The sequence below is a fragment of the Sinorhizobium psoraleae genome, assembly GCF_013283645.1.
Classification (GTDB): domain Bacteria; phylum Pseudomonadota; class Alphaproteobacteria; order Rhizobiales; family Rhizobiaceae; genus Sinorhizobium; species Sinorhizobium psoraleae.
This window is the reverse complement of the sequence record NZ_JABEKV010000002.1, coordinates 1,303,095-1,359,424: the sequence shown is the minus strand read 5'-3', so window position 1 is coordinate 1,359,424 and position 56,330 is coordinate 1,303,095. Positions and strand designations below refer to the sequence as shown.

The following is a 56,330-nucleotide window of genomic DNA, read 5'->3' as shown; positions in this document are numbered from 1 at the left end:
TCAATCGGGCAATCGTGAGCACACTCGACCGCGCGATCCGCTCGCCAATGCGCCAGCTAAGTTCAATGAAGCGGCGCAGTTTGGCGCCTGAAAGGCCGCGCATGAATTTCAGGTCTGCGCCGGCCGAGAAGGCGCGGCAGCCGCCGCCGTCGATGACGGCGACGCTCACCGCGTCGTTCTCCTCGACTGCGTCGAACGCGCGGGCGAGCCCGATATAGCTCTCCTCGTTCAGGGCGTTCAGCACCTCTGGCCGGCAGAGCCAGATGCGGGCGCAACTGCCGTCGATGGTCCAACGCACGGGCGTGCCGCTCATGATCGGAAGGCGCCGAACTCGGCCTGCGGCGCACCCTTGTCGTTCAAGCGGATGATGATCGGCCGGGCCATGCCCGGATCGGCTTGCGGCGCATCTTCCCGGTAATGGCTGCCGCGTGTCTCCTTGCGCAGGCTGGCGGCCGCGCACATGGCCCGGCCGACGTCGACGAGATTGCGCGCCTCGTAGAAATCGACCAGGTCCTTGCGGGATTTGATCGCAAAGTCACCGGAGGTCATGGCGTCGGCGAGCATTCCGAGCTTGCGTTGCGCCTGCTCCAGACCTTCCGCATTGCGGACGACCAGCGCATGATCGCTCATCGTCTGCTTGATCTCCGTATGCGCTTCCTTGATCGAACGTTTGCCGCTGCGTGACTGTTGGGCCGCCACGTCTTCGAGGAGGCCATTGGCCTCGGCGCTAGCGATACGGCCGCGGGCCTTGGCGACCTCGGCGGCGTGCTTTCCTACGCGCTTGCCGAAAACCAGGCAGTTCAGCAGCATGTTGCCGCCCGGCCGGTCTGCCCCATAGGGGCCGGCGGCGTTCTCGCCTGCCGACAGAAGACCCGGCACAGCGGTCTGGCCATGCTCGTCGATGACGATGCCACCATTGATCGCGTGGCCGAAAAGGCCGACACGAAGCGGCTGTTCGTCGACGTCGATGTTCTTCTTGAGGAGCCAGTCCTTCGACACGTTCCAGAGCTGAACGAAGCCCTTCTGCGGAATCTTGTCCGGCTTGGTGCCGCGCAGGTCGAGGTAGAAGCCGTCATGCTCGTCGGCGCGACCCTGGCGCATAGCGTTCTTCGTCGCGATCTCCAGCCAGCGTGAGGCGTCGGAGGAGCTGAAGGGATAGTGATCGACCTTCTTGAGCATCGCCGCTTCGATGTCGGCCGATGGGGGCACCGTGTCTTCGACCACCGGCTTGCCGTTCTTGTCGACGAAGGAGGGCAGGCCTGCCCAGAACCAGGTGTAAAGCATGTTCAAGGCCGGCTTCACCGTGCCGAAGCCGGCCTGCATGAACTCCATATTGGCGAGCGGCGCCCCGGCGCGATAGCCCAGTGCATAGCCATCGCCGGTAATGTCCGGTGGCATGAGGCTGTGCTTGAAGAGCTGGCCCGCGCCGCCGGTCGTGAGCACCGTTGCCCCGGCGCGGATTTCAAGGAAGGTTCCGTCCTTGGTGACGGCGATCACGCCTTCGACGCCGCGCGGACCATGAATGAGGCTCAATACGGCGGTCTGCTCCAGCGCCTTCACGCCGAGTTTCGCGTTCTCGCGCTTCAGGGCGACGGTGATCGGTTTGCCGTGATGGTAAATCTTGCGGTTTCGCGGCCGCGAGGCGAAATCGCCCTGCGCGACGAGCGGCTTGCCGCTCTCGGGATCGCGGATGAAGTCGATGTTCCACCGGTCGAGGTCGGCGACCGCGTCGACGGCTTCGCTGACGAGGATGCGGACGAGCTTCGGATCCGCGCAGCCCTGCGCGGCGGTCATGATGTCGTTGTAGTGGACATCCTCGTTGTCTTCCGGGTCGCCCGACCCGTCCGGGACGGCGAAGCCCGCCGATGAGGCCAGGCCGACGGCGGTGGCGCCGGAAACGGCAATGCGGCCCTTTGTCATCACCAGCGTGTCCGCGCCGCAGAGCGCAGCTTCGTGCGCCACCCGCAGGCCGGCGCCGCCAGCGCCGACGACACAGACATCGACTTCGATCACTTCCCTGTCGATCGCCATCACGACAGCCCCCCGGGGGCAAGGCCGATGCCGAGACCGGTCTTCTGAACGCGGCTTGCGATCATTCCGCGCTGGATGTCCGAGGTGCCGTCGAGAATGCGGTAGGAGCGGGCGTCACGGAACAGGCGCTCAACGCCAAACTCCTGCGAAACGCCCATCGCGCCATGGATCTGGATGGCCGCATCCGCTGCGCGGCCTGCGGCCTCGCTGCAGAACAGCTTGGCATAGGCCGCCTCCTGCGCAGCATCGCGGCCTTCGTCGAAGAGCTCGGCCGCTTGGTAGAGCAGGAGCCGGGCCGTATAGAGGTCCGCGGACATATCGGCGATCTTGTGCTTGATCGCCTGGAACTCGCCGATCTTCTTGCCGAACTGCACGCGGTTTTCGGCATGGGCGAGGCTCAGTTCAAGAGATCGTCCGATGATGCCGACGGCGCGCGCGGCCGCCCAGAGCCGGGCGCGACCGAGGATGAACTTCAGGGAATCGAAGCCGAAGCCGATTTCACCGAGCACCTCGTCATCTGCGGCCTCGACCTCATCGAAGTTGACCTCCGCGCTGCCCGAGCCGCGGCCGCCGAGCTGCCATTCCGGCTTGCCGACATTGATGCCTTTGCGCTTGTCGAGGATGAATATCGTGATGCCGCCCTTGGCACCCTTGGACGGGTCGGTCACGGCCGACACGAAGAAGACGTCGGCCTTGACGGCGCGGCTGATCCAGAGCTTGGTCCCGCTGATCCTCCACTTTCCGTTTTCCCGCACTGCCTTCGTCTTGATGCCGGCGGCATCCGAGCCCGCACCTGCCTCGCTGAGGCAGAAGGCGGCGAACCGCTCTCCGGCGGCAAGGCCCGGGAGATATTTCTGTCGCTGATCCTGGCGGCCGACGAGGTTGATGGCGGCCGCCGGAGCGCTTGGCGCGACGAAGAAGGTCACGCCGCCCGGGCCGTAGCTCATGGTCTCCACGGCGACGGAGGAGACGAGCTCGCTCGTGCCCAATCCGCCAAACTCCTCCGGAATCGAAAAGCCGAACAGGCCGAGCTCACGCGCCTTCTCAAAGACGATCTCCGGGATCTCGTTCATCCGGTCGATATGCTGTGCGTGGGGCTCGACTACATCATCGATGAATCCACGGACGGTGTCGCGAATCTGCACGACCTCATCGGGCAAACGTATAGGCACGCTATTCCTCCCAAAACTGCGATCTGTGATCACACATATGCCGCAGCCGCGTTGTTATGGCAAGTTAATTTTTTCCGACGCCCAGGGCTAAGCAGCCGTCGCCATCGCTTGACTTGTGATCACACATCACACAATGTTGGTATCTGTTATCGATGAGGAGGCGTCGCATCATTTCACCGTTGGGACGAAAAAACAATTCAAAAGGGAGGTTGGGATGCAGGGCTTATCCCGTTGGTCTGCCGGATGGTTCGCCGTCGGCGTAGTGGCATCGATCGGCTGGGCGCATGCACAGGAGGAGGCGATCAAGCTCGGTGTGTCTGAGCCGCTGAGCGGGCCGGCGAGCTCACTGGGCATCCCCGTCGTCGAAAGTATCAAGACCGCAGCCGAGTTCATCAACGCCAATGGCGGCGTAAACGGTCGCAAGATCGAACTCCTCATACGTGACGACCAGAGTCGCGCCGACGTCGCAGTGCAGAACTTCCGCCGACTGGCGGAGGAGGGCGTCTACGGTGTCATCGGCCCGAACCAAGGGAGCAACGCCCTTGCCGTCGCTCCGGTGCTCTTGGAAACCAAGGTGCCGATGTGCGGTTTCCAGAACACCATTTCGATCACAAAGCTCGACAATCCCTATATCTTCCGTTGCCAGACGAGCGACACCGACAACACGCGTGCGGCGCTCAAGTTCGCCTCCGAGAAGCTCGGCGCGAAGAATGTCGCCGTGCTCTATACCGGCGATGCCTATGGCACGGAGGCGTATGCGGCCCTCGAAGCCGAGGCCAAGGAGATGAATATCCCGATCGTTGCCGCCGAGAAGATCAACTACGGCGCGAGTGACACGACCGCCGAGTGGACGAAGGTTCTCAGCGCACAGCCGGAGGCGATCATACTGTGGGGGTCGGGTTCGACGATGTCGGTGGCGCTGCGCAACGGTTCCCAGCTTGGTAACACGGCGCCCATTATCGGAGCGCAGGGCGTCGCCGCGGCCGCCATTATCAAGAGTGCCGGGGCTGCGGCCGAGGGCGTCTACATGGTGACGCTGAACGCGCCCGACCAGGTGACGCCGGAGCAGCAGGAGCTCAGCCGCATCTACAAGGAGCGCCACGGTGAGGACTACGCGCTCACCATCTACGACATCATCGGCTGGGACGCCGTGCACATCTATGCCGAAGCGATCCGGCAGTCCGGTGGCGACAAGGCGAAGGTGGTCGAAGGTATGGAAAAAACTCAGGGGCTGAAACTTGCTGGCGGCTCCTATACCTATACTGCGGAAAGCCACGAGGGATTGGGTTCGGATTCTGTCTGGATCGTCCAGGTAAAGGACGGTGCGACGGTCGGCGTCCAGCGGGGCTTCTGACCGGGAGCTTGCAATGACATCAGCCGAAATCCTGCAGCTCCTTATCACTGGGCTGACGGTCGGAAGCATCTACGCCCTCGTCGGGCTCGGGTTCAACCTGATCTTCAACGCGACGGACGTGATCAACTTTGCGCAGGGCGAATTCGTTGTGCTCGGCGGCATCTTGACCGCCATCGCGGTGGGGACGGCGGGATTGCCCCTGTGGCTGGCCGTCATCGTGGCGATCGTGCTGGTCGGCGCGCTTGGGGCGCTGATCGACTTTGCGGCGATTTCGCGGGTGCGGCGGGGGAGCGTCATGACGCTTGCGATGATCACGCTGGGATTGGCCGTGATCGTCAAGACATCACTGCTGCTTTGGGTCGGGCCGGATCCGCTCTATTTCGATCCGTTCACACCTGGTCCGCCGATCAGGATTTTCGGCGCCGTCCTGCAGTTGCAGGCGATCTGGGTCATCGGCATCGGTGTGCTCGTGATGGTCGCGCTGAAATTCTTCTTCTCCCATTCCCGTGTCGGGCGCGAAATGCTCGCCTGTGCCATCGACCGGGAGGCGGCGCAGCTGATGGGCATCAATGTCGGCGCGACCGTCCGTTTGAGCTTCATTCTGTCCGGTGCGCTGGGGGGACTTGCCGGCGTTCTCATCACGCCGCTCACCAATGCGACCTATGATCAGGGCTTCACGCTCGCGCTCAAAGGTTTTGCCGCTTGCGCGCTCGGTGGCTTCGGGCGGGCAAGTTCGGCGATCGTCGGCGGCTTTGCGCTCGGGCTGATCGAAGCGGCATCGGTGGCCGTCTTGCCGTCGGGCCTCAAGGACTCGGTCGCTCTTTCCGTTCTCATTCTGGCGTTGATGATCCGTCCGTCCGGCCTGCTCGGCGGACGCGAGGAACGTCGCCACACCCAGGCCATGTAAAGCGAGGCTTCCATCATGCGGCAAATCCATGTCCTGCTGGCGCTCATCCTCGCCTGGCTATTGGCACCCCTCCTGATCGAAACGGGAGGCACGTTCAACCTCTTCATCTTCGCCTTCATCAACCTCATCCTCGTCCTTGGGCTCTCCCTGCTGTTCGGATATGCGGGGCAAATCTCGCTCGGCCAGGCAGGCTTCTACGGCATCGGTGCCTATATGGCCGCGGTTCTTACGGTGCGGACCGGTTTGCCACCGGTCCTCGGCCTTGTTGCCGCAATCATCGTTCCCGCAGCGCTGGGCTATATCATCGGCCGGCCGGTCCTGCGCCTGCGTGGCTATTACCTCGCCATGGTCACGGCTGCCCTCGGCCTCATCCTCCACACGATCTTTGTCGAATGGGTGGACGTCACCGGCGGCTATTCCGGGATCACCGGCATTCCGGCGCTCACCATCGGGACGCTCACCGCTCGCTCGCCCGTCACGATGTATTATCTCAGCGGCGCCGTCGGCTTCACCGTCATGCTGCTCGCCTTGCGCCTGGTGGACACCGCCTATGGCCGCGCCATGCGCACGATGCGGGAGTCCGAGATGGCGGCGCGCTCATGTGGCATTCCGACGGCACGGCTCAAGGCGGAAGTCTTCGCGCTCTCCGCCGGTCTTTCCGGCCTCGCGGGCGCGCTCTATGCGCAATATGTCGGGTTTGTGAGCCCCGAGAGCTTCACGATCGACACCTCGATCAATCTCCTGCTGGCGCTGGCGGTGGGGGGAGTGGGTTCCCTCTGGGGTGCGGCTTTCGGCGCGTTCCTTCTGACCTTCCTGCCGGAGTGGGTTCACGAGCTTCAAAACGCCTACGGCCTCGTTCTCGGTGCCATGGTCGTGGTGATGCTGACACTGGAGCCGCGCGGGCTCTGGGGCATCGTGCTGCGCTTGCGAGACGCCTTTGCCAGGCGGCAGGCTACTACGGCATGATCGGAGATCGGACATGAAAATCGAGATCGACGATATCGGCGTCCGCTTTGGCGGCCTTTGGGCCAACCGCAATGTCAGCTTCAGCTTCGAAGGGCCGTCGATCACCGCAGTCATTGGTCCGAACGGGGCGGGCAAATCCACGTTGTTCAACGTGATGACCGGCTTCATCAAGCCGGCGACGGGCGAGATCCGGCTGCGCGGCGAGCGCATTTCGGGACAGGCGCCGGAAAAGGTGGCCGCGCGGCGCATCGGCCGGACCTTCCAGATCCCGGAGATCTGCCATGAGATGTCCGTGCGGGACAACGTGCTCGTCGGTGCACACCGGCATATCCGCGGTAACTTGTTCTCGCAGGTCCTCAATATCGGCGCGAGCGGGGCTGCCGAGCGGGAAGCAGGCGACCGTGTCGATGTCATCCTGAAGGATACGCGCCTTTACGATCTGCGCGACCGCCCGGCGGGCACGCTCCCGCTTGGCCGCGTGCGACTGCTGGAGATCGCACGGGCGCTGGCATCCGAGCCCGAATTGTTGCTGCTCGACGAGGCGGCGTCTGGCCTCAATTCGCAGGAATCCGCCGAGCTCGCTGCCTTCATCCGCACCTTGCCGTCGCGCGGCATTTCGGTGCTGCTGATCGAGCACAATGTCGGCTTCGTCATGGAACTGGCGTCGACCGTCGCGGTTCTCGACCATGGTCAGCTGATCGCGGTCGGGACGCCCGAAGAGGTTCGCAATAACGAAGCCGTCATCACGGCCTATCTCGGCAAACGGAAATCATGATGCTGAACGTACAATCCCTTGCCGTGCACTACGGAGGCATCGTTGCGGTTCGCGATGTGTCCTTCGCCGTTGCCCGCGGAGAATGCGTGGCGATCATCGGCCCGAACGGTGCCGGAAAATCGTCGACCCTCCGGGCGATCTCCGGCCTGGCGCCGGTGACTTCCGGCAGCATCGAATTCGAGGGAAAGCGCATCGACGGCCTGCCGGCACATATGATCGCGCGTCTCGGGGTCGCGCAGGTGCCAGAGGGCCGACACGTCTTCGGCCCACTGACGGTCGAGGACAATCTGCTGCTCGGCCGTTCGCGTCTCGGGACGGGCAAGCCGGCGGACGGGCTGGAACGGGTCTATTCCGTCATGCCGAAGCTGAGGGATCGCCGCATGCAGAAGGCGGGCAGCCTTTCGGGCGGTGAGCAACAGATGCTCGTCATCGGCCGCGCACTGATCGGCGAGCCGAAGATCCTGATGCTGGACGAGCCGTCGATGGGGCTCGCGCCGCAGATCGTGGATGCCGTATTTTCGCTGCTGGATGGGCTACGGCGCACCGGGCAGACCATTCTACTTGTGGAGCAGAACGCGACGCAGGCTCTCGAGTTCGCTGACCGCAGCATCGTGCTCAATGTCGGCGAAGTCCGCATGGCCGGCGCCTCGAGCGACCTGCGCGCCCGCAGCGATGTGGTCAGCGCCTATCTCGGCGGGACCGAGCATATCTAACGACAAGGAAAACGGCATGAACTCCCAGCCCCGTTGGAAACGACGTCCCGAGGGTTCGAACTGGGGGGACTTCGGCCCCGACGACCAGTTCGGCCGGGCCAATCTCCTGACCCCGGACGTCGTGTTGAAAGGCGTGGCGGAAGTGAAGGAGGGGCGTTCGTTCTGCTTGTCCCTGCCGCTGGATTATCCGGGCGGCGGCGGGCTGAACCCGAGCCGCCGCGGCCCAGTGCTTCAGCACACCATGCGCAAGGGCAAGCCCTGCTATGGTTACCGCATGGTCTGCGAGGACCCGACGATGACCGACGTCCTCAATGACGATATCGCGATCTTGACGCTGCAATACTCGACGCAGTGGGACGCGCTTGGCCACGTCGGCTCGACCTTCGATGCCGATGGCGACGGGGAGGCGGAGATCGTCTTCTACAACGGGTTCCGCGCGGGCGTGGACCTTCTGGGACCAGACGACGCCGATGTGAGCAAGGGCGATTCCACGGTGAGGGCGAAGGCGCTGGGCATCGAACGGCTCGCCGAAAAAAGCATGCAGGGGCGAGGCGTGATGATCGACCTCGCCCATCACTATGGTCGCGATCGGGTCGCCGCCGGCTACGATTCCGTCATGCGCATCATGGAGGCGGACGGCGTCGAGGTGGAGAAGGGCGACATGGTCTGCTTCCACACCGGCCTGTCGACGATGATCCTCGAAATGAACAAGCAGCCGGACGGCCCTCTGCTTCTGCGGTCCTGTCCGGTGCTGGACGGCCGCGACGAACGCTTGCTGCAGTGGATTACCGACAGCGGGCTGGTCGCGATCATTGCCGACAACTATGCGGTCGAGCTCAATCCGGGCCGCGACCAGCATGCTTGCTGCTCGTACTTGCCGCTCCATGAACATTGCCTGTTCAAGCTCGGCATCCCGCTCGGTGAACTCTGGTATCTCGACGAGCTGGCGCGTTGGCTTCGTGCGAACAAGAGAAGCCATTTCCTGCTCACGGCGCCGCCGCTGCGCCTGCCGGGTGCGATCGGGTCTCCGGTAACGCCGATTGCGACCGTGTAAGGTTTACAGCGCGGGATGAGGAAAATGTGTGCGGTTTCCCGCGCCAACTTCCTGAATCGAACACGTTTATGATTTTTCGATCGATCCGAAGAAATCACCGTGATCTCTGTGAAGACCCGCCCGGTCAGACCGGGCAGGCATGTTCTCGCATCAGAAGCCGACGCGGTCGCCACCCTTGAGGGCGAGGATTTCTCGGGCTTCGTCCGGCGTCGCCACCTCAAGACCCAGCCCTTCGATGATCTTGCGTGCCTGCAGGACCTGCTGGGCGTTGGATTCGGCGAGTTTGCCCGGCCCGATCCACAGGGAATCCTCGAGCCCGACGCGCACGTTCCCGCCCATGGCGGCCGCCATGGCGGCGATCGGCAGCTGGTTTCTGCCCGCACCCAGAACGGACCAACGGTACTGGTCGCCGAACAGCCGGTCGGCTGTTCGCTTCATATGCAGCACATCGTCCGGGTGGGGGCCGATGCCGCCCAGAATGCCGAAGACCGTCTGGATGAAGAGCGGCGGCTTCACGAGACCCTTCTGGAGGAAGTAGTGCAGGTTGTAGAGATGCCCGGTATCGTAGCACTCGAATTCAAAACGCGTGTCTGCTTCCGATAATGCTCTAAGTGCGTATTCTATATCTGTGAATGTATTACGGAAAATTAGGTCGCGCGATCCTTCGAGCGCTTCACGCTCCCAATCGTGCCTGAACTCCTTGAAGCGGTCCAGCATCGGGAAAAGACCGAAGTTGAACGAGCCCATGTTCAGCGAGGCGACCTCCGGCTTGAAGACGGCCGCCGGCTTGACGCGCTCTTCCACCTTCATCCAGGGCGCGCCGCCTGTCGTGATATTCACCACGCAGTTCGACCGCTGCTTCACAACCTTGAGGAAGGGCGCAAAGCCCTCTGGCGTCTGATCTGGGCGCCCGTCGACAGGGTTGCGCGCATGAAGGTGCACGATCGCTGCACCGGCCTCGGCGGCACCAACGGCAGCATCGGCAATCTCGTCCGCCGTCACCGGCAGATGCGGTGACATCGATGGCGTATGAATCGCGCCCGTTACGGCGCAGGTGATAATGACTTTGCGTTTGATCGCCATCTTCACTCCTTCATCAGGTTGTCTTGCGATTGTTTGTGTTGGCGCAATGCCTCCAGTCGCCGGTCACGCCACGCGGAGCGTGCTGCGAGCTGCTCAGCGGAGCGTTTCTTGCCCCAACTTTCCACCACGCGTTCAATGTTCGCCGAGGCCCAGACTTCGGATGAGGGCGGCGTGGCGGTGATGTTCTGGAAGGCGCCGCCATAGCGGCGCAAATAGTCCTCGATGCCGCCGGGCGCGTTCAGTTCTATGGTTGCGAAGGGGCCGAGGAAGGACCAGCGCAGGCCGAGGCCTTCGCTCACGGTCTTGTCGAGGTCCTCCGCGCTGATGATCCCGTCGCCGACCAGCCTCAAGGCTTCCGCAAGCACGGCCGCCTGCAGGCGGTTCAACACGAATCCTTCGATTTCCTCGTTGATCACGATAGGCGCCTGGCCTGCGTCCTCGTAAATCTCCTTGGCGCGGGTGATCACTCCCGGCGACGTCCATGGCGCGCCACAGAGTTCGACCAGGGGCGCGAGGTGCGGCGGGTTTAATGGATGGGCGATCAGGCAGCGGTGCCGGCCGCGAAGGTCGCCGGTGAAAAGCGAAGCCACGATGGACGAACTGGACGATGCCAGAAGGGCCCCTTCGGGCGCATGCTTGTCGAGCTCCGCAAAGATCTGGCGCTTGAGCTCCACGGTTTCAGGGCCACATTCCTGCACGAGGTCGACACCGGCGACGGCCGTCGCGAGCGTCGGGCAGAATGTGACGGTCCCCGACCTGCCATTCTGCTTAAGGTTGCGAATGCGCGCCAGATGATTCTCTGCCGCCCCCAGTCGACTTTGGTCTATGTCCGTCAGATTGACCGAAAAGCCGGCGCGTGCGAAAACGATAGCCCAGGATGTACCGATCAGGCCGGCACCGATCACGGCGATTTTCATGCTGTACTCCTTTGGCGCGCGCTCTCTAAAATTGTATCTGGACAGTCCTTGTCGTGATCACAGATCACAGTTATTCTGTCGTCGGAAACCAACAACGTTCGGATTCGACCGTGCAGAACGCCACAGACTTCGCCCTGAAGCAGATTGGACACCTCGAACGCGTTACCCTCGGTGAGCGCGTTTATTCGGAATTGCGCCAGCTCCTGATGGCCGGCAAACTCGTGCCCGGTGAAAAGCTTTCGCTGCGTTCCGTGGCAGAGGCGTTGGGGGTATCGATGATGCCGGTGCGCGAGGCGGTCGCCCGCCTTGTGGCCGAAGGTGCGCTGACGGTGCTGCCCAACCGGGCAGTAAGCGTGCCGCCAATGACCCAGAGCAAGCTCCGGGAGCTCATGCGGATTCGCATCGAAATCGAAGGCTTCGCCGCGCAAGAGGCCGCCGTGGCGTGCAGCGGCGCGGCCTTGAAACGCATTTCCGATCTGGATGCAGCGTTCCGCGCCGCTGTGCTCGCGCAGGACGCCGATGTCGAACAGGCGCTCCGACTCAACAAGGAATTCCACTTCGCAGTCTACGAGGCGACGCGCCTTCCGATCCTCACCTCGATCATCGAGAGCCTTTGGCTCAAGATCGGCCCGGTCATCAATCTTGACCTCAGGACCTCGCAGCGCCTGACGACCGGCGGCGCCGAGCAATATCACGGCGCCCTTGTCGCAGCTCTTTCCAGCCGTGACGGCAAGGCGGCGCGCAAGGCGCTTGCTGGCGACATCCGCAGCTCGTCCGAATTCATTCTGGCGACCGGCAAATTGCCGGAGTAGGGTCCGGTATCCGCCCGGTACGGGCGACATTGACGTTTCTGTTGAAGCGGTCATGTCAGCTCAACATCTGCAAGTCGCCGTCAATGTTGATGACCTGGCCGGAGGTCGTGGCGAAGCGCTTGGAGGCAAGGCAAACGATCGTGTCGGCGATCTGCCGGGGTGAAACGAACGCCTTGATGGATGCCCGATCGAGCGCGATCTCGCGCATCTCCTCCAGCGTGATGCCCTTGCGCCTTGCCTTCTCCGAAAGCACCGCATCCTGTCGTGCGCCGGCGGTAATGCCAGGCAGGATGGCATTGACCCTTATGCCGTAAGGCCCGAGCTCGATGGACAGCGACTTCGTGAAGCCGACGACGGCCCATTTCGAAGCCGCATAGGGCGTGCGCATGGCGAATCCCAGCCGTCCGGCCGCGGAGGACAGATTGATGATGCTCGCATTGTCGCTCTTCTTCAGTTCCGGCACGGCTAGCCGGATGCAGTTGAACTGCCCCGTCGTATTGACGTCGATCGTTTTCTGCCAATCCGCCGGATCGATCTCGTCGACGCCGCCGGTGGGGCCGGCAATGCCGGCATTGTTGACGAGGCAATCGAGCCCGCCAAGCGCTGCCATTCCTTCAGAAAAGAAGCGTTCCACGGCCTCCCGGCTCGAGACGTCGCAGACGGACGTGGTCAACTGGCCGGGAATGTCGCGCCGCATGCTGGTCAGGGCCTCCTCGTTGAGGTCGCAGACATGGACGGCAGCGCCTTCCGCCAGAAACGCCCTCGCGATCTCCAGGCCAATGCCGCCCGCCGCCGCGGTGATCATCACCCGTGTTCCTTTGAGCCCAAGATCCATGCTGCTATGCCTCCCTCGTCATTCGCATGCTTGTCTTTGTCCCGCCCGTTCCGCCGGGCCGGCCTGTGCCTTTTCGCCGGCTTCCTCGAGCATTTCCTCGGCGAAGTGGCAGGCCACCCAGCGTCCGGGCCTGAGTTGACGGAAATCCGGCGCATCCTTGCTGCAACGCGCCTGCGCGCGCGGACACCGGGTGTGAAAACGGCAGGCGGCAGGCGGCGTGATCGGGCTCGGCACCTCGCCCTTCAAGACGATGCGGTTGTTTTCCCGCATGGCGGACGGCAAGGGTTCCGGCTCGGCGGACAAAAGCGCTCGGGTGTAGGGATGGAGCGGCGTCTCCTGTACGGCTTCCGCCAGGCCCTTCTCCACGAATTGGCCGAGATACATGACGGCGATCTCATCGCTGATATGCGCAGCGACCGCGAGGTCATGGGTGATGAAGACGTAGGTGAGGCCGAAATCCCGCTGGATGTCAGCGAAGAGGTTCAGGATACCGGCCTGGACGGAGACGTCGAGTGCGGCGACGACCTCGTCGCAGACCAGGACTTTCGGCCGTGTGGTGAGTGCGCGGGCGATGTTGACGCGCTGCTTTTGGCCGCCGGACAGTTGATGCGGATAGCGTTCATGAAGAGCAGGGGCGATGCCGACGCGTTCGAGCAGCCCATGCGCCTGGGCGTTGCGGTCGGCCTTTGGTATCTCGCCGACAATGTCCAGCGGTTCGCGCACGCTCTCCAGGATGGTCATGCGCGGGTCGAGTGCCGCATGCGGGTCCTGGAAGATCAGCTGATAGTCCCGGCGATGCCGCCGCAGCGCAGATCGGCCGAGGCGGAACGGATCGGTGCCGTCATGCAGCACCGTGCCCTCGGTTGGCCGTGTCAGGCACACGAGCGCGCGTCCAAGCGTCGACTTTCCGGACCCAGACTCGCCGATGATCGACAAAGTGGTAGATGGCTCGATGTCGAAGGTCACGCCGTCGACCGCCTTCACCGTCCGGCCGCGGCGCTTCGTGGGGAAGTGGATCTTGAGCTTGTCTACGGAAACGAGTGGCGCGGCAATCAATTCAATACTCCCGGAAGCATGAGTTCGTCATATCGGCAGCAGGCGACCTTTCGCGCCTCGCCGGCGGGAAGCAGGGATTGTTCCGCCTTGCACGGTGCCTGGGCGAGGCTGCATCGCGGCTCGAACCGGCATCCGGCTGGCATTTCGGCAACGGTGGGAACGCGGCCGGGAATCGAGGGCAGTGCCGTCTTGCGCTTGCTCATGCGGGGGAGCGATCGCAGCAGGCCGGAACTGTAGGGATGCAGCGGGCGCGCGAGGAAATCGTCGATGCCGGCGTTCTCGACGACCTGCCCGGCATACATGGTGATGAGGCGGTCGCAGGTTTCGGCGACCACGCCGAGGTCGTGGGTGATGAAGAGGAGGGCCGTGCCGTGTTTCTCGCTAAGCTCCACCAGAAGGTTGGTGATCTGTGCCTGCACGGTGACGTCGAGCGCAGTCGTGGGCTCGTCGGCGATGATGAGCTTCGGCTTGCACGCAAGCGCGATGGCGATCATCGCGCGCTGACGCATGCCGCCAGACAGCTGGTGGGGATAGTCATCAACCCGCTCTGCCGGCGCAGGAATGCCGACCTGCGCCAGGGCATCGATCGCTTGCTCCCTTGCTTCTTTCCGCGCCAGTTTGAAATGCGTGCGGAGCGTCTCGCAGATCTGCTCACCGATCGTGAAGACCGGATCGAGCGTGACCATCGGCTCCTGGAAGATCATGCTGATCTCCCGACCTCGGACATGCCGCATCGCCTTGGCCGGCAGGTCGAGCAGGTTGCGTCCCTCGAACACGATTTCTCCCCTCAGGTGGAAGGCGCTGGAGGCAAGGCCGAGAATCGAAAGGCCCATCACGGTCTTGCCGCAGCCGCTCTCTCCCACGATTCCGAGGCGCTCGCCGGCGGCGACGGAGAAGTTCACGTTCCTCAGGACGTCCGCGCCTCCAAGCGAGGCGCAGACGTTTTTGACCTCGAGCAGGGGCGGGCGTGCGGGATTGGTCATCGGGACGTCCTTTACGAGAGCGAGATGAGGATAGAGCCGCATGACGTCCTCACCGGGCCTTGAGCGCTGGATCGAGGACGACGCGCAGGGATTCCCCCAGGACGTTGAAGGCAAGCGCGGTGAGCAGGATGGCGAAACCCGGCGGATACATCTGTTCCGGCGCGATTTCCATATAGGTGTAACCGCGCGCCAGCATCGCGCCCCAGCTCGGAGCGGGCGCCTGCACGCCGAGGCCGAGGAAGCTGAGGCTGGCCTCAGCCAGCAGGGCTGCCGCCAGGAGCAGCGTCATCTGCACCAGCAGCGGCTGCAGGATGTTGGGCAGGACGTGCCGGCGCAGGACATGGTAACTGGAGGAGCCGAAGCACCGGGCAGCGTCGATGTAGAGCTCGCTACGGACGATGAGGGTGCGTGCCCGGGCAAGCCGCGCGACCATGGGCGAGAAGACGATGCCAACCGCGACCATTGCGTTGGTCAGCCCGATGCCGAGCGCACCCGTCACGCCGATGGCGAGGACGATGCCCGGAAAGGAAAGAAGGGCGTCGATCACGCGGCTGATGATGTCGTCGAGCCAGCCGCCGAAGAAACCGGCAGCAAGACCGATCGGCACGCCGATTACCGTTGCCACGGCAACTGCCAGGAAGCTCGCATAGAGGCTGGCGCCGGTGCCGTAGATCAGTCGGCTGAGAACGTCGCGGCCGAGGTCGTCCGTGCCGAGCGGGTGGTCCACCGTGGCCGGCATCAGCATGTTCACCAGATCCTGGTCTGTCGGCGAGTAGGGCGCGATCAGCGGGGCTGCCAAGCCGGCGAGGATCATGGCGAGAAGGAAAGCCGCACTCAGCCGCCCGCGCCAATCGAGCAGGATCATCAGGTCTACAGGCCGGCGGGCGGCGGAAAGAACGAGTGCCGTCATCGCTCAACCCTCGGATCGAAAATCGGATAGAGAACGTCGATGATGAGGTTCCCGAGGATGACGAGGAGGACCATCGTGAAGACGACGCCTTGGACGATTGGGAAGTCCTTTGCGATCGCCGAACGCACGATCAGGCTACCGATGCCCGGTATCGCGAAGATCGCCTCGATGACCACTGTCGCGCCGAGCAAGCGGTTGAACAGCAGACCGGTCACCGTCAGCAGTGTCGTGCTGACATTCTTCATGGCGTGCTGCCAGACGATCCGGGCCGGTGAGAGGCCCTTGGCGTGGAGCGTCCGGACATGCTGGGAGTCGAGGACTTCGAGGAGGGCGCTGCGCAACTGCCGCACGATCTCCGCGACGCCGCCCGCGGCAAGCGATAATGCTGGAAGAAAGGCGTACCAGAGGGCATTCAGCGGATCCTGGAGCAGCGAGCCTGCACCAGTCGCCGGAAAGATGTTGTTCTGGAGAGCCAGGAAATTGATGAGGATCATGCCGAGCCAGAAGTTCGGCAGGGCGATGCCGACGGACGCAAGGGCGGTGGCGATCGTGTCCAGCACGCCGCCGCGGTGAATGGCCGACATCACGCCGAGGGGGATGCCGATGGCAAGCGAAATCGCCATCGCGCAGGTCACGATGAGAAGGGTCGGGGGAAGGTTTTGCAGGATGAGCCTGGTCACATCCTCCCCCGACATCAGCGACCGGGCGAGGTCGCCCTGCATCGCATTGAGCAGCCACTGGCCGTATTGCACAAGCAAGGGCTGGTCCAGGTTATAAAGCGCCCGAATCTGCTCGATTTGCTCTGGCGTCGCGTTCTCGCCCGCAAGCGTGATGGCCGGGTCTCCCGGAACGAGCTGGAGGAGCAGGAAGACCACGAGCGTCGCAATGATCACGACGGGGATGACTTGCAGTCCCCTCCAGGCGCTTGTACGCAGAGCGGCGCCGGACATCAGACAGCCACCGTAACGTCTTCGAACTTCGGCCAGCCGAGGAGATTGGGCCGGTAGTTCTCCACACCTTCCGCCGCCCCGTCGATTTCCGGTTCAAAGGCAATCGGGCAGAACCAGGCGGCCTCGGCGACCAGGCGCTGAACGTTGAAGAGCGCTTCCTTGCGCTTTTCGCGATCGAGTGTCGTCTGAGCCGCGACGAGGGCCTCAGAGAGCCCTGGGTAGTCCTGAAGCTGGCCCGGGTTGAAGAAGCCCTTTGCACTCGTCAGCAAGTTATAGGTCATGCTCGGATCGGGGCGTCCTGTCCAGGCGGAGATCATCGCCTCGCCGCGCTTTTCCGGGCCGAGATAGAGCGTGCTGGCGTCGGTAATGGAGTGACGGCTTATCTTCAGCCGGATGCCGACCTTGGCGAGCTGTTCCAGCAGGATTTCCTGCCGCTGCTGCGAATACTGGTCGTTCCAGCCGATGGTCGGGATATCGATGCCGTCGGCATGCCCGGCTTCAGCCAGCAGAGCCTTGGACTTCTCGGGATCGTAGGCGAAGAAGTTCTCGAGCGAGGCGTCGTAGGCCCAATGGGCTTTCGGGATTGCCGAGTTCGCGAACTCGCCGAGACCGAGCATCGAGCCCTTGTTGAAGGCGTCGCGATCGATCGCATAGCAGACGGCCCGTCGGATACGGACATCGTTGAAGGGCGGCCGCGAGCAGTTGAAATAGATCAGGTGGAAGTAGAGCGTCGGACCGTTCACCAGCTTTACGTTTCGCGCGCGGTCGATGATCGGCTTTTGCTGCGGCGACAGGCGGTACACGAAATGATTCTGGCCGGCGACGACGGAGCGTAGCCCCGTGTTCAGCTCCGGAATGATGACGAATTCGAGGGCATCGACCTTCTGCGCACCCTCACGCCAAAAGCCTTCCGCCCTCTTCATCACGATCTTGTCGTTGTCAGCCCAGCTGACGAATGACCAGGGACCGGCGCCGACCGGATTGCGGACCAGTTTTTCCTTGAGTTCCTCCGCCGCCTTTGGCGATACCATCATGCCGGCTCGGCTTGTGAGCGCGAGCGGCAGCAGGGCATCCGGCTGCTTCAGCTTCAGGATGACCTGATCTTCCCCCTTGACCTCGACCTCCTCGACGGAGCCAAGGTCGGTCCGGATGGTTGAGCGCGCATCGGAACGGCTGCGGTCGATGTTGAACTTGACGGCTTCGGCATTGAGCGGCGTTCCATCATGGAACGTCAGATTGGGGCGCAGCTTCAGCGCGAACGTGCGCTCGTCCGGATATTCCCAGGACTCCGCCAGGCCGGCTTTGGGTTGGAGCGTCTCGTAATCGAAATCGAGCAGCGTGGCATAGAGCGCCCAAAGCACCGGCGTGTCGTCGCCCGCAAGGCCAGTCATCGGGTCGAGGCTCGAGGGGTTCGCACGCGTCGAAATCCGTAGCGTTCCGCCCGAAGCGGACTGTGCCCAGGCTGCGCCCGTCGGCAGCGCTGAAAGCGCGACGCCTCCGCCGATCAGCGTCATCAACTCCCGGCGGCTAATTGCGGTTTTCATCGATCTGTTCCTCCCAAACAGGTTGCTCCGGGCTCGCCCCGGCCCGGCGGGAATTTTCCCTGCCGGTCCAAAATCGAACTTGACCAAACTGTAATCTGTGATCACACTTAGTGTCAATCGGATGTTTGGAGATAAGTGCGGGAGGGCAAATTGGATCAGACATCGCAGCAGAATGGCGTGTCTCGTTCGGTGCAACGGCTGGCGGATGCGCTCCTGTTGATCGACGGCGAATGGCGCGCCTCGGCGAGAGAGGAGTGGCTGGACATCCTCAACCCGGCGACCGAACAAACAATCGGGCGCGTCGCGAAGGCGGGTATCGAGGATCTGGATGCTGCCCTTAAGGCCGCGCAGTACGGCTTTTTGACTTGGCGCGACGTACCGGCGCGTGAGCGAGCGCACATCCTGCGAAATGCTGCGGGCCTGATCCGGCAGCGCGTCGAGGACCTGGCACTGGTCCTGACCTTGGAGCAGGGCAAACCGCTTGCCCAGGCGAAGGCGGAAATCCTCAGCTGTGCCGACATCTACGAGTGGAGTGCCGAGGAGGCCACGCGCGCCTACGGGCGGCTTATCCCGGCGCGCCAGACCGGCGTCGTCAACATGGTCGTGCTGGAGCCGGTCGGCCCTGTTGCGGCATTCACGCCCTGGAACTTCCCGGCCTCGCAGGCCGCGCGGAAGATCGCATCCGCGCTTGCCGCCGGCTGCAGCATGATCCTGAAGCCGCCGGAGGACGCGCCGAGCGCCGCGATCGGGATCGTCAAGGCGCTGACGGATGCAGGCCTTCCATCCGGCGTCATGAACGTTGTCTTCGGCGTGCCGGCCGAAATTTCGTCCCACCTGATTGCCTCGCCCGTCATCCGGAAGGTCTCTTTCACGGGGTCGGTTCCCGTCGGCAAGCACCTGGCCGGCTTGGCCGCTGAGGTGATGAAACCCACCACGATGGAACTCGGCGGCCATTCTCCGGTGTTGGTCTTCGATGATGTGGATCCTGCCGCAAGTGCAAAGGCGCTCGCGGCGAACAAGTTCCGCAACGCGGGTCAGATCTGCATTTCGCCGACCCGTTTCATGCTGCAGGACGACATCTACGAGCCGTTCCTCGATACCTTTGTGGATGCCGCCCGCGCCGTACGCCTCGGAGACGGCAATGCCGAGACCACCGATATGGGGCCGCTTGCCAATGCCCGGCGGCTTGAAGCCGTTTCGGCGCTGATCGACGATGCGGTGGGGCGCGGCGCGAAGGTCGCGACGGGTGGCCGGCGCCACGGCAATGTCGGCTATTTCTACGAGCCGACGGTTCTGACGGATATCCCGCCAGAGGCCCGCATCCTGCACGAGGAACCTTTCGGGCCAGTGGTGTTGGTCTCGCGTTTCAGCGACACGGATGCCGCGATCGAAGCCGCCAATGCCACACCTTATGGACTGGCCGCCTACGCCTATACGCGTAATGCCGCGACGGTTGAGAAGTTGACGCGGCGGCTGGAGGCGGGTGTCGTTTCGATCAATAGCGGAACGCTTGGCCTGATCGAGACACCCTTCGGCGGCATGAAGGAAAGCGGCTACGGACGGGAGGGCGGCTCGGAGACGCTCGCGCCCTATCTTGTCACCAAGTTCGTTGCGCACGCGACGGTCTGAAAGGCGCCTTCCTCCATGTCCAGCTACGACTATGTGGTAATCGGCGCCGGCTCGGCTGGCTGCGTCGTTGCCTCGCGCCTCACCGAAAATCCGTCTATACGCGTGCTGCTGCTGGAGGCCGGCAATCGTGACAACAGCCTGTGGATGCGCATCCCGGCCGGCTTCAGCAAGCTGATCGCCGACCCGCGCTATAACTGGTGCTATCAGGCCGAGCCGGATTCGGGGCTTAATAACCGCCGCCTCTCTGTGCCGCGCGGGAAGGGGCTCGGCGGATCGAGTTCCATCAACGGCATGCTCTATGTCCGCGGGCAAGCGATGGATTTCGACGGCTGGGCCCAGCTCGGCAATCGTGGATGGGGCTATGAGGAGGTCTTGCCATACTTCCGCAAGACCGAGAGCTTTGAGGGTGGTGACAGCGAGGTCAGGGGGCGTTCCGGACCGCTGAAGGTCTGCGAACTCGCCGAGCCAGGCCCGGTAGTTAACGCCTTCCTCAGGGCCGCGGAGGCCGAAGGCTATTCCAGGAATCCGGACTACAACGGACGTACACAGGAGGGATTCGGCCTCTACCAGGTGACGCAGCGTGCCGGGACGCGCTCGTCGGCGGCTACCGCTTACCTGCGGCCGGCGGAAAAGCGTCCGAACCTTCATGTGGTCACGAACGCCCTCGTCACCCGGTTGCTCTTCGACGGGCGGAAGTGCATTGGCGCGGAATATCGCATCGGCGAGCGGTTGGTCGAAGCGAGAGCCGGGTGCGAAACGCTGCTGTGCGCTGGCGCCGTCCAGTCACCGCAGGTGCTGGAACTGTCGGGAATCGGTCAGCCGGCGCGGCTTCGTGCCCTCGGTATCGAGGTCCGCCTGGCGCTGCCTGGCGTCGGCGAAAACTATCGCGACCACTATGCACCGCGCCTGCGCTGGCGCGTCAAGAACGCGATAACGCTGAACCAGCGCACCCATGGCGTCCGATTGGCCTGGGAGGTCCTGCGCTATGCCGCCACGCGCCGCGGGGCGCTTTCGTTGGCGCCCGGCCTCGCCTGCGGCTTCGTCCGCACGCGTCCGGAGCTTGAAACTCCGGATTTTCAGTACTTCTTTGCCGATGCAAGCTACGGCAATGCCGCGACCCGTGAACTCGAACGAGAAGGAGGGATGACGTTGTCCGGGTTTCAGCAGAGACCGGAGTCGCGCGGCAGCATCCACGCGCAGTCGGCCGACGCGGCCGTGCCGCCGGTCATCCTGCCCAATATCCTCAGCGAGGAGCTCGACCGGCAATGTGTCGTCGCCGGGCTGAAGATCGCACGCCGGATCGTCGAAAACCCGGCGATGGACCGCTATCGCGCCTTCGAGCTCATCCCCGGCAAGGAGGTCCAGAGCGACGACGAATGGCTGGATTTCGCTCGTCGTGACGGTGTCACCTCGTTCCATCCGATGGGAACCTGCCGCATGGGCCGCGACCCGCTCGCCGTGACCGACGACGAACTGAACGTGCGCGGCATCGGCGGACTTCGGGTGATCGATGCCTCGATCATGCCAACGATGGTGTCAGGCAACATCAATGCCGCGGTTCTGATGATCGGCGAAAAGGGGGCGGCGATGGTCGCGGCCGCGCAGCGCAACGCCGCACCGATCGCGGTCGCCTCCTGAGGAAACACGATGCAGGAATTCGGGACGTTCGATTTCATCATCATCGGTGCCGGCTCGGCCGGATGTGTCCTTGCGAACCGGCTTTCGGAGGACCCGCAGACACGCGTCCTCCTCCTGGAAAGCGGCGGGCCGGATCGCGATCCCTGGATCCATGTGCCGGCAGGCTTCTACCGCAACATCTACAATCTCCGTATTTCACGGACCTTCGAGACTGAACCCGAGCCGATGCTGAAGGGGCGGCGGCTGCCCTGGCCGCGCGGACGCGTCCTTGGCGGCACGAGTTCCATTAACGGGCTCATCTATATTCGCGGCCAGCACGAGGACTTTGACCAGTGGCGGCAGATGGGCAATGTCGGCTGGTCGTACCGGGATGTCCTTCCCTATTTCAAGCGGGCCGAGGACCAGCAGCATGGGGCAAGCGCCTATCACGGGTCGGGCGGTCCGCTCGCAGTTTCGGATCTGCGTGCGCCGCACGAACTGCACGACGCCTTCCTCGCTGGCTGCATTGAGGCGGGCTACCCCGCCAATCCCGACTTCAACGGCGAGAAGCAGGAAGGTGCCGGCACCTACCAATTGACGATCCGAAATCGCCGGCGCTGCAGCGCGGCCGTCGCCTATCTCAAGCCGGCGATGAAGCGGTCGAACTTGAAGGTCGTGACGCGCGCACCTGTCGACCGGATCGTGTTCGAGGGCAAGCGTGCCGTCGGCGTTGCGTTCCGTCTGGACGGGCAACCGTTCACGGCAAGCGTGCGGCGGGAGATCGTGCTTAGCGGCGGCGCGGTGAACTCTCCCCAGGTGCTGCAACTGTCCGGGATCGGTAATCCCGATCATCTGCGCGCGCTCGGCATACCGATCGTGCACGCACTTATCGGTGTCGGTGAGAATCTTCAGGACCATATGGGCATCCGTACCGTCTACCGCGTCCGCAACCGCAACACGCTGAATGAGATTTCGCGCAGCCTGCCGCTCAAGATCGCAACGGGTCTGCGCTATCTCGTGAAGGGCGAAGGGGCCCTGATGATGGGCGCCGGACCACTCGGCCTTTTCGCGAAAACGAGGCCGGAGCTGGAAACGCCGGACGTGCAGTTCCATTTCCTCGCCGGCAGTTCCGCCAAGGCCGGCGGGATGATGCACGACTATCCGGGCTGCACGCTCGTGACGAGCCCTTGCCGCCCGGAAAGCCGCGGCTGGATCAGGATACGGTCGGCCAATCCCGACGAGGCACCGTTGATCCAGGCGAACTATCTGTCTACGCCAGAGGATCGCCGCGTCGCAGTCGACGGCGTGCGCATCACGCGCAGGATTTTCGAGACGACGGCCCTGCAACGCGTGGTTCAGGACGAGATGTTACCGGGCCCCGACTGCAAGACGAACGACGACATCTTCGCCTATATCCAGGAAACCGCTGGCAGCAGCTTCCACCCGACGAGCACATGCGCGATGGGCACGTCGCCCGAGAGCGTCGTCGACCCCGCGCTGAAGGTCCACGGCATCGACGGCCTCAGGGTCGCCGACGCCTCGGTCATGCCGCTGCTCGTCTCCGGCAACACCAATGCCGCGAGCATCATGATCGGGGAAAAGGCCTCCGACCTGGTCCTCGGGCGAGCGTCCTGACCTAGGCGCCGTCTGCGGCCATTTTCCGCGAACAGTCACCACATCAATCGCATCAAGCGCGATTTTCGCACTCATACGATTTCCGCGATAATTACGGCGGAGGCCGGGCTGTCGCTCACGTGATGCTGGCCAGAGGACGTCAGCGGATTGCCTTCGTCGCAGGTTTGGCGAATACATCCACGCATCAGGAGCGGGCACGCGGCTTTTCGCGATGCGCTCATGGAGGCGGGTCGCGGCCTTTATGGCGAGAAATGGGGAGATTTCTCCTACAACACGGGCTTACGCAGCAACAATGACGCTGATTGCCAAATCGGATCCGCCGGACGCGGTTTTTTGCTGCAACGATATCATGGCGCTTGCAGCGATCGATGCCATCAAAGAGCGCGATGCGCGTTGGAGAGGACATCGCCGTGGTAGGCTTCGATGGCATTCCCATGGCGTCCTGGACGTCCTATCGGCGCACCACTATCCGCCAGCCTGTCGAACGGATGGTTCAGGAGGCAATCAGCATCATTATCAACGACACGATGCGCCCCTCGGATGGTTTTTGGCCGCATACGCCCGGCAAATTGATGATCCGCGCAAGCGCTTAGGCTTGCACGAGTGCTTTAGTCCCCGACCGCATTCTCTCGTATTCTAGATCTGTCCCACAGCGGCAAATTGCGTGTCCATGGTTAGAGCCCCTTAAGGAGATGGATACTACACAGCCGGCACCCGCACGGGCGGTCCGGTCTACCGATCGTCTCAGATGGGGTGGAGAACGGAAGTTCGGCAGCCGTTCGGTTCAGGTCTGGTTCGCGCGTTCGTGTTTGATTTCGACGGAATTTTGAACGGGTTCTATCTGGCCCTGACAATGCAGAACCTTGGGCTCGCGTTCCTCGGGTGCCTGTTGGGCACGCTGGTGTGCATTCTGCCGGGAGTAGGCCCGCTCGCGACGGTCTCTATGTTTCTGTCGATGACAATCTTCCTGGATCCGTTGACTGCCCTGGTCATGCTGGCCGGCATTTACTATGGCGCGCAGTACGGCGGATCGACCAACCTCCTCCTGGTATTCTCATCCTTGGCGATGCACGCTGAAGTGCCTCGGATAGCGCGGACCTTTCCGCTCCTGATGGGATCTCAGGGGGATATTCAGCCCGGGCCGATCAAACGAACTAGCTTAGCGCTGCGATGAACCGTCCCATGCGCTCACAGGCTTCCGTTATCTCGTCGAGCGACGCAGCGTAGGAGACGCGGAAATTGGGGCCTACGCCGAACGCAGCTCCGTGGACGACCGCGACCTTGGCAGCGGAAAGCAGTTCTAGCGCGAAGTCTTCGTCGGTTTCGATCACCTTGCCCGATGGCGCCTTCCTGCCGATCAGCGGTCCACAAGACGGATAGACGTAGAAGGCACCCTGCGGCATCTGGCATTCCAACCCTTCCATCGCGCGCAGGCGGTCCACGACGAGATCGCGTCGCTTCTGGAAGGCTGCACGACTTGCGCGGACGTAATCCTGGGGGCCTTCGAGCGCGGCGACCGCCGCCCACTGGGCGACAGAGCAGGCACCGGAGGTCATTTGCGTCTGGAGCTTGACCATGGCGTCGATCAGCGGCCGCGGGCCGCCGCCATAGCCGATGCGCCAGCCGGTCATGGCATAGGACTTTGAGACGCCGTTCATCGTCAGCGTCCGGTCGCGCAGTGACGGTTCGACGGCGACGAAGGTGACGAACTCGACCTGGTCGTAGCGCAGGTGCTCGTACATGTCATCCGTGAGAATCATCACCTGCGGGTGGCGCAGCAGAACGCCGCAAAGGTCAGCAAGCTCGGCGCGGCTGTAGACCACCCCGGTCGGATTGCAGGGGTTGTTGAAGATCAGCCAGCGCGTCTTCGGCGTGATTGCCGCATCGAGCGCCTCGGCAGTCAACTTGTAGCCCGTGTCTGGACCGGTAGGGACAAGCACTGGCTTCGCTCCACAGAACTCGGTCAGCTGGGCATAGGAGACCCAGCCGGGCACCGGAATCACCACCTCGTCGCCGGGGTTCAGCGTCGCGAGCAGCGCGTTGGCGATTACCTGCTTGCCGCCGGTGCAGACGATGGTTTCCTCAGGCCTGTAGTCGAGCCCGTTCTCGCGCGCGAACTTCGCTGCAATCGCCTCGCGCAGTTCAGGGATTCCGGCGACGGGCGGATAGCGCGTCTCACCGCGCTGCATCGCTTCGAAAGCGGCTTCCCGGATATGCAGCGGCGTATCGAAATCCGGCTGGCCGGCTGAGAGCGCGATGACGTCTTCGCCGCGCGCCTTCATGTCGCGCGCCTTCTGTGTCATGGCGATAGTCGCGGAGGTGCCTATGCGTTTGAGGGCGGCTGAGGGCTGGATGGCCATGGAATGTTCCGTCTTACTGGGAGAATGACTAGCGTGCTTCGATCTTCAGCCGGCTTTCGCACCAAGCCCCGATCATCGAGACGATCGAGAGAAGCAGGATCAAAAGAATGGCGACGGTGGTATAAGCTTCGAGCGGGCGGAAATCCTGGTCTGCCACGAGCTTGCCGGCATAAAGGAGCTCGGCATAGGCGATCGAGGAGGCGACCGTCGTCAATTTGATCAGCTCGATTACCTGAGTCGTCAGAGGCGGAACGACGCGGCGGATCGCCTGGGGAACAATCACCTGCTTCAGCGTGCTGGAATAGCCGAGCCCGATCGCCTTAGCCGCTTCCCACTGTCCCTTCTCAACACCCTGCAGACCTGCGCGGAAAATTTCGGTGAAATAGGCGCCGCCGTAGAGGCTGAGCGCCAAATAGGCGGCTATGAACGGCTTCGCCTGCAGACCTGTCAGTACCGGAATCGCATAGAAAAGCCAGAAGAGCTGGACGATGAAGGGGATGTTACGGAAGAATACCACGAAGGCCGCCGCCGGCAGCGACGCCGCCTTCGATGGCGCGGTCCGCAGCAGGCACATGATTAGGCCGATCGCCATTGCCGTCGCCACCGATACCCCTGAGAGCAGCAGCGTGCCGCCGATGCCCTGATAGAGCAGGTGTCGATAGGTAAGGATCGATGTGAAATCCCAAGTGTAGTTCATGGCGTGTCACCTTCCTGCAATGAGCCGCTTTTCGAGCAGTTTCGAAAAGCTGGTGATGCCGAAGATCAGGACGAAGAAAAGGAGCGCGATGGCGGTGAAGGTTTCGAGCGGCCGGTAGGTCTGCGTCGAGAGTTCGTTGGCCATGTAGACGGTTTCGCCATAAGCGATCACGCCTGCAAGGGTCGTTGCCTTCACCAATTCCGCAAAACGGATGAGGAACACCGGGATCATCTGGCGAACTGCCTGAGGTAGGATGACGAAGCGGATGGTGTCGGCAGAACTGAGTCCGATAGCCCTCGCTGCCTCCCATTGTCCGCGCCGGATCGCCTGCATGCCCCCGCGAAAAACCTCGGCCATGTAGGCGGCCGACTGCAGGCCGATCGCCAGGATCGAGGCTTCGAACGCGTTCATCTCCACACCGATTATCACCGGGAAGGCGAAGTAGAACCAGACGATCAGGACGAGGGCGGGGGCGGCGCGGAAGAAATTGACGTAAGCGAGCCCGAGGAAACGCAAGGGTCGTGCATTGGAGAGCCGCATCAGCGCGAGAAGCAGACCCAGCGGCAAGGCAAGGACAAGACAGGTAGCCGTCAGCAGTGCCGTGTTGGCGAAACCGTCGAGAAGCATACCGCCATTGCGCCAGACGGCGGAAAAATCCCAGATGTAGTTCATGGCGGAGCCCATTACTGTTTGGGTGCAAAGCGGACAACGAGCCGCCGAGCGGGCTTTCGGCAGGCTCTCCCGCGCAAGTACGGGAGAGCCTGTTGCAAGACGGATTCGCTTAACGCAGCAGATCTTCCTTGCGGGTGGAGGCAGCGGTCTTAGGGTCGAGGCCGCGGAAGGCGAGGAAGTCCTCGTAGAGCTGCTGCGTGCGGCCAGTGTCGTAGGAATAGCTCACGGCGACCTGCAGGAAGTCGCGCCAGCGGCTGTCGGTCTCCTTGCGGAGACCGGCGCTGGACGGGCGGGCAACCACCGGAGTCGGCACCAGCGTCTTGCCGGTCTTGAGCCGCAGCCGGCTAACGTCGGCCATTGGGCCGGTGGAGGCCGCACCGTCGACGCGGCCGGACTGGAAAGCCGCGATCGCCTCGTTCGACTGTTGGAATGTGGCGAGCGTTGCTTCCGGCGCGTTCTTCTTGATTACGTCGACGAAGGTCGTGCCCGAGGGTGCGGCGAGCTTGTACTTCGGATCGCTGAGCTCGGCCCAGGTGGTAGGGGCGAAATCGTTCTTCACCAGGAGAGCAACCGGATACCACATCACAGGACCGGCGAAATCGATAGACAGCGCGCGCTGGGGTGTGGCGTCGAGCTGGAACATGAAGTCGTACTGGTTGGCCTGCAGGCCGGCGACCGCATTGCCCCAAGTCGTTTCGACAATCTCGAGCTCAACGCCGAGCGCATCGGCGACATCTTTGCCGAGAGCGACGGCGACGCCGCGGTAGACATTGCCGTTCGTTTCGATGCCGCCCGGCTCGTCGCTGCCGGTCACGTCCTTGAAGCACCAGGGTTCAGACTGCGCGCAGCCGAGACGAACTTTCTTGGTCGACTGGATCTGGTCCCAGGTCGACTGTTCCTGAGCATAGGCCGTCGACGTCACGACCGCCATGGCAGCGATAAGCGCCACCTTCTTGATCAACGAAAAAGTCATGTTCATTCCCCTTATTCCTCCTTTGAGTCTTGATGGTTTCATTTCAGCTCAGCCGCTCAACACCTCGAAGATCTTGTTCGAGGTAAAGGGCATCTGAAGTCTTGATGTGTCATAACCGGCGAGGGCATCCATTACGGCGTTGGCGACGGCCGGCGGCGCTGCAATCGCGCCGGCCTCGCCGCAGCCCTTCACCCCGAGTGGATTGGATCGGCAGGGGATCTCGACGAAGTCGAGTTCGAAATCGATGAAATCGTCCGCTTTCGGGTAGCAGTAGTCCATCAGCGAGCCGGTCAGCATCTGGCCAGTATCGACGTCGTAGACGACCTGTTCGAGCAGCGCTTGGCCGATGCCTTGTGCCAGCCCTCCGTGGAACTGTCCTTCGACCAGCCGCCGGTCGAGAATGGTGCCCACATCGTTGACGCCGATATAGCGCTTCAACTCGACGACACCGGTCTGCTTGTCGATCTCGAGATGGCAGATGTGGCAGCCGTTCGGAAACGTCGGATTGTCCGGCGTGAAATGGGCACTAATGCTCATGCCAGCTTCGAGCCCGGGCGGGAGCGCGCGGGGATTGAAGGCCAGCCTGATCGCATCGAGGATTGGCATCGTCTCATTGGTGCCGACCTTGCGGAAAATGCCGTCGTCGAATGAGAGGTCGGCGGGCTCCACGCCGAGGGCGAAGGCGGCGATTAGTCGAGTACGCTCCAGCACCTTGTCGGCGGCCAAGTGCACCGCATTGCCACCCACCGCGAGCGCGCGCGAACCGCCGGTGCCGCGACCGAAGGCGACTTGGTCCGTATCCCCCTGTACGACGCGGATCGCATTCCTCTCGATGCCAAGGCGGTTGGCCACCACCTGCGCATAGGCTGTCTCATGGCCTTGGCCGTTGGTTTGCGAGCCGACATAGAGGATGGCCGAGCCCGATGGGTCGAAGCGAAGCTCGGCAAACTCGTCCAACCCACGGCCGCACCGATCGATGAAGTAGGCCAGGCCAAAGCCGGCGAGCTTGCCGCGCGAGCGCGCGTCCGCCTTGATCCTCTCGCGGTCGTCGAAACCGGATTGCTCCACGGCGAGGTCGATCAGCCGGGCGAAGTCGCCATCGTCGTAACGCTGGCCAGTGATCGTCCGGAATGGCATGCAGTCGCGGGAGACGAGATTCTTCTTGCGCAGCTCTGCAGGATCGACGTCGAGCTTTTCGGCTGCCTTCTGGACGAGGCGTTCGACGGCATAGATCACTTCGGGTCGCCCGGCGCCACGGTAGGAATCGACCGGGACCGTATTAGTGAAGAGCCCGCGAACGCGCACGGACACCGATTGAATGTCGTAGATGGCCGGGTGCAGTCCGTCGCCCGCAACCGTCGCGATGTTTGGACCATGTTGGGCCGGATAGGCGCCCGCATCAGCGAAGCCATCGAAACGCATGGCCAGGAAGCGCCCCTCGGCGTCCATCGCCAGCTCCGCGCGGCAACGCTGCGCGCGACCCTGCGTGTCGCTCTGCAGCGACTCCATGCGATCGCTGACCCATTTGACCGGGCGGCCAAGACGCCTGGCCGCGACCAGGGCGAGCACGTATTCACCGTAGGTGAAGATCTTCGGGCCGAAGCCGCCCCCGACGTCGGGCGTGATGACCCGCATACGGTTTTCCGGAACATGCAGCGCGTGCTGGCAGATGACGCGGCGGATGGAGTGGCCGCCCTGCGACGAGACGTACAGCGTGAAGCGGTCCTCACGCGTGTCGTAGTCGCCGATAACGCCGCGGGTTTCCAGCGACAGCCCGGCGACGCGATTATTGTCGAGTTCGAGCGACACGACGTGGGCCGCTTTGGCAAAATGCGCCTCGGTCTTGTCGCGGTCGCCCGAGTGCCAGTCGAAGCAGATGTTGTCGGGCGCCTCGTCCCAGATGCGGTCGTCGGCGGCGAGCGATGCGTCCACGCCAACCACTGCAGGCAGCGCGTCGTACTCGATTAAGACGCACTCGGCTGCTTCGCGCGCCGCCGCCGGCGTCTCGGCGATCACGGCCGCGACAGGTTCGCCTGCATAGCGGGCGGTACCGGTCGCTAGGATCGGTCGAGATGGGAGAAAGGACCTGAATTCCCGGCGTGTTTTGATGTCGGCGAGGCAAGGCAGACCGGAGATGCCCTCGGCTGCCAGTTCCTCAGCTGTCAGGACGGCGAGCACGCCTTCGACCGCTTCGGCGGCGCTGGTGTCGACTGAGAGGATTCGGGCATGCGCGTGGGGCGAGCGAACGATCGCCATCGTCGCCATCCGGGGCAGGCGCACGTCGTCGAGATAGCGCCCGGCGCCGACGAGAAACCGTCGGTCCTCCAGTCTATGCGCGCTCTGGGCGATGCCCTGCATGCCGATCCTCCTGGCTTCTTTGCCTATTCCGCCGCGACCTGTTCCGGGATGCGGAAGAGCGTATGGCTGGCGAGAAACTCGCGCATGCGCTCGGTCTTCGGATTGACCAGCACCTCGTGTGGCGCTCCCTTCTCGTGCACCCGGCCCTCGTGCAGGAAAACCACGCAATTGGCGACGTTGTAGGCGAAGCCGAGTTCGTGGGTGACGATGATCATCGTCGTTCCGTCTTCAGCGAGTTGGCGCATGGCGTTCAGCACTTCGCCGACCAGCTCCGGATCCAGTGCCGAGGTCGGTTCGTCGAACAGGACCATCGATGGCTGCATGGCGACGGCGCGGGCAATCGCGACGCGCTGTTGCTGTCCGCCCGAAAGTGACAGCGGATAGGCTTGCGCTTTATCGGCGAGGCCGACGCGGTCGAGACATTCGAGCGCGCGCTTGCGCGCCGCGTTCTGGCTCATCTTTCGCACGCGGGTAAGGCCAAGCATGACATTGCCTTCGACCGTCAGATGCGGAAAGAGGTTGAACTGCTGGAACACCATGCCGACCTGCGAGCGCACCGCCTTCAGCTCGCTGGGGGTGTAAATCGTCTTGTTGTGCGATTTTCGACCGATCGTCACGCCGTTGTGCGTGATCGTGCCGCCATCCGGCGTTTCGAGGAAGTTGACGCAGCGAAGCAAGGTCGACTTGCCGGAGCCGGAGGAGCCGAGCAGAACGACAGTCTCGCCCTTCTTTACGGTAAGGTCGATGCCCTTCAGCACCTCGACAGGCCCAAAGCTCTTGCGTAATCCTTCGATTCTCAGAACGTCCACGGCACTTCTCCTGTCGTCGATGGACGCATCGTTGCTGCAAACCGTACGCCTTGTCAATCAAAAATCGCACCGTTGTGCGAAAAGTCGATATGGGCTAAGAAATGCAGCGAAACCGGCGGTAGCGCCGGTTGGGGGTCACGCGCTCAAGTCGCCTTAGTGGCGCGGTGATAAGGTGTGGATAAGGTGAGCCGAAAGACGGATGCCACTGGAGCGGGTGGATGCGCTCGCGAAGATGGCAATCGGCCAGCAACCAGGGAGTTACTATGGCAAAGAGTGTTAAGGCAAAGAAGCCGAAGGAGGCGCGGGGTGGACGTGCGCCGTCCATGGTCGGTGGCATCAAGCGGGCAGATTTCGTCTCCGCCCTTGCACGCGGACTCGACGTGCTCAGGCTCTTCTCGGAAAGCCGGCCGCGGCTTTCCACCAGCGACGTGGCGGTGCTGACGGGGCTCAGCCGTGCGGCCGCGCGCCGTTTCCTGCTGACCCTCACAGAGCTTGGCTATCTTCACAGCGAGGGGGACTTGTTCGAGCCGCGGCCGAAGATCCTTGAACTCGGCTACACGTATCTCTCGACCTGGCGCTTCCCCGAACTCGTCCGCCCGTACCTCCAAGACGTGGTCGATGCGCTCCAGGAGAACTGCTCCTTTGCCGTGCTCGACGGTAGCGATGTCGTCTACCTTGCCCGCGCCGAAGCGCGGCGCATCGTTCAGAGCATCACGGTTTCCGTCGGTACGCGAATTCCGGCGGGGCTCTCCTCCCTCGGGCGCGTGCTGCTCGCGTACCAGCCGGCGGAAAGGATCGACACCTTCCTTGAACAGCATCCCCTCAGAGCGGCAACGCCAATGACGATCACCGATCCCGTGCTGTTCCGAAAGAGGCTCGCTGCGATCCGAGAGCAGGGCTGGACGCTGATCAACGGCGAGTTCGAGGAGGAACTGATCTCGATTGCGGTGCCGGTGCTTTCGCCCGACGGCGTTCCGGTGGGGGCAATCAATGTCGGCGCACCAACCTCACGCGCGACGGCCGCACAGATGGAGGCCCACTACCTGCCTGTCCTGAAAGAGGCAGCCGACAACATCGCACGCGCATTTGCCGCCAGCGGCCTGGATCTGTCGCGTATTCAGACTGTGCGCATTGCCAGCGAGATCCCATAATCTACGGGCGGGTCCGAATATTTGAAGGGGCGGCGAACACTTGGCGGTCAACTCAATCGAGAATCCGTTCGGAAAGCAAAGTGCGGACCGCACGTATCGTCATCGTGCGGGTGAGCGACGCCCTGTAGGCCGGCGAAGCGTGCATGTCGCCGTTGAGCATGTCGGGATCGGGCTCAAATTTGCCGAGCGCTTCCGGCGAGAAATCCCTTGTAAGCGCCGCCTCTGCTTCTTCCCAACGAAAGAGACCGTCGGCGCCGGCACCGGTTACTGCAACACGCACGGCGCTGCCACTGGCAGCGACAGCCACGCCAACGATGGCATAGCGCGAGGCGGGACTGGAAAACTTGGCATAAGCAACCCGCGTAGCGGGCGCAAAACGCACGGTGGTGACGATCTCTCGGTCCTCCAGCGCTGTGGTGAAAAGGCCGGCGAAAAATTCGTCCGCAGGGATCTCGCGCCGGTCGGTAACGATCGTCGCATCGAGGGCGAGGAGGGCTGCGGGATAGTCGGCTGCCGGGTCACAATTGGCGATGGAGCCGCCGAGCGTTCCGCGATTGCGCACGTGCCGATCGGCGATCTTGTTGGCAAGCGCGGCCAGGCCGGGCAGCAGCCGTTGCACGAGTGGGCTTGCAGCGACATCGGCATGGCAGGTCATGGCGCCGATCTCCAGCGAGCCGTCGTCGCATGCGCGGATGCCGGTGAGGCCCGGGATCGCCCGAAGCGCAACGAGCGCGGAAGGCGTGGCGAGCCCTTGCTTCATGGTCGGCAGCAGCGTCTGTCCGCCGGCGAGCAACTTTGCGCCTTCATCCTCGGCCAGGATGGAGACCGCCTCAGCGAGTGTCTGGGGGCGATGGAAGTCGAAATTCTGCATAGGTCTGCCTCAGCCGCTTCTCTTCATGGCGTCCGCACCGGCGATAACCGCCTTCACGATGTTCTGGTATCCGGTGCAGCGGCAGAGATTGCCGTGCAGTTCTTCGCGTAGGCGGGCGGGTTCGAGCAAATCCTCCTCATCGGCGATCGCAACGGCCGTCATAATCATGCCGGGCGTGCAATAGCCGCATTGCAGGCCATGACAGTCGGCAAACGCCTGCTGCATCGGGTGGAGGCGACCGTCATCGCACGCGAGGCCCTCGATCGTCGTGATTTCCTCGCCATCGCAGGCGACCGCGAGCACTGAGCAGGATTTGATCGTACGACCGTTAACGTGCACCACGCAGGCGCCACATTGGGACGTGTCGCAACCGATATGCGTGCCAGTGAGGCCAAGCGTATTGCGCAAAAGGTCGACCATCAGGGTGCGGGCTTCAACCTCGACCTCGATCGGCTTGCCGTTGACAGTTAACGAGAGCGGGACCATCGCATCCTCCGAAACAGGGCGCACGCGCCGGAACGATCGGTATCATTACTCTGTATCATTTTTCGCGCAAGTGTGCGATTAGAGAAATTGTGGAACCTCGCGTCTCAGAGACAGACGCGTCAATAGGATGAATGGCATGGCTTCGGACAATCGAAAAACGATGTTGCGCGAATATCCATGGTGGTGGGAGGGCACGGCGCTGGCCCGGCCTGAGGAACAGGCGGCGGTGTCTTTGCCGCAGCGGGTCGACGTTGCCATCGTCGGCGCCGGCCTCACCGGACTGACGGCGGCACACACGCTTGCAGAGGCCGGCCGCTCCGTCCTTGTACTCGACGCGGGCCGACCGGGAGGGGGCGCCAGCTCGCGCAATGGCGCCATGCTCGGGCGCTATTTCAAGCACTCCTTCGGCCAACTGAAGGAGGCCGCCGGTCTCGATACGGCGATCGCCTATTTCCGCGAGCTCTGCGGGGTCTATGATTTCGCCGTCAAACGCATCGAAACACTGGGCTTCGGTTCCGGATTTCGTAAATGTGGCCGGGTCGTGGGCGCGATCACGCCGGGACACCGCGATCGGCTATTCCGCGAATGGGAGCTGCGCGCCAAGCACGTGGGTGAAGCCGTCGATTTCATCCATCGGGCGGATGATCCCGAACTTCCGACGAAGCGCTATGTCGGCGGCGTGCACATCATAGAGAATGCGGCCGTTCATCCCGGCCGCTATTCGATGGCACATCTTCAAGCGGCCCGCGCGGCCGGTGCCACGGTCATTGGAAACATGCCAGTTCTTGGCGTGTCGCGCAATGGCAGCGCTTTCGTGGTGGCGACAGCGCGCGGCAATGTGCAGGTACGTGACGTGCTGATCGCCACGAATGGCTACACGCCGAAGAGTCAAAGTTGGTTCTCCCGGCGCCTCAGTCCTATCGATGCCTTCATGGTGGCGACGGCTCCGCTTGCGCCGGAAAAGCTCGCTCGCCTTTGTGCCGGCAACCGGACCTATCACGACAACCGCAAGAACTCGAACTATTACCAGTTAAGCGACAGCCGCCTGATCTTCGGCGGCCGCACGGGACTCTTCCATACATCGCTTGCGCAAATGGCCGGCAAGCTGCGCGAAGAAATGGTCCACTTCTTCCCGGAACTCGACGGCGTCGACATAACACATGCCTGGACCGGCCGCTGTGCTGCAACGGGCGACATGTTCCCGCATGTCGGCAAGCATGATGGCGTCCATTTTGCGATCGGCTACTGCTTCTCCGGCCTCGCCATGGCGCCCTATCTCGGTCACAAGGCGGCGCTTCGCATGCTCGGCAAGCACGAGGCGGCGCGCACGCTGTTCACGCAGGACGATCTGCGACATGTCGCCTGGCCGAAGCGCCAATCCTTTCTTATCCCACTTGCCATGCATTATTATCGGATGCGCGAGCCTTTGCCAAAATAGAAATTCGCACAGTTGCGCGAAATAACAATAATGCTATGGTGGCCTGGATGATCCAATAGGGGAGGCCCCATGAATTTCCGCGAGAAGCTCAGCACTGGGCGCATACTTGCCGGCACCTTCGTCAAGACGTCGTCGGCCGACATCATCGAGATCCTGGCGCTGTCCGGGCTTGATTTCATCTGTCTTGATGCGGAGCATTCTGCGTTTAGCCGCCGTGAACTCGACTGGTCGCTGGCGCTTGCGCGCGCGCTCGGCCTTTCGGCCTTTGTGCGCCTGTCTCATGGGAGCGCGGACACTATCCTTCAGGCGCTCGATGGCGGGGCGGCGGGGATCGTTGTTCCGCATGTGGATTCGCTTGCGACGGCGCGGCAAGTGGCACGGCGGTCGCGGTTTGGCCCAGGCGGCCGCGGCTATTCGGGCACCACCCGCTACGGCGGATTTTCGACGCGGGGCATGGCCGAAATCCTCCGTGAGGAGGAGAAGAATATTTTCGTGATTGCCCAGATCGAAGATCCGTCTGCGCTCGATAACATTGAGGAAATCGCCGCCACACCGGGCATCGATGCGCTCTTCTACGGCGCAGCCGACATGGCGGTGGGTCTCGGGCTCGACATTGCCGGTACGCCTGAGGTCGAGGCCGCCTTTTCACGCGTGGCGGCGGCAGCACATGCGGCGGGCAAGCCGCTCGCGGCCCATTGCGGTGCGCCGGTCGGCCTCGCGGGCCTTAAAGAGAAGGGCGTCTCGCTTGCCTTCGTCGGATCCGACCAAGGGCTTGTGCTGACAGGCGCACGCGCGATCGCAGCCGCCGCAAGCGATTAACCAAGCTCATTTCGAAAGCGGGAGAAAACGATGGCCGGGACGGCAATCAGACAGCATGGATATGTCGAATTCAACGGCGATGGAACGCGAGAGGGGGACTGGCGCGTCTGGCGCGCACGGGGCAAGACCTTCCTTGTCGAGTGGTACGAAGCGGCGGGGATCGACGCGTCGCTCGAGCGGCGCGCCATTGATGAGACGATCGCAGTCTTTCCGGCGGGCGGCGGCTCCGTGACGATTGACGGCATCTCGACGACGATTCCCGACCGCGCGATCGCGATCATTCCGCCGGATGTCCACTCGATCACTGTCGTGGCTAAGGGGCAGGTGATCCTCATGTCGCCCATCCGGTCGGATATGGCTCGTCCCGCGGCGCAAAACGAGCGAGACTATGATGATGCTTCCGCTGAGGGCATGCAGGTCGTGGGGGACGCGCCCTCGCGTGCCGGGCTGCAGGTCATTCCGATCGATGGCATCAAGCCGCCGGCCGACAAGCCGCGGCTGAAGATCGTTCGTAGCGCAACGATGAGCGTTAGCTGGATCGAATACGAAGGTCTGCGCGACCGCACCAAGCTCTCGCCGCACGACCACGCCGATTTCGAGCAGGGTTCGCTCGCTATCGAAGGAGAGTTCATCCATCACCTGCGCGTACCGTGGGGCCCCGATGCGACCGCCTGGCGCGACGATCTACATCTGGCGGCAGCCCCACGCAGTCTCTGCGTGATTCCGCCGAAGATGGTCCACACCACTGAGGGCGAGGGCGAGGGAAAGCATATTCTTCTTGATATTTTCGCCCCAGCGCGCGCGGATTTCATTGGAAAAGGCTGGGTGTTCAATCAGGACGCCTATCGCACTGAGGCGTAGGCGAAACAGCGCTCCAGGCGAGGGACTCCGATTCAATTGCGCCGAGTGCATTTTTATACAAAAAATAAGTTTCGCACAGTTGTGCGAAACTCCAAAAAAGGCTAGCAATCCATCAGCGATCGATCGGCGGATGCCGGCGACGCCAGAAAACCGCCCGGGGCGCCAGTTGCGTCGTTCGGGCCTTTAGGCGGAGAGCGACATGCCATATTCACTGGGTATCGATATCGGCGGCACGTTCACGGATCTGGTTCTCTTTGATCCGGAGAGCGGCGTTCAGCACAATCTGAAAATCCTGACCACGCCCGAAGAGCCTGAAAAGGCCGTCATCAACGGCACGCGGCAGATGATTGAGAAGGTTGGGATCAAAGCCGCCGACATCAACCGCGTGGTGCATGCGACGACCCTTTTCACCAATGCCATGATTGAGCGCAAAGGTGCCGTCACCGGCCTTATCACCACCGCCGGTTTTCGCGACGTGCTGGAAGTCGGCCGCGAGCGCAAATTCGAGCTCTATGACATCTTCATCGAAATGCCGGAAGCATTGGTTCCGCGCACGCTCCGCTTCGAGGCTATGGAACGTATGTCGCCGGCGGGCGAAGTGGAAGTGGCGCTCCATAAGGCGAGCCTGAAGGAGGCCTGCGACAAGCTGATCGCCGAAGGCGTCAACTCGATCGCCGTCAGCTTCCTGCACTCATATGCCAACCCCGCGCATGAGCGCGAGGCAGCCGCCTTCATCCAGGAGAACTATCCGGACGTATTCGTCACGACGTCATTCGAGGTCGCTCCGGAAATCCGTGAATACGAGCGCACGTCCACCACCGTCGCGAATGCCTATGTTAAGCCGCTCGCAGCCGCCTATCTTGGCCGACTTGAAGCGCAGCTTCGCGAGATGGGCGTCAACGCGCCGCTCTTCCTGATGGTGTCCTCGGGTGGACTGACCCACATCGGCGAAGCCCGCCGCACACCGATTCAACTTCTGGAATCCGGCCCGGCCGCCGGGGCGCTGTCTGCTGCCTTCTTCGGCGGGCGCAGCGACGTCAATCATGTGCTTGCCTTCGATATGGGCGGCACGACGGCCAAGCTCAGCGTCGTCGACAATGGCGAGCCGCTGGTCGCCTACAAGTTCGAGGCGGCGCGCACCCGTCGCTTTAAGGAAGGCAGTGGCCTGCCGATCAAGATTTCCACCATTGACCTGATTGAAATCGGCGCCGGCGGCGGCAGCATCGCCCATGTCGACAATATGGGCCTGATGAAGGTCGGCCCGGAAAGCGCGAGCTCCCGTCCGGGTCCGGCCTGCTACGGTCTTGGCGGCACCATGCCAACCGTCACCGACGCCAACCTAGCGCTCGGCTACCTCAATCCGGACTTCTTCGCCGGCGGCACCATGACCGTCGATACCGGCAAGGCGCGCGAGGCGATCGGCGGGCTCTCCGAGGAGACCGGGCTCTCGGTCAGTGAACTCGCGTGGGGCGTGCACGACATTGTCAACGAGAACATGGCAAGTGCAGCTCGCGTCCACGTCGCCGAGCGCGGCAAGGACCTGCGCAAATACGTGTTGGTGACGACCGGCGGCGGCGGCCCACTGCATGGCTACCAGGTCGCCCGCAAGCTCGGCCTGAAACGCCTCGTGTGCCCGCCGGCAGCCGGCGTCGCCTCGGCGCTTGGCCTCTTGATCGCGCCGGCACGCGTCGATCGCGTCGCCACCATTGCCCGCCCCGTTTCCGACCTCGATTGGACTGAACTTGAGGCGACCTATGCCAGCCTCGAAAGCGAGGCGCGCGCGACGATTAACGAGACCGTTCCGGAAGCTTCGGAAATCACGGTGCGCCGTCTTGCCGATATGCGCTATATCGGCCAGGGCTTCGAGCTGGTGGTCAACCTGCCGGAAGGTCCTTATGACGGCACTAGCCGCGAGGTGATCCTGGAGAAGTTCCGCGCCGCCTATCGGGACGTCTTCACTCTCAACCCCCCGACCGATCGCATCGAGATCGTCAACATCCGCGTCACGGTCTCCGCTCCGACTGGTATGGCCGGCGCGGGCGAGAGCGATGCCAAGGGCTCGACCGACGCTGCGGTGAAGCACGTGCGCAAAGTTTACTTCCCGGAAGTGAAGGACTTTGTCGAGACGCGCGTCTTCGAGCGCTCCAAGTTGCCGGCCGGCATCACCATCAAGGGCCCGGCCGTGGTCGAGGAGCCGGAATCGACCCTGATCGTCGGACCAGAAGGCACGCTCACCGTCGAGCCGAGCGGCAACATCCTCGTCGACATCGCTGCCTGAGTTTTAACCGTTTCCGAACAAGGACACCCAAATGTCTAGACAACCCGTTCGTTTCGATGCCGTCACCCTGGAAGTCATCTGGACGCGCCTGGTCTCTGTCGTTGACGAGGCCGCCGCAGCCCTCGTACGCAGCTCGTTTTCCACGCTCGTGCGCGAATCCTACGACTTCTCGTGCATCATCACCGACACCAAGGGTCGCTGCTTGGGGCAAGCGACCGACTCCATTCCCTCCTTCATCGGCACCCTGCCGAAGACGGTGCGCCACTTCCTCGACCATTTTCCGGCCGAGACACTGAAGCCCGGCGACGTCCTCATCACCAATGATCCGTGGATGGGCACCGGCCACCTGCCGGACCTGACGGTCGCCAAGCCGCTTTTCCGCGACGGCAAGCATGTAGGCTTTGCCGCAAGCACCACGCACTCGCCCGACATGGGCGGTCGCACCGGGACGGCCGACATCCGGGACGTCTTCGAAGAAGGCCTCCAGGTGCCGATGCTGAAACTGATGGACGCAGGCCGCATCGATCAGACCTTCATCAGCCTGCTGCGCAAGAATGTGCGGGTGCCGGACCAGGTGGTCGGAGACCTCTGGGCGCAGGTCTCGGCGCTCGAATTGATGGAACGCCGCCTGTTCGACCTGATGAGCGATTATCAGCTCGACGAGCTCGAGGGCCTTGCCGACGAAATCCTCGATCGTTCGGAAGCTGCGATGCGCGGGGCAATCCGTGCTTTTCCCGACGGCACCTATACCTACGAGCTCCAAACCGACGGGATCGTGGAGCCTGTGACCATCAAGATCGCCGTGAAGGTTAAGGGCGATAGCATCCTGGTGGACTATGACGGCACCTCGCCCCAGGTCGACCGCGCGATCAATGTGGCGCTCTGCTACACCTACGCACAGACGGTCTACGGCCTGAAGTGCATTCTTGCGCCGGACATGCTCAACAACGACGGCGCGCTGCGTCCGATCGAGGTGATCGCGCCGGAAGGATCAATCCTCAACCATCGCTATCCGGCCTCCGGTCAGACCCGCACGCTCGTCGGCCATTTCCTGCCATTTGCCGTCTTCGGCGCTATTTCCAAGGCCGCGCCGGAGCGAGTCGCAGCCGGTCCCGGCTCGCCGCTTTGGAGCCTCCAGGCTTCCGGCGTCAATGACAAGGGCGAAACCTACGTCAACAAGTTCTTCTTCAACGGCGGCACCGGCGGCACAGCGCAACGCGACGGCTACAACGTTCTAAGCTGGCCATCGAACATCTCCTGCGTGCCGGTCGAGATGATGGAGCAGCAGTCGAATTTCCGCGTCATGCATAAGCGCCTGCGCGAGGGGTCGGCCGGCAGCGGCAAGCATCGCGGCGGGCTTGGACAGGAGACGCTTCTGGAATACCGCTCCGAACGCCCTGTCGTTGTCGGCTTCCATGCCGAGCGCACGGTGATCGCGCCTCCCGGCATCAATGGTGGCGAGGACGGTAAGACCGGCATTCTGGAAATCAACGGCAAGCCGCTCACTCCTGCCCAGCAGAAGGTGCAGCACGTTATCCGCGCTGGCGATCGCATTCACCTCAAGACGCCCGGAGGTGCGGGCTTTGGCGCTCCCGCCAACCGCGACGGTGCGCTTATCAGCCGAGACAGGAAGGCCGGTTATGCCTGATCGTTAGGATTGAAAAGGATAGCACCTCTTAAGAGCGAGCGTCTTTTCCCGTGAACAAGTGTCGACATGCACTGCGCGGTCCGCGCGGTGCTTCGATATCCATCATTCAAGGAGCATGCGATGAAACTGAATGGCGAGCAGAGCCTTCCCTGCGACATCGATCGGGCGTGGGAACTTCTCCTGGATCCAGACGTCCTGCAAGCCTGCATTCCGGGCTGCGAAAGCCTCACACGTCATTCGGCAGAGTCCTTTTCTGCCGTAGTAGCGATCAAAGTCGGTCCGGTGAAGGCACGGTTCACCGGCGATGTGGTGCTCAGCGACCTGACGCCACCTTATTCCTGCCGGATCTCTGGCAAGGGCGCGGGCGGGATCGCCGGCTTCGCTGAAGGCGGGGCGACGATGTCGCTTGTAGCGGAGGGGGAGGGAACACTTCTCAGATATAACGTCGACGCTCAGGTCGGCGGCAAGCTCGCTCAGCTTGGCGCACGGCTGATCGATTCGACGGCGAAGAAGCTCGCACAGGAGTTCTTCCAACGATTGGAGGTCCAGATCACCGAACTTGCTTGATCGAACTCCACTCGCTCCCAGAGACACCGGGCGCTAATCGGGAAAACGGTATTTGAAACGCTCGATCTCGGGACCGAAAAGTCGTTCGACGCGCTCACGGTCGCCCGGTTTATAGTAGCTGTGAATGTCGGGCCGTGTCGGGTTCGCCTTCGCTCTTATCAGAAAGCGATCGTCAAACGGCAGGCCGAGTCTGTCGCATATCATGCGTAGATCCTCCGAGAGGCGCTCCTGCCGTCCTACGAAATCCACAACGATCTCGTTGTTATTGGTGTAGAGTTGCCAGGATTCCCAGTTAATACGCTCCCTCTTGGCGGCGCCTTCTTCGATCAAGCAGAGCATTTGCGAGAAGCTCGGCCGCGTTTCCGCCTTCCTGTAGTGCCAGTTGTAAATTGAAACGGCACGCTCGAATGGGTTCCGCACGAAGCAGAACTTGAAGTACTGTTTCCAGGCAGAAGGATCGAAGGCCTCGATTTCGCTTGCGCCTGAATGATCCGCGAGCTTGCCTGCAAAGCGACGGCTGAGAGCAGCCCCGGCCAATGAATCGACTTTGCCGTTGCGGACGAGCGTTTTCGCGATCTTGAATGGAGAGAGATGGCAAAAGATAGCGATCAATGCTAGCCGATTTGCATTCGCTCCATTGCCGAGCGCATCCTTCCAGGACCCGAGTTGCAGGTCCCATGGCCCGAATTCGCGAGCAAGATAAGCGGAGATCGTGCTGCCGGCGGTTTTGGGTATGTGGATGAAAATGAATTTATGGCGATGGGATATAATCATTGCCTGGCCAATCCTTAGCCGGAAAGTTGAACCGGCGAGTGATCATGAACACGATGACGGCAGCAAGCTGACGCCAATGCCCGCCGTCTCGGCGTCCTGTGCATTGTCTCGATTTCGCAAGCTTGGGCGGCCGCACCAGATCCCCCCGCTTAAGGGCGAATCGCCCTTGCGACTGCCTGTGCCACTCGACGATAAAGCCAAACGTGGAGCGTGATGCGCAGCAAGGAAGCGGGCTGCCAGAAGGGTTTCCGATCTGGATACCCGCGATCCGCTGAGGATCGCTACTCGCCGGCGAGATGTCGAGCACGAGCTAGGTGACATCGGTTCCCACGGTCAATTCCAAGTCGCCACCTTGCAGATTGTGGAGGCGAGCGTAGAGACCCTCAGGACGATGCGCGAGCTCCTCATGCGTCCCCTCCTCGACGACCAGACCCTGCTTCATCACGACGATCTTGTCAGCATTGACGACGGTGGAAAGCCGGTGGGCGATAACGATGACAGTGCGACCGCTCATCGCCTGATCGAGCGCCTCCTGAACAGCAGCCTCGGATTCGGTGTCGAGAGCGGAGGTGGCTTCGTCGAGAAGGAGGATCGGCGCATTGCGAACGAGCGCACGAGCGATCGACAGCCGCTGGCGCTGGCCGCCGGAAAGCGTCATCCCCTGTTCACCGACGGGGGTATCGTAGCCCTGCGGTTGCGCGAGGATGAAATCATGCGCATAGGCAAGCCTCGCCGCCTCTTCGATTTCCGCATCCGTGGCCTCCGGCCGCCCGTAGCGGATATTGTCGCGGATGGAACCTTCGAAGAGGTAGGGTTGCTGCGAGACATAGGCGAGCCCATTGCGCAGCGATTGCTTGGTGACAGCGGCGATGTCCTGGCCATCGACCAGAATTTGGCCCGACTGCGGATCGTAGAATCGCGGGACAAGGCTTATGATAGTGGACTTGCCGGCGCCGGACGCGCCGACAAGCGCGGTCGTTTTGCCACCCTCCGCGCGGAAGCTGACACCCTTCAGGATCTCCTCGCCATTGGCATAGGAGAAGCGCACGTCGCGAAACTCGACAGTCGCTTCGCTAAAGGTCAGCTCCGTGGCACCCGGCAGGTCTCGCTGGTGCGGAGCGGTATCCAGAACCTCATAAAGCATGCGTGCGTTGACGGCGGCGCGCTCCAGCGACAGCTGCAGACGAGCCAGCCGCCGGGCCGGGTCGTACGCCATGAGAAGCGCGGTCACAAAGGCAAAGAAGGCGCCCGGGGGCACGTTGCTGTAGATGATGCGGAACGTGGCGTAGGCAAGGACGCTCGAGATCGCCAGGCCTGCGAAGGTCTCCGTTAACGGCGCCGAGCGTTCGCTCAAGCGCGCGATGCGATTGGCCCGATTCTCGGCCCGATCGATGATCGCCTCGACCTTGCGCCGCAATTCCTCCTCCATAGTGAAGGCTTTGACGATGGAAATGCCCTGAATGGTCTCCTGCATCGCGCCGAGCACGCGGCTGTTGGCCTCAACCGCTTCGCGTGTCGCCAGACGCAGCCGCTTGGAGAGATAGCGAAGCCCAAACAGCAACGGCGGAGCGACGAGAAGGATGACAAGTGACAGCAGCCAGTCCTTGCTGATCATGACGCCGACGAGGCCGATCAAAGTCAGAAGATCGCGAGCAATCGAGGTGACCGTCATATTGAGGACGTCACGGATACCGGCGATGTTCTGGTTGATCTTGGCTGTGAGCTGTGCCGAGCGCTTCTCCTGGAAATAGCCGACGCTCAGTGCCATTAGATGCGCGTAAAGCCGGCGTTTGTAACGGGCGACGATACTGTTGCCGATCTTCGACAAAGCGACGGCTTGTCCGTAAGTCGCCAAACCTCTCAGCACGAAGGCAGCAAAAATCGAAAAGCAGATGAGGAGAACCGCGTCGCCGCGCCTGTTGGCGAAAGCTTCGTTGACCACTGTTTCACTGATCCAGGCGATGAAACCCGTCGTCGCGGCCACAACTATCAGGCAGGCAATGGCAAACGCGTAGCCGCGGATATGGTCGCGTCCGTTTTCGGCAAAGACGCGCTTTAGGACCCCAGTGATCGTTTCGGGATCGATATCGTGCTGTTTCCGACCCTTGACGTTCAAGAAGCCTTCCCTGCAACCACCCATGGTGTTCTGTGCACTCGCGGAGCCCCTCGGTCTCTATAGTGTCTTGATGCCGCTTTGGCGAGTCCTGGTCGAGCCCACCCGCCCGGCTTTTCTAGCGGTGTCTCTCGCTGCAAACTTCGAAGGGTCTCGGGTGCGAGCAAGCCCGGAGAGGTTCTCTCTTTGCCATCAATTTGCCTTCCCACGTTTTCCGTCCCGTCGATTCTGCGACTGACGGAGGAGGTCCAGAAGATGTATCCCGCAGTTCTTGATACTCGGTTGTATTTTGTGCACTTATACGGCTGCATCCAACTCACCGGAACTAACGAAATTGTTCGAGGGGATAAAGTCCGCCTTACATTGGCGGCTCGCGAAGAATCTGAGGAAATTGAATCCTGACAAAGCTGCAAGGCACCTGGTGCTAGCAGTAACGGGACGCGGAGCCGACGTTTCCAAAGCGAGGCGCGCTGTGGGATTTCTCGTCGCAGACAAAATGTACTCGGACGCTCGTACTGTTTGCCGAGAGCACATATCTGCCGGCGATCCTTCCGGCTTTTGGCGACATTACGAGAGCTTCGTTGACGAGCTCGGAAGCTCTAACCGACACCAAGAAGTGCCTCGCTCGAAAATTAAGATTGCTCTGTTCAACGATACGGACTTCAGGGTCAATATCGGATGCCGGTTGACGAGCCAGGGCCTAAAGCAGCAAATTCTGGACGCGTTCCCGGAGGCCGAGATAACGTCCATCGGTTTCAACTTCGCGGCCTTCAGACAGGAATTCCCAAAAAACACATTCTCTGAACGGAATGAAGTCTCGGACACAGAAAGCCGACTTTCTGCCGCGTATGGCAAAGACGCTATCGATCATATAACGGCCGCCGATTTTGTGATCCTGCAGCCGGAGGGGTCGTTGGATCATAGGACAACGGCAGAAGGGCTCGCGACTTTCTTCACTCCTGTCCTTGCCGCCAGGAAGCTGGGCAAGCCGTTCGCGGTCTTGAACGGAACTATACCTATCTACGACGACGAACGATCAGACTATCTTAGAAAGCTCTTCCGCAAGCTCGGTAATGTCGCCGCCCGCGACGAAATCTCAGCTGAATATTACGGAATCGAATTTCTAGAGGATGCTGCGTTCCTTCGGATAGCGCCAGAACCTTGGTCCGAGCGCGACGGCTGCCTGATAACCACCGGAGCCAGGAACAATGCCGACGAAGACGTTTGGATCCTAAAGGCCGCACTGCGGGCTTGCCACGCGTTGAGGCTTCGGCCAGTTGTTCTTACGCATGCAGTTGAGCGTTTCAATGCTTATGAAGCGGAGATCATTGCCCGTGGCGGTGTTTTTGCTGAGACAGCCAGCATCGAACGTGCTGCCGAGACGATCTCAAAATGCCGCCTGCACATCGGTGGCCGATATCACATGGCCATTTTCGGTCTCCTCTGTAACGTCCCTTCGCTGCTCTTCGACGTCAAAACGCACAAAAACCAGTGGCTAGAGCAATACTCACCTCTCATAAAACTTGTGCATCCGCAGACAGATCTCAACGCGGCGGCAGTTACGCTACTAAGCTATGGCGTGTCGCAAGACCATCGCGAAACAGGTATGGCGGACAAATACCTCCACTTCCTGAAGCGCGCCTATAGCTAAAGCAGCCGCCCATTCGTGGAAATCAGGGTGCACGATCATGAGCAGATTATCGCTGCCTGCCAAGGCCCGCAGGATTAAGCGAAATGGATAGTCGATAGGCTGGAACTCCGCGGCTGCCGGCCCGATGGCCTTTCTCGCCGATCGTCTATTTCCCACTGACAACTCTGAATCATGAAGCCCGCAACGTCTGCGGACCACCGAGCCTACCAGGTCGAGTTCAAGTAATATTTCCGACGATAACGGCGCGCCTGAGCAGAAGCGGCTTCGCCAATGACCGGCGCGAGGGGCGTGTCGCCAACTAGCGCCATTCGCGATAGTGCGAGACAGACAAAGGTCTACCCTCAATCGGTGAAATCGTGCTCGCCCCTCCGCCCACGGCCCATCTCAGAATTGCATCCGCCTCCGCATGCATCCTTGCTCTGATCTCGGCTTGCTCCACTTCATTGGAGGCGCATTGCGGCGATATACGTTCGAGGGCACTGAGAACGTCATACTTCAGGTCAGCAAAAGGGGTGTCCCTGACCTTACTGGTTACAAGGAGTTTTACCAGAAACTCCAGGGTCGCGACCCGCAGCCGGTCATCGTCGATATGCAAACTTCCGCCCTCCCCCGGGTGATTGCACGCTTGCTGGCAGACTAACAGCAGCGTTGATCGTTTGCAATTTAGACTGCAGCGCCGCGCATCCAATCGGACGGGCAAGATTGCTGCAGCACTTGGAATTGCGGCAGCCGTGGTGGAAGCGAGGCCGTGCAATCAGCAAAGCCATTGGATGATCGAGACGGCCTCGCGTCCATTCGGTCGACGACAAACACGCGCACGAGCACCATTTCGGCTTCTTCTTTGAATGGGATGATCAAGATCTCGGTTCAGAACTCAAATACTGGACACCCCCTCGCACGATGTTCAGCACCGGTCGGAAGAGTGCCGAGAGACTTTCCGCACCTTTCGCTGACAGGTGATCTCCGTCCTTGTAGAGAACGGTGCCCTCGCGCATGACATGACACCTGGTGCCGTCGCAGATCAAGTTCATCGGGTCGACGATCAAAGCTCCGCTTGATTTTGCCGCTTCACTCAACACCCGCCGAGCCAAGGCTTGCCGCATCTTCGTGTATTCAAGGGGAGGGGCAATGTCGAGCGGGCGTCCTGACACAACGGCTCGTGCGAGGGCTTCGGGGACTTCGTGTCCCATCTCTGGGACATCCATCACCAGGACTGCCTTTGTTCCTTGCCGAGCCAGCTTGGTCAAAGTCATGTTGAGACCTGTCCTGACCGGCGCTGACCAATCTGGCAGCGAGGGTTCGACGCGAGGATCAAAAAAGACGCCCTCGCCAGGAAGTTCTGCCCGGTGGACGTACTTCGGCCAAAAGCCAACCATGAAAACGAAGGCGAACCTCTTCTGCTCGATCAGTGACATCACGGCGGAATTGTACTCGATACACCGCTTGACCGCTGCCGGGCCGGCGAAATCCGTATTTGGCAAAGGCGGGCACGATGCGCGCCCGACGAACATGCCGGACATGCCCATTTGACGAGCCGCAACGTCGATCGCAGGAGCGATGGCCGCGGCATGAGAATCTCCCCACACAAGGAACTGCGGCTCGCTTGCAGTGTCGATGCCCACCCTGCAAAGATTCCCCCTCCTTATCTGGGCCGGTGTCAGACCTTCTCCATTTGAATCGGCGAAACACCGCTCAGAGAAGAATCGGCTCTCATCATAGGTGGCTTGGTAAAGCGCGCGGGCCTCTTCCGGCAACCTTTGGGGAATGCCTTGTAGACCGTTGACGATGCCAGCGAAGGCGACCGCCGAAAAAATCGCAGCGCTGCTCACGCCGGTGATGGCGACGGGCGAATATGCCATCCTGCCATATCGCGCAGGCTGCTCGACGAACCTCCACGAAACATAGGCTAGCGCGAACGACATCGCCACGACGCTCAGCGCCCATCCGGTTGTAAGTTCGTGGCCAAGCCCATAGCGCGCGAACACAATCAACGGCCAATGCCAGAGGTAGAGGGAATATGAAATGCGTCCGGTGAAGACAGAAACCGGACTACTTAGAAGGCGCGCAATCAAGCCGCTCCGACAGTGCGCGTGGATCATAAGGGCTGTACCAAGGCAGGGCACTGCGGCATAGGCGCCGGGAAAGGGCGTGTCAGGAGTATAGGTAAAAACAGCTAGGAATATCGCCAGCAGTCCGAGTGCCGCCAGTACCTGCGCCCCCCGAGCGGCATAGGCGGGGCGCGGAGCAATGGCAACAAGAACTCCGGTCAGTAACTCCCAAATGCGAAAATGAAGCAAGTAGAATGCTTTTTCGGGAGAGTGTGTGATCCCCCAAGTGCTTGCCCCGAAGGACAGGAGTGCCACCGCCAACACGATCGCAAATATGTGCCTGCGCGCGAATTTGAAGCAAAGGAAGACCGCGACGGGAAAAATCAGGTAAAATTGCTCTTCCACAGACAAAGACCAGGTATGGAGCAATGGCTTCATCTCTGCGGCAACATCAAAATAACCGCTTTCGCTACGGAACAGAACGTTCGAAGTGAATAAAGCAGCGGCCTGAACACTATCGCCGAAGTAGCGGAACTCCTGCGGCATGAGCAAAAACCACGCTGCCACGGTTGAAACCGCGATCATCGAGAACAGAGCCGGGAAAATGCGCCTCATCCGTCGAACGTAGAACGCCCGGAAACTAAAGCTGCCGCGCTCGAGCTCGGTCAGGATGATCCTCGCCATGAAGAACCCGGACAGCACAAAGAAAACGTCAACCCCGACGAATCCTCCTGAGAACGACCTGAAGCCGGCGTGAAAGAGGAGCACCGGCAAGATCGCCACGGCTCGCAAACCGTCCAGGTCCGGCCGATATTCGAAGTCTTGGTGGGTTACTGCCAAGCTGCTCCCCATTGCCGAGACCTGCCGCCTAAAGCCAGCGGCATTTGCGTTCATCCCTGCAGAGCCGTGCGTCCAATAAGACGCGCAAAGTCGCTGCAGAGCATTGAGTTGCTACATGGTTTTGTCCCTGAATTGATCCCAACTCTAGGGATCATCAGTTGAATAGTACGCTGCGCTACTTAGGACACCGGCCCGTCAGCCATCCAGTCGGCCTTACGCAACGCCGGCACGCAGAAGATCGTGGACGTGCAAGATGCCTAGCGGCCGACGCAGATCATCGATCAGGAATAGCACCGTGATCTTTTGCGACTGCATCATTTCCATTGCCGCGCTGGCCAGCATTCCACCCGTAATCACCCTTGGCGTATGTGACATCACGGTCCCGACAGTGAGCAGCAAAAGATTCTCCGACATATGCCGCCGCAGATCCCCGTCGGTAATCACGCCAACAAGATCACCGTCACTACCAACTACACCGACGACCCCGAAACCCTTCGAGGACATCTGGATGAGCGCCTCGCTCATTGGACTGCCAATCGGCAATAGGGGCACGGCTTCGCCCGAATGGGCCAGCTCGTGTGCAAGAAGCAATTGAGAACCGAGTTTGCCGCCCGGATGAAACGTCTTGAAATCCTGAGCCGAAAAACCTCTCCGCTCAAGCAAGGCTATTGCGAGAGCATCCCCCACTGCCAACTGCAGCATCGCGGACGTGGTCGGGGCTAGCCCATGAGGGCATGCCTCCGACACTTTCGGCAGGACAATCGCGACCGTGGAGTTGCGAGCGATTATACTGTCGGGATTCGAGGTGACGGAAATCACGGGAACATTGAAGCGCTTGGCGTAAGTAAGCATATTCCCGAGTTCGACGGTCTCACCGGACCATGAAAGCAGAATAAGCAGATCCTGCGCCGTGATCATGCCAAGATCGCCGTGACTTGCTTCCGTCGGATGCACGAAATAGGCGGACGTGCCGGTAGAAGCGAGCGTTGCGGCGATCTTGCGTCCGATGTGACCGCTCTTGCCTATGCCCGCGACCACGACGCGGCCACTCCTCGAGGCGACCAGTTCGACGGCATCGACGAAACTACTACGCAGGGCCGCGTCACCCTCAAGACAAACCGCCAGCGCATCTATCCCGTCAGCAGCAGTGGCAATCGTGCGACGGATCGACGCCAATATCGCGTCGCTTACAATCATATCCATTTCTACACTGCCCGAACTATCGATGGCTGGAGTTGAACCTTCGAAATCAAATCAAAATGGCTAAATTGTGCGAGTTTGCGAGTATATCCCACACTTTCTGGCGCGTGACCGACAGAAAAACCAGGAAGTTGCATACTGCCCACAGCCCGAAGACGAAGACTGGGCGGCGAATGGACACGTGGCCGGGCTTGTGCGAGACATAAGGGCAGCCCTAAGTCAATCTCGCCTTCGCTACTTGGCCAATGGACTCGTGATGACGATTGAACCTGACGCGCTTGAAACATTGCGAGAAAAGCACCGCCGCTGGCTCTCGCGGCTCGGGATTCTCGATAGGCCGTGGCTGATCCTCGGCTCCGCACCGTCCCCCACGATACCACCGGATCTGATAGGACATTGCGCGCGCGTTGACGTTAATAACTCGGGCAAGACGGCCAACGCACTGGGTCTCCCGCGCGCCGATTTGACATTCCGGAAGCGGAAGAAGTCTTGGGAAGAGCATCCCTATGTAAGGACGAGAGGTCTGTTATGGCTCCATACGAAGCCTCTTTGGGTGATGTACCTGAAACTTCTTTCAATGCCGCGCGTGCGTTACAAGAGCCTGATGCGCGCCACCAAGGATGAGCGCGAGGCTATCGTAGACGTCGTGAGCGGCGGGCTTCCCTCTGATATTGGGGAGTTAGGGAAGGTGACGAACGGAGTTGCCGCCGTCTGCTACGGACTTTTCGTGGGGGTGCCGTCTGTGACCCTCGCCGGGTTCTCAGTCACCAAGATGGGCCATTCTTACGACGACAAGGGGAGAATCCGGCGGCAGATCGCCGAAGACACCTTCGTTCTGACGCGTTTGAAAAATCGAGGAAATGTCTTCACGACCGAGTTGGAGCTCTCTGAGCATATCGGTCTGCCTTTCGTTCGTGATAGAAGCGACATTGCCGCCAACATGGACGGCTCGGTCGGCCCGGACCGGCTTCACAGGAGGTCCGCCCAAACATAGGCAAAGGTGTATACGTCGCCCGGGCGCCCGGCGTTGTAGGGAACTGAGACGATCGTCGGCTTCGAATCGGCCATTCTGATGGGCATGGATCCCAGCAGGACCGAAATGCGAGGAGGAATCGCTTCGAGCCCTTTACCCTCTGCCGACCAAGCAGCCAGAATTCGTCCTGCCGGAAGCCGTTTCTCTGCCCCTTGGGAAAATCCGGTCAGGATGATCGGAGTGTCTGGAAACTGAATTCTGAAATTGCCCGCCACGATTCGGTCGTCAACGACAATAGCCACTGGTGGCGCACCGGTCTCAGCGCGCACAGCGGCGGCAAAGCCGCTATAGGGCGTGTGCGCGAAGGAATAGTCGCCGATCATCGGACCGATAAAGACCCTTGCCCACAGCATCAGGATGGCGCCGACGGAGAGGACGCCCGCTATCGAAAGAAGCGCGGGAAGGCGCCGGGCAGGATCCAGACCCGCGGCATCGATTTTTAGCGTGAGATAAAGCGGGAGAAGTGCCGTAAAAAGCGCCAGCCACTTCGGACGAATGTGGGTCGCATCCATTGCGACGACGATAACCGCGACCATGAGGAAACAGGCAACAAGCATCCTGCCGACGACCCTCGTCCAGAGACTCTCGGCGCGCAGGATCTTCCCGATGTCCGCATAGAAGATCAACCCGAAGACGGCAAGAATCAGCGCGACGCCCTTGAGTGTTGCAACTGCGAGGGAAACAAGCCCCTGGATGGCGTGCGGCAGCAGTGCACTGTCCGCTCCCTCCTTCATCTCAGCGACAGTGACACCAGTGGCATGGCCAATATTGTTGACGATCCAGAAGGCGTGGGGTGCCACAATCAACGCGCAAACCGCAGCCGAAGCGAGTACACGCCAGTCAAACAAATGTTTGCGCAGCATCGCTTCCGGCAAAATGGCAAGCAATGCCGCGACGGGGAGTATAACGAAGTTGTATTTGGAAATCGCCCCGAGCCCTACGGCAACGCCGACAAGCAAGTAGCGGCCAAGCCGGGGCGGTCTCTTTAGAGCTCGAAAAAAGGCATAAAGGAAGAGCGACACCGCAAATAATGCTGCGACGGTATGGGACAGGTCGCGCTGCGACAGAAGGAAAACTGGTGGCAGCGTCAGGACGCCCAGCACCGCCACCGTCGGGGCGAGCTCACTGCTCGCGAGTACACGCGCGGTAAAGCCGTAGAACAGAAGAAAGAGGAACAGAAGTCCGGTTTTTACGACAGTCAGCGATGCGACGGAGATTCCAAATAGGGCCACGACTCCATATTGAAGCCAGTTGTAGAAGGGTGGCTGGGCTCCGTATCCGAGAAGCAGATATTGAGAGAGCAGAGCTTGTTCGGACTCGTCGATCTCGAGCGAATCCGGGCGCAGTATTTTCAAGACGATGCTCAGCAGGCAATAACCGGCAATCAGAACGTATAAGAGGTTCGGTCGTCGAACCAGGAGACTGCGCATTCCCCCTCCCATCGTCCTCGCCCACACTGGTCGTAATCCAGCGGTCAAGCGACAAGCTACTAGGCGAAGTTGGAGGAATTTGCCAGACGCCCTCCTATGGCTACGAACTACAAAGCACAAGATTTCGCTTCATCTACAGGACGAGACCCTGCGACATGGAAGTGGTGTATGCCGGCGAGATGAACGTTATCCGCTGTCCCAGGCTTCACGCCGCCGCCTTTTTTGGCTAAACCGGTTATCGGGTTGAGACGCAAATCAAAGTTAGTTCAAGTCGTTTCGCCACTTAGAGGAACAAGCCAGACCCAGGAAGTTTTGAAGCCTACCTATAATCGGAGGTGTGATGACGCAAAGTGCTCATATTTACATCGGCTTCGATAGCAAGGAAGTCGTTGCCTATCATGTTCTTTGCCAAAGTATTCTGGAAAAGAGCTCCATCCCGGTCTCGTTCACGCCGATATCTCTGAGCAACGTCGAGAGGATTTTTACGCGCGAGCGGAATCCTCTCCAATCTACCGAATTTTCCTTTTCGCGATTCCTCGTGCCTTATCTGAGCAACTACGAGGGTTGGTCGCTTTTCGTCGACTGCGACATGCTGATGCGAACTGATATCGCCCAGTTGTGGGAGCTGAGAGACGATCGCTACGCGGCGATGTGTGTAAAACACAACTACGTTCCGAAAGTCGAAACGAAGTTCCTGGGGCAAGTCCAAACCAAGTACGAAAAGAAGAACTGGTCGAGCGTCATCCTGTTCAACAACGCAAAGTGCCGAAAGCTGGATCTGGATTACGTCAATACCGCTACTGGGTTGGAGTTGCATCAGTTCAAATGGCTGGATTCCGACGACCTGATCGGCGAGCTGCCGGCGAACTGGAACTGGCTCGTCAACGAGTACGAATATTCGCCGGATGCAAAGCTTGTCCATTTCACAGATGGCGGGCCTTACTTCGATGAATACAAGAACGATGACTACGCCGAGGAATGGTTCGCTGCACGTGATCGCGTTCTTCATGTAATGCAGCGCTCGGCTTAATCGCGCGACACCATGAGCCATTTTCATCGGGGCGGTGGAGACGACCCGCCGCCTCGCGTGCCTTTGGCAAATGTGGCGTTGTAGCCAAACCCCACCTCGATAAGCGCCGAGACAGGCGAGTAATTTGCGATCTCGATGCCGCGTTCGACGGCTATGCTCCGAGCCATTACCAAGTGGTCGATAATCCACTTTTGGGCCGTGATGATTCCCGAATAGGCTCTATCGGTTGTTTCATAGTATCTGGGCTCATCGGCATTACTGATATCGATCCCCACGAACCCGATCGCGCGAGGCTTCCAAGCGACGGCAAATTGTGTAGCTGAAACGGCCACTGAGCCTGCCTGGAAGACACCGGCGGAGGGATTCTCAGAAAACCCTATCGCACCGTCCTCGCTCAACCTCACATGGGACAGCTTGCGCAGTTCCATGATGTCCCGGCGTGGCAGCCCATATGGCTTTCGCAGGTTATCGATCAATATGACCGTTTTGTCTCGCAACCATGCGCTGTCCAATTCACAGATCGCCCTTATGACGCTCACTGACAAGAGACACACGCATCCGGCCGGGACCCGCTTCATAAGATCGAAGTGTCTCCATACGAACCGCTCGTCTTCAATTGCAACCGCCAGGGGCTTTGCTATTACGGCGGGAAAAAGATGCACCGCGCCGTTCAAGAGAACGCAGGAAGACTCATCTGCGCGGGTGAGGTCGCATTGCGCGATCGAAGGACCGGAGCCGACGATAAGAACGCTCGATGATTTTGCCTGCAAAGCGCGTGAGTGGTTCGTGAGATGTCCCACCAACTTGCCCCGATACTGGATCATGCCATTTCGCTCTGCCGTCGCACGCTCGAGCTTGAGGCCGGGAAACCAGTCCTGCACATGTGCCTTGGAGCGTCCTAATAGCAGACGAACGGCGATCTTGATGCAAGAACGGGAAAAGGGGCGGTTTGAACGCATTGATTTCTCTATCGCAGGCGTTGAGCAGGCAAGTATGAGAACAGCGTGAGTATCAAAAAACTTCAGCGGCCTAGATCGCTCCACAACGGAATGCCGAGCTCTTCCGAAACCGGCGGATCCGCCGTGTAAATCGGGCGGCCTTGACTAATTAGCTTCGAAACGAGGACTTTATCCATCTGGACATGAAGTCGTGTCAAACCCACTGAATTGTAGGCATGGCCGGCTGAGTTCGGGTTTATTCCAGTAATGATGACGGCGGGGGCTCCGTTATAAAGGGCAAAGAGAACCGCGTTCATTCCGTTTGAGCATTTGGAATCTGCATCCATCTCAAGGGAACGCAACTTAGCCACGCGGTCCAGCAACGCCATCCGCTCATACCGATCAACGATCTCCAGCCGGTCGTATTGGTAATCGAACGCCCGCAAGCCTTCCTCCAGCCGCGCGCGGTCGTCCTTTCGCCAGAGAAATACATAGAGCGTCCCAGTGCGCTGCCCCTTTAGCACACGTCTGACTTCAACCGCATTCGGAGTGGTTCCTTCGACCTGGTTGAACATCATCATGGTTATGTCGGGCGCATCGACGCCCCACTTGCTGATGACCGATTGAGAGCCGTTCACGGTAATGATCCTGAAGCTCTCGTCCAATCCGGCCGGCTTATGGGACACGGGAGCGGACCCGACGACCACGACGGGACTATTGAATCGAAAGGGGGCAGCCGGCGGATCCGGACGCATTATGCGGTACTTCAGATTTCGGTATATGCGCTTGCGCGCATCGGAGATCGATGATCCCATTTATCCTCACCAGAAATCGGCACTTGGCAAATGTAATGCTACTACACCTTCGTTTTCCTTAGAAACTTCGGCTTCAGCCGCCGTAAATATTCGTCAATGGATCGCAATACGTTTGTCAAAGAAATCAACTTGTCGACTTGCGCATCGGTCTGGCTCAGTCGCGATGACAAGACTTCAGCGATCGTCGAGGAGATTTCAGCAGCGGGCAATTCCGGGAAACGCGAAGCGAGCGATGTGTAACTGTTTGTCGTGATACCACCATGCATCGTCAGCTTGCCCACTCTTGCAAAGAGGCGCAAGAAGACCTGCTCGAAAGTCCAGTCATGAACAGCCACCACCCGCCACTTTTCGCTGCGCTTTGCCGAGAACCCTGCCAGAACGATCTCGGCCGGAAGGGCTTGGTCCACCAGCCACAGGGCGATGGCGAAGCCGCTTGTGGGGACTTTATCCTGCGGGTAAAAGTCAGCGCAGAAGCCCGTCAAATCCAAATGGCCGGTGGGCGTCCCCAGGTAATCCGAGCTAGTGTTCAATCTCTCGCTCGCCGCCAGGCGGATGTTCATGATACCTAGAAACGCTTGGGGCGCGAACAGCTTGACGACGTCAGCGACCTCTTGTCGGTAGACGATGTTGGCGCCTCTCGGCTGGGCGCGTGATATCAGCAGCGAGCGGCCGGCAAATTGTTCATCAAGAACCTTGTAGACCTTGTTGAAGAATACAAAGAGAGCCGTCCGCGGATATTCGGCCTGAAGTTCCTTAACGCTAACCTGGTCGCTGTTGGCGACGAGAATGATGTGTGAGAACGCGGAAAACAGTGCACGCCATTGCTCCGTTGTCGTCAACTTCTCCGTCGTTCCGGAAGCGGGAAAGTCCATTCACAACCCATCCCAACCTTAGCGTGCTTTCAGCGCGCCTTCTCGATATTTCCGAGGCTCGGATTCCAAGTTCGGCTCGCCCCATCTATAAAGGGTGATGTATTCCAAATCAAAGCAGGCACGCTTCATAAGTCGGGAAAATGCATGTTCAACGGCGCTGAAAGTTCCCCTTCCTTCTGCGCCGACTTAAGATGCGGCCAACAAATGAGCCACTCCATGTTTAGCAACCAAGGGGCGTAGATGTTTGGACTGAAGGCTAAACGGCATCTTACAAGAGAACTTGCTATCACGCCTCCGGCAGCAGAGTTGAGCCGACACGGCATTGCGATTGTCGCCTGCGTGAAAAATGAAGCTAGCTACATCGAGGAGTGGGTGCGTTTTCACCAAGCTGTCGGCGTTCGACATTTTCATGTCTACGAAGACGGCTCGACTGATGGCACGCTCGATGTGCTTCAGCGGACGCTGAAGCCCGAGCAACTGACCGTCGTCCCTTGGAAATTGCGCATGCGGGACGAGGAAAGTGGTGAGTTTTTGAACGGGCAGACGATTGCCTTCGCACATGCGATTCTAAACTTTGGCGGCAGATATGATCGGATGGCGTTTATCGACGTCGATGAATTCTTGCTTCCCAAGAAAGGTCGGACGTTGGAGGAAG

General features: G+C 61.1%; 49 protein-coding genes and 1 pseudogene (2 of these 50 cut by a window edge). 23 read left to right on the top strand and 27 right to left on the bottom strand.

Translation table 11 applies throughout. From position 1 onward, the window contains the following. The 3 genes in view from ILFOPFJJ_RS15200 to ILFOPFJJ_RS15190 are tightly spaced (each overlapping or abutting the next) and all read right to left on the bottom strand, a layout consistent with a single transcriptional unit that may run on beyond the window. A protein-coding gene (locus ILFOPFJJ_RS15200; RefSeq protein ID WP_173511339.1) for an enoyl-CoA hydratase/isomerase family protein crosses the window boundary here: on the bottom strand, positions 1 to 313 show its 5' portion. The gene continues 437 nt to the left of window position 1, outside the view; only the first 313 of its 750 coding nucleotides appear in the window; its start codon is at positions 311 to 313; its stop codon lies beyond the left edge, outside the window. Continuing rightward, complete coding sequence (locus ILFOPFJJ_RS15195) at positions 310 to 2,031, bottom strand: FAD-binding protein (protein ID WP_173511338.1); 1,722 nt, start codon at positions 2,029 to 2,031, stop codon at positions 310 to 312. Before ILFOPFJJ_RS15195 ends, ILFOPFJJ_RS15200 begins: the two co-directional genes overlap by 4 nt. Beyond that, entirely contained in the window at positions 2,031 to 3,203 is a 1,173-nt protein-coding gene (locus ILFOPFJJ_RS15190; RefSeq protein ID WP_173511337.1) for an acyl-CoA dehydrogenase family protein, read from the bottom strand. Before ILFOPFJJ_RS15190 ends, ILFOPFJJ_RS15195 begins: the two co-directional genes overlap by 1 nt. Before the next feature lie 214 nt (positions 3,204 to 3,417). Between ILFOPFJJ_RS15190 and ILFOPFJJ_RS15185 the strand changes: the two genes are divergently transcribed. Genes ILFOPFJJ_RS15185 through ILFOPFJJ_RS15160 form a run of 6 tightly spaced genes read left to right on the top strand, consistent with a single transcriptional unit; the run spans position 3,418 to position 8,972 of the window. Continuing rightward, positions 3,418 to 4,557: an ABC transporter substrate-binding protein gene (locus ILFOPFJJ_RS15185; RefSeq protein ID WP_173511336.1), complete on the top strand. Its 1,140-nt coding sequence runs from the start codon at positions 3,418 to 3,420 to the stop codon at positions 4,555 to 4,557. A gap of 13 nt (positions 4,558 to 4,570) precedes the next feature. Continuing rightward, on the top strand, positions 4,571 to 5,464 hold the full coding sequence (locus ILFOPFJJ_RS15180) for a branched-chain amino acid ABC transporter permease (RefSeq protein ID WP_173511335.1): 894 nt from the start codon (positions 4,571 to 4,573) through the stop codon (positions 5,462 to 5,464). Between the two features lie 15 nt (positions 5,465 to 5,479). Continuing rightward, complete coding sequence (locus tag ILFOPFJJ_RS15175; protein WP_173511334.1) at positions 5,480 to 6,430, top strand: branched-chain amino acid ABC transporter permease; 951 nt, start codon at positions 5,480 to 5,482, stop codon at positions 6,428 to 6,430. A gap of 13 nt (positions 6,431 to 6,443) precedes the next feature. Then, the gene (locus tag ILFOPFJJ_RS15170; protein ID WP_173511333.1) at positions 6,444 to 7,205 is read left to right on the top strand and encodes an ABC transporter ATP-binding protein; all 762 of its coding nucleotides are present in this window, start codon (positions 6,444 to 6,446) and stop codon (positions 7,203 to 7,205) included. After that, positions 7,205 to 7,918, top strand: a complete 714-nt coding sequence (locus ILFOPFJJ_RS15165; protein ID WP_173511332.1) for an ABC transporter ATP-binding protein — start codon at positions 7,205 to 7,207, stop codon at positions 7,916 to 7,918. The genes ILFOPFJJ_RS15170 and ILFOPFJJ_RS15165 overlap by 1 nt, the downstream gene beginning before the upstream one ends. Positions 7,919 to 7,934: 16 nt before the next feature. Next, entirely contained in the window at positions 7,935 to 8,972 is a 1,038-nt protein-coding gene (locus ILFOPFJJ_RS15160; RefSeq protein ID WP_173511331.1) for a cyclase family protein, read from the top strand. A 150-nt stretch (positions 8,973 to 9,122) separates the two neighbouring features. Here ILFOPFJJ_RS15160 and kce read toward each other — a convergent pair whose 3' ends face one another. Both kce and ILFOPFJJ_RS15150 read right to left on the bottom strand, forming a co-directional pair. After that, positions 9,123 to 10,055, bottom strand: coding sequence for a 3,5-dioxohexanoate:acetyl-CoA acetone transferase (gene kce, locus ILFOPFJJ_RS15155; RefSeq protein ID WP_173511330.1), 933 nt, complete (start codon positions 10,053 to 10,055; stop codon positions 9,123 to 9,125). A 2-nt stretch (positions 10,056 to 10,057) separates the two neighbouring features. After that, positions 10,058 to 10,972, bottom strand: a complete 915-nt coding sequence (locus ILFOPFJJ_RS15150) for a 3-hydroxyacyl-CoA dehydrogenase (RefSeq protein WP_173511329.1) — start codon at positions 10,970 to 10,972, stop codon at positions 10,058 to 10,060. 110 nt (positions 10,973 to 11,082) lie between these two features. Between ILFOPFJJ_RS15150 and ILFOPFJJ_RS15145 the strand changes: the two genes are divergently transcribed. Then, entirely contained in the window at positions 11,083 to 11,784 is a 702-nt protein-coding gene (locus ILFOPFJJ_RS15145; RefSeq protein WP_312032698.1) for a GntR family transcriptional regulator, read from the top strand. Between the two features lie 55 nt (positions 11,785 to 11,839). Here the strand turns inward: ILFOPFJJ_RS15145 and ILFOPFJJ_RS15140 are convergent, their stop codons facing one another. From ILFOPFJJ_RS15140 to ILFOPFJJ_RS15115, 6 genes are read right to left on the bottom strand one after another with little or no spacing between them, the layout of a single operon-like run. Continuing rightward, positions 11,840 to 12,619, bottom strand: a complete 780-nt coding sequence (locus tag ILFOPFJJ_RS15140; protein ID WP_173511328.1) for an SDR family oxidoreductase — start codon at positions 12,617 to 12,619, stop codon at positions 11,840 to 11,842. A gap of 18 nt (positions 12,620 to 12,637) precedes the next feature. Further along, positions 12,638 to 13,675, bottom strand: coding sequence for an ABC transporter ATP-binding protein (locus tag ILFOPFJJ_RS15135; protein ID WP_210267423.1), 1,038 nt, complete (start codon positions 13,673 to 13,675; stop codon positions 12,638 to 12,640). Beyond that, a complete protein-coding gene (locus ILFOPFJJ_RS15130; protein WP_210267422.1) occupies positions 13,672 to 14,700 on the bottom strand; it encodes an ABC transporter ATP-binding protein in 1,029 nt (342 codons plus the stop codon). The genes ILFOPFJJ_RS15135 and ILFOPFJJ_RS15130 overlap by 4 nt, the downstream gene beginning before the upstream one ends. Positions 14,701 to 14,707: 7 nt before the next feature. Then, on the bottom strand, positions 14,708 to 15,568 hold the full coding sequence (locus ILFOPFJJ_RS15125; RefSeq protein WP_173511327.1) for an ABC transporter permease: 861 nt from the start codon (positions 15,566 to 15,568) through the stop codon (positions 14,708 to 14,710). Next, positions 15,565 to 16,518 (bottom strand): ABC transporter permease, encoded by a 954-nt coding sequence (locus ILFOPFJJ_RS15120; RefSeq protein WP_173511326.1) that lies wholly within the window; start codon positions 16,516 to 16,518, stop codon positions 15,565 to 15,567. Before ILFOPFJJ_RS15120 ends, ILFOPFJJ_RS15125 begins: the two co-directional genes overlap by 4 nt. Further along, positions 16,518 to 18,062 (bottom strand): ABC transporter substrate-binding protein, encoded by a 1,545-nt coding sequence (locus tag ILFOPFJJ_RS15115; protein WP_173511325.1) that lies wholly within the window; start codon positions 18,060 to 18,062, stop codon positions 16,518 to 16,520. Before ILFOPFJJ_RS15115 ends, ILFOPFJJ_RS15120 begins: the two co-directional genes overlap by 1 nt. Before the next feature lie 189 nt (positions 18,063 to 18,251). On the opposite strand from ILFOPFJJ_RS15115, the gene ILFOPFJJ_RS15110 reads away from it, so the two are divergent. From ILFOPFJJ_RS15110 to ILFOPFJJ_RS35065, 5 genes and pseudogenes are all read left to right on the top strand, one after another. Continuing rightward, a complete protein-coding gene (locus ILFOPFJJ_RS15110; protein WP_173511531.1) occupies positions 18,252 to 19,691 on the top strand; it encodes an NAD-dependent succinate-semialdehyde dehydrogenase in 1,440 nt (479 codons plus the stop codon). A gap of 15 nt (positions 19,692 to 19,706) precedes the next feature. Further along, on the top strand, positions 19,707 to 21,329 hold the full coding sequence (locus ILFOPFJJ_RS15105) for a GMC family oxidoreductase (RefSeq protein ID WP_173511324.1): 1,623 nt from the start codon (positions 19,707 to 19,709) through the stop codon (positions 21,327 to 21,329). Between the two features lie 9 nt (positions 21,330 to 21,338). Continuing rightward, on the top strand, positions 21,339 to 22,943 hold the full coding sequence (locus ILFOPFJJ_RS15100; protein ID WP_173511323.1) for a GMC family oxidoreductase: 1,605 nt from the start codon (positions 21,339 to 21,341) through the stop codon (positions 22,941 to 22,943). A gap of 368 nt (positions 22,944 to 23,311) precedes the next feature. Continuing rightward, positions 23,312 to 23,536, top strand: a complete 225-nt coding sequence (locus tag ILFOPFJJ_RS15095; protein ID WP_173511322.1) for a substrate-binding domain-containing protein — start codon at positions 23,312 to 23,314, stop codon at positions 23,534 to 23,536. Between the two features lie 260 nt (positions 23,537 to 23,796). Beyond that, positions 23,797 to 23,994, top strand: a pseudogene (locus ILFOPFJJ_RS35065) (tripartite tricarboxylate transporter permease); the annotation flags it as partial. A gap of 103 nt (positions 23,995 to 24,097) precedes the next feature. Here ILFOPFJJ_RS35065 and ILFOPFJJ_RS15085 read toward each other — a convergent pair. From ILFOPFJJ_RS15085 to ILFOPFJJ_RS15060, 6 genes are all read right to left on the bottom strand, one after another. Then, positions 24,098 to 25,303, bottom strand: a complete 1,206-nt coding sequence (locus tag ILFOPFJJ_RS15085) for a pyridoxal phosphate-dependent aminotransferase (RefSeq protein ID WP_173511320.1) — start codon at positions 25,301 to 25,303, stop codon at positions 24,098 to 24,100. A 28-nt stretch (positions 25,304 to 25,331) separates the two neighbouring features. Then, positions 25,332 to 26,000 (bottom strand): amino acid ABC transporter permease, encoded by a 669-nt coding sequence (locus ILFOPFJJ_RS15080; RefSeq protein ID WP_173511319.1) that lies wholly within the window; start codon positions 25,998 to 26,000, stop codon positions 25,332 to 25,334. A 6-nt stretch (positions 26,001 to 26,006) separates the two neighbouring features. Then, entirely contained in the window at positions 26,007 to 26,672 is a 666-nt protein-coding gene (locus ILFOPFJJ_RS15075) for an amino acid ABC transporter permease (protein WP_173511318.1), read from the bottom strand. A 109-nt stretch (positions 26,673 to 26,781) separates the two neighbouring features. Beyond that, positions 26,782 to 27,651: a transporter substrate-binding domain-containing protein gene (locus tag ILFOPFJJ_RS15070; RefSeq protein WP_173511317.1), complete on the bottom strand. Its 870-nt coding sequence runs from the start codon at positions 27,649 to 27,651 to the stop codon at positions 26,782 to 26,784. A 42-nt stretch (positions 27,652 to 27,693) separates the two neighbouring features. After that, the gene (locus ILFOPFJJ_RS15065; RefSeq protein ID WP_173511316.1) at positions 27,694 to 30,003 is read right to left on the bottom strand and encodes a xanthine dehydrogenase family protein molybdopterin-binding subunit; all 2,310 of its coding nucleotides are present in this window, start codon (positions 30,001 to 30,003) and stop codon (positions 27,694 to 27,696) included. Between the two features lie 23 nt (positions 30,004 to 30,026). Continuing rightward, entirely contained in the window at positions 30,027 to 30,812 is a 786-nt protein-coding gene (locus tag ILFOPFJJ_RS15060) for an amino acid ABC transporter ATP-binding protein (RefSeq protein ID WP_173511315.1), read from the bottom strand. Positions 30,813 to 31,075: 263 nt separating this feature from the next. Between ILFOPFJJ_RS15060 and ILFOPFJJ_RS15055 the strand changes: the two genes are divergently transcribed. After that, positions 31,076 to 31,963, top strand: coding sequence for an IclR family transcriptional regulator domain-containing protein (locus ILFOPFJJ_RS15055; RefSeq protein ID WP_210267420.1), 888 nt, complete (start codon positions 31,076 to 31,078; stop codon positions 31,961 to 31,963). 52 nt (positions 31,964 to 32,015) lie between these two features. Here ILFOPFJJ_RS15055 and ILFOPFJJ_RS15050 read toward each other — a convergent pair whose 3' ends face one another. Together ILFOPFJJ_RS15050 and ILFOPFJJ_RS15045 are read right to left on the bottom strand one after the other, a co-directional pair. After that, on the bottom strand, positions 32,016 to 32,834 hold the full coding sequence (locus tag ILFOPFJJ_RS15050; RefSeq protein WP_173511314.1) for an FAD binding domain-containing protein: 819 nt from the start codon (positions 32,832 to 32,834) through the stop codon (positions 32,016 to 32,018). A gap of 9 nt (positions 32,835 to 32,843) precedes the next feature. Next, positions 32,844 to 33,320 carry a (2Fe-2S)-binding protein gene (locus tag ILFOPFJJ_RS15045; protein WP_173511313.1) on the bottom strand — a complete coding sequence of 159 codons (477 nt, stop codon included), beginning with the start codon at positions 33,318 to 33,320 and terminating at the stop codon, positions 32,844 to 32,846. A gap of 136 nt (positions 33,321 to 33,456) precedes the next feature. Between ILFOPFJJ_RS15045 and ILFOPFJJ_RS15040 the strand changes: the two genes are divergently transcribed. The 6 genes from ILFOPFJJ_RS15040 to ILFOPFJJ_RS15015 all read left to right on the top strand — a co-directional run bounded on the left by ILFOPFJJ_RS15040 (position 33,457) and on the right by ILFOPFJJ_RS15015 (position 40,931). Next, positions 33,457 to 34,758, top strand: coding sequence for an NAD(P)/FAD-dependent oxidoreductase (locus tag ILFOPFJJ_RS15040; protein WP_282438616.1), 1,302 nt, complete (start codon positions 33,457 to 33,459; stop codon positions 34,756 to 34,758). A gap of 69 nt (positions 34,759 to 34,827) precedes the next feature. After that, positions 34,828 to 35,577 (top strand): HpcH/HpaI aldolase family protein, encoded by a 750-nt coding sequence (locus ILFOPFJJ_RS15035; protein WP_173511312.1) that lies wholly within the window; start codon positions 34,828 to 34,830, stop codon positions 35,575 to 35,577. 30 nt (positions 35,578 to 35,607) lie between these two features. Continuing rightward, positions 35,608 to 36,438: a cupin domain-containing protein gene (locus tag ILFOPFJJ_RS15030; protein ID WP_173511311.1), complete on the top strand. Its 831-nt coding sequence runs from the start codon at positions 35,608 to 35,610 to the stop codon at positions 36,436 to 36,438. Positions 36,439 to 36,637: 199 nt separating this feature from the next. Continuing rightward, on the top strand, positions 36,638 to 38,716 hold the full coding sequence (locus ILFOPFJJ_RS15025) for a hydantoinase/oxoprolinase family protein (protein WP_173511310.1): 2,079 nt from the start codon (positions 36,638 to 36,640) through the stop codon (positions 38,714 to 38,716). A gap of 31 nt (positions 38,717 to 38,747) precedes the next feature. Beyond that, on the top strand, positions 38,748 to 40,364 hold the full coding sequence (locus ILFOPFJJ_RS15020; RefSeq protein ID WP_173511309.1) for a hydantoinase B/oxoprolinase family protein: 1,617 nt from the start codon (positions 38,748 to 38,750) through the stop codon (positions 40,362 to 40,364). A gap of 120 nt (positions 40,365 to 40,484) precedes the next feature. Continuing rightward, positions 40,485 to 40,931, top strand: coding sequence for an SRPBCC family protein (locus tag ILFOPFJJ_RS15015; protein WP_173511308.1), 447 nt, complete (start codon positions 40,485 to 40,487; stop codon positions 40,929 to 40,931). 33 nt (positions 40,932 to 40,964) lie between these two features. Here the strand turns inward: ILFOPFJJ_RS15015 and ILFOPFJJ_RS15010 are convergent, their stop codons facing one another. Continuing rightward, a complete protein-coding gene (locus tag ILFOPFJJ_RS15010) occupies positions 40,965 to 41,705 on the bottom strand; it encodes a sulfotransferase family 2 domain-containing protein (protein WP_173511307.1) in 741 nt (246 codons plus the stop codon). A 310-nt stretch (positions 41,706 to 42,015) separates the two neighbouring features. Then, entirely contained in the window at positions 42,016 to 43,821 is a 1,806-nt protein-coding gene (locus tag ILFOPFJJ_RS15005) for an ABC transporter ATP-binding protein (RefSeq protein ID WP_173511306.1), read from the bottom strand. A 331-nt stretch (positions 43,822 to 44,152) separates the two neighbouring features. Between ILFOPFJJ_RS15005 and ILFOPFJJ_RS15000 the strand changes: the two genes are divergently transcribed. Further along, positions 44,153 to 45,469 carry a polysaccharide pyruvyl transferase family protein gene (locus ILFOPFJJ_RS15000; protein WP_173511305.1) on the top strand — a complete coding sequence of 439 codons (1,317 nt, stop codon included), beginning with the start codon at positions 44,153 to 44,155 and terminating at the stop codon, positions 45,467 to 45,469. A gap of 854 nt (positions 45,470 to 46,323) precedes the next feature. Here the strand turns inward: ILFOPFJJ_RS15000 and ILFOPFJJ_RS14995 are convergent. Both ILFOPFJJ_RS14995 and ILFOPFJJ_RS14990 read right to left on the bottom strand, forming a co-directional pair. Then, the gene (locus ILFOPFJJ_RS14995) at positions 46,324 to 48,369 is read right to left on the bottom strand and encodes an acyltransferase family protein (protein WP_173511528.1); all 2,046 of its coding nucleotides are present in this window, start codon (positions 48,367 to 48,369) and stop codon (positions 46,324 to 46,326) included. Positions 48,370 to 48,570: 201 nt separating this feature from the next. Next, positions 48,571 to 49,560 carry a KpsF/GutQ family sugar-phosphate isomerase gene (locus tag ILFOPFJJ_RS14990; protein WP_173511304.1) on the bottom strand — a complete coding sequence of 330 codons (990 nt, stop codon included), beginning with the start codon at positions 49,558 to 49,560 and terminating at the stop codon, positions 48,571 to 48,573. A gap of 253 nt (positions 49,561 to 49,813) precedes the next feature. On the opposite strand from ILFOPFJJ_RS14990, the gene ILFOPFJJ_RS14985 reads away from it, so the two are divergent. After that, complete coding sequence (locus ILFOPFJJ_RS14985) at positions 49,814 to 50,551, top strand: hypothetical protein (protein ID WP_173511527.1); 738 nt, start codon at positions 49,814 to 49,816, stop codon at positions 50,549 to 50,551. Here ILFOPFJJ_RS14985 and ILFOPFJJ_RS14980 read toward each other — a convergent pair. Continuing rightward, entirely contained in the window at positions 50,527 to 52,020 is a 1,494-nt protein-coding gene (locus tag ILFOPFJJ_RS14980; RefSeq protein ID WP_246299615.1) for an ArnT family glycosyltransferase, read from the bottom strand. The genes ILFOPFJJ_RS14985 and ILFOPFJJ_RS14980 overlap by 25 nt on opposite strands. Before the next feature lie 340 nt (positions 52,021 to 52,360). Here ILFOPFJJ_RS14980 and ILFOPFJJ_RS14975 point away from each other — a divergent pair, with 340 nt between their 5' ends. Then, entirely contained in the window at positions 52,361 to 53,050 is a 690-nt protein-coding gene (locus ILFOPFJJ_RS14975) for a glycosyltransferase family protein (RefSeq protein WP_173511303.1), read from the top strand. Positions 53,051 to 53,073: 23 nt separating this feature from the next. On the opposite strand, the gene ILFOPFJJ_RS14970 is transcribed toward ILFOPFJJ_RS14975, so the two are convergent. The 3 genes from ILFOPFJJ_RS14970 to ILFOPFJJ_RS14960 form a co-directional block, all read right to left on the bottom strand. Beyond that, on the bottom strand, positions 53,074 to 54,009 hold the full coding sequence (locus ILFOPFJJ_RS14970; protein ID WP_173511302.1) for a glycosyl transferase: 936 nt from the start codon (positions 54,007 to 54,009) through the stop codon (positions 53,074 to 53,076). Between the two features lie 62 nt (positions 54,010 to 54,071). After that, on the bottom strand, positions 54,072 to 54,803 hold the full coding sequence (locus ILFOPFJJ_RS14965; RefSeq protein ID WP_173511301.1) for a membrane-anchored protein: 732 nt from the start codon (positions 54,801 to 54,803) through the stop codon (positions 54,072 to 54,074). Positions 54,804 to 54,844: 41 nt separating this feature from the next. Beyond that, the gene (locus ILFOPFJJ_RS14960) at positions 54,845 to 55,675 is read right to left on the bottom strand and encodes a 3-deoxy-manno-octulosonate cytidylyltransferase (RefSeq protein WP_173511300.1); all 831 of its coding nucleotides are present in this window, start codon (positions 55,673 to 55,675) and stop codon (positions 54,845 to 54,847) included. A gap of 240 nt (positions 55,676 to 55,915) precedes the next feature. On the opposite strand from ILFOPFJJ_RS14960, the gene ILFOPFJJ_RS14955 reads away from it, so the two are divergent. Then, positions 55,916 to 56,330: the start of a glycosyltransferase family 92 protein gene (locus ILFOPFJJ_RS14955; RefSeq protein WP_173511299.1), read on the top strand. The gene runs 500 nt beyond the window's last position; 415 of the gene's 915 nt are visible here — the first part of the coding sequence; it begins with the start codon at positions 55,916 to 55,918; its stop codon lies beyond the right edge, outside the window.

What these genes read in the sequence shown, in the direction of transcription:
- ILFOPFJJ_RS15035 (WP_173511312.1), top strand. Translation starts at nt 34,828, where the DNA reads ATGAATTTCCGCGAGAAGCTCAGCACTGGGCGCATACTTGCCGGCACC.
- ILFOPFJJ_RS14965 (WP_173511301.1), bottom strand. Translation starts at nt 54,803, where the DNA reads ATGGGATCATCGATCTCCGATGCGCGCAAGCGCATATACCGAAATCTG.
- ILFOPFJJ_RS15150 (WP_173511329.1), bottom strand. Translation starts at nt 10,972, where the DNA reads ATGAAAATCGCCGTGATCGGTGCCGGCCTGATCGGTACATCCTGGGCT.
- ILFOPFJJ_RS15125 (WP_173511327.1), bottom strand. Translation starts at nt 15,568, where the DNA reads ATGACGGCACTCGTTCTTTCCGCCGCCCGCCGGCCTGTAGACCTGATG.
- ILFOPFJJ_RS14960 (WP_173511300.1), bottom strand. Translation starts at nt 55,675, where the DNA reads ATGGACTTTCCCGCTTCCGGAACGACGGAGAAGTTGACGACAACGGAG.
- ILFOPFJJ_RS15015 (WP_173511308.1), top strand. Translation starts at nt 40,485, where the DNA reads ATGAAACTGAATGGCGAGCAGAGCCTTCCCTGCGACATCGATCGGGCG.
- ILFOPFJJ_RS15130 (WP_210267422.1), bottom strand. Translation starts at nt 14,700, where the DNA reads ATGCGGCTCTATCCTCATCTCGCTCTCGTAAAGGACGTCCCGATGACC.
- ILFOPFJJ_RS15120 (WP_173511326.1), bottom strand. Translation starts at nt 16,518, where the DNA reads ATGTCCGGCGCCGCTCTGCGTACAAGCGCCTGGAGGGGACTGCAAGTC.
- ILFOPFJJ_RS15160 (WP_173511331.1), top strand. Translation starts at nt 7,935, where the DNA reads ATGAACTCCCAGCCCCGTTGGAAACGACGTCCCGAGGGTTCGAACTGG.
- ILFOPFJJ_RS15175 (WP_173511334.1), top strand. Translation starts at nt 5,480, where the DNA reads ATGCGGCAAATCCATGTCCTGCTGGCGCTCATCCTCGCCTGGCTATTG.
- ILFOPFJJ_RS15070 (WP_173511317.1), bottom strand. Translation starts at nt 27,651, where the DNA reads ATGAACATGACTTTTTCGTTGATCAAGAAGGTGGCGCTTATCGCTGCC.
- ILFOPFJJ_RS15115 (WP_173511325.1), bottom strand. Translation starts at nt 18,062, where the DNA reads ATGAAAACCGCAATTAGCCGCCGGGAGTTGATGACGCTGATCGGCGGA.
- ILFOPFJJ_RS14970 (WP_173511302.1), bottom strand. Translation starts at nt 54,009, where the DNA reads ATGCGTTCAAACCGCCCCTTTTCCCGTTCTTGCATCAAGATCGCCGTT.
- ILFOPFJJ_RS14990 (WP_173511304.1), bottom strand. Translation starts at nt 49,560, where the DNA reads ATGGATATGATTGTAAGCGACGCGATATTGGCGTCGATCCGTCGCACG.
- ILFOPFJJ_RS15020 (WP_173511309.1), top strand. Translation starts at nt 38,748, where the DNA reads ATGTCTAGACAACCCGTTCGTTTCGATGCCGTCACCCTGGAAGTCATC.
- ILFOPFJJ_RS15010 (WP_173511307.1), bottom strand. Translation starts at nt 41,705, where the DNA reads ATGATTATATCCCATCGCCATAAATTCATTTTCATCCACATACCCAAA.
- ILFOPFJJ_RS15030 (WP_173511311.1), top strand. Translation starts at nt 35,608, where the DNA reads ATGGCCGGGACGGCAATCAGACAGCATGGATATGTCGAATTCAACGGC.
- ILFOPFJJ_RS14985 (WP_173511527.1), top strand. Translation starts at nt 49,814, where the DNA reads ATGACGATTGAACCTGACGCGCTTGAAACATTGCGAGAAAAGCACCGC.
- ILFOPFJJ_RS15095 (WP_173511322.1), top strand. Translation starts at nt 23,312, where the DNA reads ATGCCATCAAAGAGCGCGATGCGCGTTGGAGAGGACATCGCCGTGGTA.
- ILFOPFJJ_RS15195 (WP_173511338.1), bottom strand. Translation starts at nt 2,031, where the DNA reads ATGGCGATCGACAGGGAAGTGATCGAAGTCGATGTCTGTGTCGTCGGC.
- ILFOPFJJ_RS15085 (WP_173511320.1), bottom strand. Translation starts at nt 25,303, where the DNA reads ATGGCCATCCAGCCCTCAGCCGCCCTCAAACGCATAGGCACCTCCGCG.
- ILFOPFJJ_RS15050 (WP_173511314.1), bottom strand. Translation starts at nt 32,834, where the DNA reads ATGCAGAATTTCGACTTCCATCGCCCCCAGACACTCGCTGAGGCGGTC.
- ILFOPFJJ_RS15045 (WP_173511313.1), bottom strand. Translation starts at nt 33,320, where the DNA reads ATGGTCCCGCTCTCGTTAACTGTCAACGGCAAGCCGATCGAGGTCGAG.
- kce (WP_173511330.1), bottom strand. Translation starts at nt 10,055, where the DNA reads ATGGCGATCAAACGCAAAGTCATTATCACCTGCGCCGTAACGGGCGCG.
- ILFOPFJJ_RS15170 (WP_173511333.1), top strand. Translation starts at nt 6,444, where the DNA reads ATGAAAATCGAGATCGACGATATCGGCGTCCGCTTTGGCGGCCTTTGG.
- ILFOPFJJ_RS15080 (WP_173511319.1), bottom strand. Translation starts at nt 26,000, where the DNA reads ATGAACTACACTTGGGATTTCACATCGATCCTTACCTATCGACACCTG.
- ILFOPFJJ_RS15065 (WP_173511316.1), bottom strand. Translation starts at nt 30,003, where the DNA reads ATGCAGGGCATCGCCCAGAGCGCGCATAGACTGGAGGACCGACGGTTT.
- ILFOPFJJ_RS15140 (WP_173511328.1), bottom strand. Translation starts at nt 12,619, where the DNA reads ATGGATCTTGGGCTCAAAGGAACACGGGTGATGATCACCGCGGCGGCG.
- ILFOPFJJ_RS15075 (WP_173511318.1), bottom strand. Translation starts at nt 26,672, where the DNA reads ATGAACTACATCTGGGATTTTTCCGCCGTCTGGCGCAATGGCGGTATG.
- ILFOPFJJ_RS14975 (WP_173511303.1), top strand. Translation starts at nt 52,361, where the DNA reads ATGACGCAAAGTGCTCATATTTACATCGGCTTCGATAGCAAGGAAGTC.
- ILFOPFJJ_RS15180 (WP_173511335.1), top strand. Translation starts at nt 4,571, where the DNA reads ATGACATCAGCCGAAATCCTGCAGCTCCTTATCACTGGGCTGACGGTC.
- ILFOPFJJ_RS15025 (WP_173511310.1), top strand. Translation starts at nt 36,638, where the DNA reads ATGCCATATTCACTGGGTATCGATATCGGCGGCACGTTCACGGATCTG.
- ILFOPFJJ_RS15105 (WP_173511324.1), top strand. Translation starts at nt 19,707, where the DNA reads ATGTCCAGCTACGACTATGTGGTAATCGGCGCCGGCTCGGCTGGCTGC.
- ILFOPFJJ_RS15185 (WP_173511336.1), top strand. Translation starts at nt 3,418, where the DNA reads ATGCAGGGCTTATCCCGTTGGTCTGCCGGATGGTTCGCCGTCGGCGTA.
- ILFOPFJJ_RS15100 (WP_173511323.1), top strand. Translation starts at nt 21,339, where the DNA reads ATGCAGGAATTCGGGACGTTCGATTTCATCATCATCGGTGCCGGCTCG.
- ILFOPFJJ_RS15040 (WP_282438616.1), top strand. Translation starts at nt 33,457, where the DNA reads ATGGCTTCGGACAATCGAAAAACGATGTTGCGCGAATATCCATGGTGG.
- ILFOPFJJ_RS15165 (WP_173511332.1), top strand. Translation starts at nt 7,205, where the DNA reads ATGCTGAACGTACAATCCCTTGCCGTGCACTACGGAGGCATCGTTGCG.
- ILFOPFJJ_RS14995 (WP_173511528.1), bottom strand. Translation starts at nt 48,369, where the DNA reads ATGGGGAGCAGCTTGGCAGTAACCCACCAAGACTTCGAATATCGGCCG.
- ILFOPFJJ_RS15055 (WP_210267420.1), top strand. Translation starts at nt 31,076, where the DNA reads ATGGCAAAGAGTGTTAAGGCAAAGAAGCCGAAGGAGGCGCGGGGTGGA.
- ILFOPFJJ_RS14980 (WP_246299615.1), bottom strand. Translation starts at nt 52,020, where the DNA reads ATGCGCAGTCTCCTGGTTCGACGACCGAACCTCTTATACGTTCTGATT.